This is a genomic window from Candidatus Fermentibacter sp. (genome assembly GCA_030373045.1).
In the GTDB taxonomy this organism is placed as follows: Bacteria; Fermentibacterota; Fermentibacteria; order Fermentibacterales; family Fermentibacteraceae; genus Fermentibacter.
In genome coordinates this window covers 1-56,502 of record JAUCPW010000047.1, presented here as the reverse complement: position 1 = coordinate 56,502, position 56,502 = coordinate 1, and the positions used below count along the sequence as shown (strand labels likewise).

Annotated in this window: 60 protein-coding genes (1 of these 60 only partly in view); 41 read left to right on the top strand and 19 right to left on the bottom strand. The window is 66.0% G+C overall.

Features of this window, described 5'->3' with window-relative positions:
• Positions 1–164: the beginning of a hypothetical protein gene (locus tag QUS11_08270; GenBank protein ID MDM7993294.1), read on the bottom strand. The gene continues 526 nt to the left of window position 1, outside the view; the window shows 164 of its 690 coding nt (coding positions 1–164); it begins with the start codon at positions 162–164; its stop codon lies beyond the left edge, outside the window.
• Positions 165–334: 170 nt separating this feature from the next.
• On the opposite strand from QUS11_08270, the gene QUS11_08265 reads away from it, so the two are divergent.
• Together QUS11_08265 and QUS11_08260 are read left to right on the top strand one after the other, a co-directional pair.
• Entirely contained in the window at positions 335–2,620 is a 2,286-nt protein-coding gene (locus tag QUS11_08265; GenBank protein ID MDM7993293.1) for a C25 family cysteine peptidase, read from the top strand.
• Positions 2,621–2,685: 65 nt separating this feature from the next.
• Positions 2,686–4,191: a DUF1846 domain-containing protein gene (locus QUS11_08260; GenBank protein ID MDM7993292.1), complete on the top strand. Its 1,506-nt coding sequence runs from the start codon at positions 2,686–2,688 to the stop codon at positions 4,189–4,191.
• A gap of 13 nt (positions 4,192–4,204) precedes the next feature.
• Here the strand turns inward: QUS11_08260 and QUS11_08255 are convergent, their stop codons facing one another.
• Positions 4,205–4,693 (bottom strand): hypothetical protein, encoded by a 489-nt coding sequence (locus tag QUS11_08255; protein ID MDM7993291.1) that lies wholly within the window; start codon positions 4,691–4,693, stop codon positions 4,205–4,207.
• Positions 4,694–4,956: 263 nt separating this feature from the next.
• On the opposite strand from QUS11_08255, the gene rpsF reads away from it, so the two are divergent.
• From rpsF to QUS11_08200, 11 genes are all read left to right on the top strand, one after another.
• On the top strand, positions 4,957–5,355 hold the full coding sequence (rpsF, locus tag QUS11_08250; GenBank protein ID MDM7993290.1) for a 30S ribosomal protein S6: 399 nt from the start codon (positions 4,957–4,959) through the stop codon (positions 5,353–5,355).
• A gap of 7 nt (positions 5,356–5,362) precedes the next feature.
• Entirely contained in the window at positions 5,363–5,812 is a 450-nt protein-coding gene (ssb, locus tag QUS11_08245) for a single-stranded DNA-binding protein (GenBank protein MDM7993289.1), read from the top strand.
• 10 nt (positions 5,813–5,822) lie between these two features.
• The gene (locus QUS11_08240) at positions 5,823–6,170 is read left to right on the top strand and encodes a single-stranded DNA-binding protein (GenBank protein MDM7993288.1); all 348 of its coding nucleotides are present in this window, start codon (positions 5,823–5,825) and stop codon (positions 6,168–6,170) included.
• A 67-nt stretch (positions 6,171–6,237) separates the two neighbouring features.
• Positions 6,238–6,453 carry a 30S ribosomal protein S18 gene (gene rpsR / locus QUS11_08235; GenBank protein MDM7993287.1) on the top strand — a complete coding sequence of 72 codons (216 nt, stop codon included), beginning with the start codon at positions 6,238–6,240 and terminating at the stop codon, positions 6,451–6,453.
• A 47-nt stretch (positions 6,454–6,500) separates the two neighbouring features.
• Entirely contained in the window at positions 6,501–7,334 is an 834-nt protein-coding gene (locus tag QUS11_08230; protein MDM7993286.1) for a hypothetical protein, read from the top strand.
• Positions 7,335–7,365: 31 nt separating this feature from the next.
• A complete protein-coding gene (gene rplI / locus QUS11_08225; protein ID MDM7993285.1) occupies positions 7,366–7,818 on the top strand; it encodes a 50S ribosomal protein L9 in 453 nt (150 codons plus the stop codon).
• Complete coding sequence (gene tsaD / locus QUS11_08220; protein MDM7993284.1) at positions 7,812–8,828, top strand: tRNA (adenosine(37)-N6)-threonylcarbamoyltransferase complex transferase subunit TsaD; 1,017 nt, start codon at positions 7,812–7,814, stop codon at positions 8,826–8,828. The genes rplI and tsaD overlap by 7 nt, the downstream gene beginning before the upstream one ends.
• A gap of 68 nt (positions 8,829–8,896) precedes the next feature.
• A complete protein-coding gene (acpS, locus tag QUS11_08215) occupies positions 8,897–9,274 on the top strand; it encodes a holo-ACP synthase (GenBank protein ID MDM7993283.1) in 378 nt (125 codons plus the stop codon).
• A complete protein-coding gene (locus QUS11_08210) occupies positions 9,271–10,821 on the top strand; it encodes an NAD(P)H-hydrate dehydratase (GenBank protein ID MDM7993282.1) in 1,551 nt (516 codons plus the stop codon). Before acpS ends, QUS11_08210 begins: the two co-directional genes overlap by 4 nt.
• Positions 10,796–11,368, top strand: a complete 573-nt coding sequence (locus QUS11_08205) for a hypothetical protein (protein ID MDM7993281.1) — start codon at positions 10,796–10,798, stop codon at positions 11,366–11,368. The genes QUS11_08210 and QUS11_08205 overlap by 26 nt, the downstream gene beginning before the upstream one ends.
• An 18-nt stretch (positions 11,369–11,386) precedes the next feature.
• Entirely contained in the window at positions 11,387–12,535 is a 1,149-nt protein-coding gene (locus QUS11_08200) for a TIM barrel protein (protein ID MDM7993280.1), read from the top strand.
• Positions 12,536–12,624: 89 nt separating this feature from the next.
• Here QUS11_08200 and QUS11_08195 read toward each other — a convergent pair whose 3' ends face one another.
• Genes QUS11_08195 through QUS11_08180 form a run of 4 tightly spaced genes read right to left on the bottom strand, consistent with a single transcriptional unit; the run spans position 12,625 to position 16,968 of the window.
• Positions 12,625–13,209, bottom strand: a complete 585-nt coding sequence (locus tag QUS11_08195) for an indolepyruvate oxidoreductase subunit beta (GenBank protein ID MDM7993279.1) — start codon at positions 13,207–13,209, stop codon at positions 12,625–12,627.
• Positions 13,199–14,989: an indolepyruvate ferredoxin oxidoreductase subunit alpha gene (gene iorA, locus QUS11_08190; GenBank protein MDM7993278.1), complete on the bottom strand. Its 1,791-nt coding sequence runs from the start codon at positions 14,987–14,989 to the stop codon at positions 13,199–13,201. The genes QUS11_08195 and iorA overlap by 11 nt, the downstream gene beginning before the upstream one ends.
• A 13-nt stretch (positions 14,990–15,002) precedes the next feature.
• Entirely contained in the window at positions 15,003–16,076 is a 1,074-nt protein-coding gene (gene buk / locus QUS11_08185) for a butyrate kinase (GenBank protein MDM7993277.1), read from the bottom strand.
• 1 nt (position 16,077) lies between these two features.
• Positions 16,078–16,968 (bottom strand): phosphate acyltransferase, encoded by an 891-nt coding sequence (locus tag QUS11_08180; protein ID MDM7993276.1) that lies wholly within the window; start codon positions 16,966–16,968, stop codon positions 16,078–16,080.
• 67 nt (positions 16,969–17,035) lie between these two features.
• Here QUS11_08180 and QUS11_08175 point away from each other — a divergent pair, with 67 nt between their 5' ends.
• The 4 genes from QUS11_08175 to QUS11_08160 all read left to right on the top strand — a co-directional run bounded on the left by QUS11_08175 (position 17,036) and on the right by QUS11_08160 (position 20,098).
• Positions 17,036–17,728 (top strand): HAD family phosphatase, encoded by a 693-nt coding sequence (locus QUS11_08175; protein MDM7993275.1) that lies wholly within the window; start codon positions 17,036–17,038, stop codon positions 17,726–17,728.
• 93 nt (positions 17,729–17,821) lie between these two features.
• Positions 17,822–18,325: a hypothetical protein gene (locus QUS11_08170; GenBank protein ID MDM7993274.1), complete on the top strand. Its 504-nt coding sequence runs from the start codon at positions 17,822–17,824 to the stop codon at positions 18,323–18,325.
• A complete protein-coding gene (locus tag QUS11_08165) occupies positions 18,322–19,134 on the top strand; it encodes a formyltransferase family protein (GenBank protein MDM7993273.1) in 813 nt (270 codons plus the stop codon). The genes QUS11_08170 and QUS11_08165 overlap by 4 nt, the downstream gene beginning before the upstream one ends.
• 124 nt (positions 19,135–19,258) lie before the next feature.
• Positions 19,259–20,098: a DUF3473 domain-containing protein gene (locus QUS11_08160; GenBank protein ID MDM7993272.1), complete on the top strand. Its 840-nt coding sequence runs from the start codon at positions 19,259–19,261 to the stop codon at positions 20,096–20,098.
• Between the two features lie 56 nt (positions 20,099–20,154).
• On the opposite strand, the gene QUS11_08155 is transcribed toward QUS11_08160, so the two are convergent.
• Positions 20,155–20,322, bottom strand: a complete 168-nt coding sequence (locus tag QUS11_08155) for a 4Fe-4S binding protein (GenBank protein ID MDM7993271.1) — start codon at positions 20,320–20,322, stop codon at positions 20,155–20,157.
• A 121-nt stretch (positions 20,323–20,443) separates the two neighbouring features.
• Between QUS11_08155 and QUS11_08150 the strand changes: the two genes are divergently transcribed.
• Positions 20,444–20,746, top strand: coding sequence for a hypothetical protein (locus QUS11_08150; protein MDM7993270.1), 303 nt, complete (start codon positions 20,444–20,446; stop codon positions 20,744–20,746).
• Here QUS11_08150 and QUS11_08145 read toward each other — a convergent pair.
• From QUS11_08145 to rpmH, 10 genes are read right to left on the bottom strand one after another with little or no spacing between them, the layout of a single operon-like run.
• Entirely contained in the window at positions 20,743–21,009 is a 267-nt protein-coding gene (locus QUS11_08145) for a hypothetical protein (GenBank protein MDM7993269.1), read from the bottom strand. The two genes, QUS11_08150 and QUS11_08145, sit on opposite strands and share 4 nt — an antisense overlap.
• Positions 21,002–21,850, bottom strand: coding sequence for a ParB/RepB/Spo0J family partition protein (locus tag QUS11_08140; protein MDM7993268.1), 849 nt, complete (start codon positions 21,848–21,850; stop codon positions 21,002–21,004). Before QUS11_08140 ends, QUS11_08145 begins: the two co-directional genes overlap by 8 nt.
• 43 nt (positions 21,851–21,893) lie before the next feature.
• Complete coding sequence (locus QUS11_08135) at positions 21,894–22,652, bottom strand: ParA family protein (protein MDM7993267.1); 759 nt, start codon at positions 22,650–22,652, stop codon at positions 21,894–21,896.
• The gene (locus QUS11_08130) at positions 22,649–23,293 is read right to left on the bottom strand and encodes a 16S rRNA (guanine(527)-N(7))-methyltransferase RsmG (GenBank protein MDM7993266.1); all 645 of its coding nucleotides are present in this window, start codon (positions 23,291–23,293) and stop codon (positions 22,649–22,651) included. The genes QUS11_08135 and QUS11_08130 overlap by 4 nt, the downstream gene beginning before the upstream one ends.
• Positions 23,271–25,097, bottom strand: a complete 1,827-nt coding sequence (locus QUS11_08125; GenBank protein ID MDM7993265.1) for an FAD-dependent oxidoreductase — start codon at positions 25,095–25,097, stop codon at positions 23,271–23,273. Before QUS11_08125 ends, QUS11_08130 begins: the two co-directional genes overlap by 23 nt.
• A complete protein-coding gene (locus QUS11_08120; GenBank protein MDM7993264.1) occupies positions 25,094–26,335 on the bottom strand; it encodes a 50S ribosome-binding GTPase in 1,242 nt (413 codons plus the stop codon). The genes QUS11_08125 and QUS11_08120 overlap by 4 nt, the downstream gene beginning before the upstream one ends.
• 12 nt (positions 26,336–26,347) lie before the next feature.
• A complete protein-coding gene (locus QUS11_08115) occupies positions 26,348–27,949 on the bottom strand; it encodes a YidC/Oxa1 family insertase periplasmic-domain containing protein (protein MDM7993263.1) in 1,602 nt (533 codons plus the stop codon).
• Positions 27,942–28,115, bottom strand: a complete 174-nt coding sequence (yidD, locus tag QUS11_08110) for a membrane protein insertion efficiency factor YidD (protein ID MDM7993262.1) — start codon at positions 28,113–28,115, stop codon at positions 27,942–27,944. The genes QUS11_08115 and yidD overlap by 8 nt, the downstream gene beginning before the upstream one ends.
• 35 nt (positions 28,116–28,150) lie before the next feature.
• Entirely contained in the window at positions 28,151–28,543 is a 393-nt protein-coding gene (gene rnpA, locus QUS11_08105) for a ribonuclease P protein component (protein MDM7993261.1), read from the bottom strand.
• Complete coding sequence (rpmH, locus tag QUS11_08100; protein ID MDM7993260.1) at positions 28,503–28,637, bottom strand: 50S ribosomal protein L34; 135 nt, start codon at positions 28,635–28,637, stop codon at positions 28,503–28,505. The genes rnpA and rpmH overlap by 41 nt, the downstream gene beginning before the upstream one ends.
• A gap of 333 nt (positions 28,638–28,970) precedes the next feature.
• Here rpmH and dnaA point away from each other — a divergent pair, with 333 nt between their 5' ends.
• The 19 genes from dnaA (at position 28,971) to QUS11_08005 (ending at position 50,805) form a co-directional block, all read left to right on the top strand.
• Positions 28,971–30,299: a chromosomal replication initiator protein DnaA gene (gene dnaA, locus QUS11_08095; protein MDM7993259.1), complete on the top strand. Its 1,329-nt coding sequence runs from the start codon at positions 28,971–28,973 to the stop codon at positions 30,297–30,299.
• A 220-nt stretch (positions 30,300–30,519) separates the two neighbouring features.
• Positions 30,520–31,635 (top strand): DNA polymerase III subunit beta, encoded by a 1,116-nt coding sequence (gene dnaN / locus QUS11_08090; protein ID MDM7993258.1) that lies wholly within the window; start codon positions 30,520–30,522, stop codon positions 31,633–31,635.
• A 57-nt stretch (positions 31,636–31,692) separates the two neighbouring features.
• Complete coding sequence (locus QUS11_08085; GenBank protein MDM7993257.1) at positions 31,693–31,983, top strand: DciA family protein; 291 nt, start codon at positions 31,693–31,695, stop codon at positions 31,981–31,983.
• A gap of 10 nt (positions 31,984–31,993) precedes the next feature.
• Positions 31,994–33,919: a DNA topoisomerase (ATP-hydrolyzing) subunit B gene (gene gyrB / locus QUS11_08080; GenBank protein MDM7993256.1), complete on the top strand. Its 1,926-nt coding sequence runs from the start codon at positions 31,994–31,996 to the stop codon at positions 33,917–33,919.
• On the top strand, positions 33,912–36,452 hold the full coding sequence (gyrA, locus tag QUS11_08075) for a DNA gyrase subunit A (GenBank protein ID MDM7993255.1): 2,541 nt from the start codon (positions 33,912–33,914) through the stop codon (positions 36,450–36,452). The genes gyrB and gyrA overlap by 8 nt, the downstream gene beginning before the upstream one ends.
• Before the next feature lie 55 nt (positions 36,453–36,507).
• Positions 36,508–40,056 carry a hypothetical protein gene (locus tag QUS11_08070; GenBank protein MDM7993254.1) on the top strand — a complete coding sequence of 1,183 codons (3,549 nt, stop codon included), beginning with the start codon at positions 36,508–36,510 and terminating at the stop codon, positions 40,054–40,056.
• 1 nt (position 40,057) lies between these two features.
• Entirely contained in the window at positions 40,058–41,035 is a 978-nt protein-coding gene (locus QUS11_08065; GenBank protein ID MDM7993253.1) for an asparaginase, read from the top strand.
• Positions 41,036–41,060: 25 nt separating this feature from the next.
• Positions 41,061–41,390, top strand: a complete 330-nt coding sequence (locus tag QUS11_08060) for a hypothetical protein (protein MDM7993252.1) — start codon at positions 41,061–41,063, stop codon at positions 41,388–41,390.
• 57 nt (positions 41,391–41,447) lie between these two features.
• Positions 41,448–41,777, top strand: a complete 330-nt coding sequence (locus tag QUS11_08055) for a polymer-forming cytoskeletal protein (protein ID MDM7993251.1) — start codon at positions 41,448–41,450, stop codon at positions 41,775–41,777.
• Between the two features lie 163 nt (positions 41,778–41,940).
• The gene (locus QUS11_08050; GenBank protein MDM7993250.1) at positions 41,941–42,255 is read left to right on the top strand and encodes a hypothetical protein; all 315 of its coding nucleotides are present in this window, start codon (positions 41,941–41,943) and stop codon (positions 42,253–42,255) included.
• Between the two features lie 4 nt (positions 42,256–42,259).
• The gene (locus QUS11_08045) at positions 42,260–44,281 is read left to right on the top strand and encodes a V-type ATPase 116kDa subunit family protein (protein ID MDM7993249.1); all 2,022 of its coding nucleotides are present in this window, start codon (positions 42,260–42,262) and stop codon (positions 44,279–44,281) included.
• Entirely contained in the window at positions 44,278–44,721 is a 444-nt protein-coding gene (locus tag QUS11_08040; GenBank protein ID MDM7993248.1) for a V-type ATP synthase subunit K, read from the top strand. The genes QUS11_08045 and QUS11_08040 overlap by 4 nt, the downstream gene beginning before the upstream one ends.
• A 9-nt stretch (positions 44,722–44,730) precedes the next feature.
• Positions 44,731–45,330: a V-type ATP synthase subunit E gene (locus QUS11_08035; protein ID MDM7993247.1), complete on the top strand. Its 600-nt coding sequence runs from the start codon at positions 44,731–44,733 to the stop codon at positions 45,328–45,330.
• Positions 45,327–46,304: a V-type ATPase subunit gene (locus QUS11_08030; protein ID MDM7993246.1), complete on the top strand. Its 978-nt coding sequence runs from the start codon at positions 45,327–45,329 to the stop codon at positions 46,302–46,304. Before QUS11_08035 ends, QUS11_08030 begins: the two co-directional genes overlap by 4 nt.
• Positions 46,305–46,310: 6 nt before the next feature.
• On the top strand, positions 46,311–46,661 hold the full coding sequence (locus QUS11_08025; protein MDM7993245.1) for a V-type ATP synthase subunit F: 351 nt from the start codon (positions 46,311–46,313) through the stop codon (positions 46,659–46,661).
• Positions 46,658–48,442 carry a V-type ATP synthase subunit A gene (locus QUS11_08020; protein ID MDM7993244.1) on the top strand — a complete coding sequence of 595 codons (1,785 nt, stop codon included), beginning with the start codon at positions 46,658–46,660 and terminating at the stop codon, positions 48,440–48,442. Before QUS11_08025 ends, QUS11_08020 begins: the two co-directional genes overlap by 4 nt.
• The gene (locus QUS11_08015) at positions 48,442–49,833 is read left to right on the top strand and encodes a V-type ATP synthase subunit B (GenBank protein MDM7993243.1); all 1,392 of its coding nucleotides are present in this window, start codon (positions 48,442–48,444) and stop codon (positions 49,831–49,833) included. The genes QUS11_08020 and QUS11_08015 overlap by 1 nt, the downstream gene beginning before the upstream one ends.
• Positions 49,833–50,483 (top strand): V-type ATP synthase subunit D, encoded by a 651-nt coding sequence (locus QUS11_08010; GenBank protein ID MDM7993242.1) that lies wholly within the window; start codon positions 49,833–49,835, stop codon positions 50,481–50,483. The genes QUS11_08015 and QUS11_08010 overlap by 1 nt, the downstream gene beginning before the upstream one ends.
• Positions 50,484–50,580: 97 nt before the next feature.
• Entirely contained in the window at positions 50,581–50,805 is a 225-nt protein-coding gene (locus tag QUS11_08005; GenBank protein MDM7993241.1) for a hypothetical protein, read from the top strand.
• A gap of 173 nt (positions 50,806–50,978) precedes the next feature.
• On the opposite strand, the gene QUS11_08000 is transcribed toward QUS11_08005, so the two are convergent.
• Positions 50,979–51,596: a hypothetical protein gene (locus QUS11_08000; protein ID MDM7993240.1), complete on the bottom strand. Its 618-nt coding sequence runs from the start codon at positions 51,594–51,596 to the stop codon at positions 50,979–50,981.
• Position 51,597: 1 nt separating this feature from the next.
• Positions 51,598–52,305 (bottom strand): sulfur carrier protein ThiS adenylyltransferase ThiF, encoded by a 708-nt coding sequence (gene thiF / locus QUS11_07995; protein ID MDM7993239.1) that lies wholly within the window; start codon positions 52,303–52,305, stop codon positions 51,598–51,600.
• 238 nt (positions 52,306–52,543) lie between these two features.
• Here thiF and QUS11_07990 point away from each other — a divergent pair, with 238 nt between their 5' ends.
• From QUS11_07990 to QUS11_07975, 4 genes are read left to right on the top strand one after another with little or no spacing between them, the layout of a single operon-like run.
• Positions 52,544–52,948, top strand: a complete 405-nt coding sequence (locus QUS11_07990) for a 4Fe-4S binding protein (GenBank protein MDM7993238.1) — start codon at positions 52,544–52,546, stop codon at positions 52,946–52,948.
• Positions 52,945–55,116: an aldehyde ferredoxin oxidoreductase C-terminal domain-containing protein gene (locus QUS11_07985; GenBank protein ID MDM7993237.1), complete on the top strand. Its 2,172-nt coding sequence runs from the start codon at positions 52,945–52,947 to the stop codon at positions 55,114–55,116. Before QUS11_07990 ends, QUS11_07985 begins: the two co-directional genes overlap by 4 nt.
• Positions 55,113–55,310, top strand: a complete 198-nt coding sequence (gene thiS / locus QUS11_07980) for a sulfur carrier protein ThiS (GenBank protein ID MDM7993236.1) — start codon at positions 55,113–55,115, stop codon at positions 55,308–55,310. The genes QUS11_07985 and thiS overlap by 4 nt, the downstream gene beginning before the upstream one ends.
• Positions 55,311–55,366: 56 nt before the next feature.
• Positions 55,367–56,449, top strand: coding sequence for a hypothetical protein (locus tag QUS11_07975; GenBank protein ID MDM7993235.1), 1,083 nt, complete (start codon positions 55,367–55,369; stop codon positions 56,447–56,449).
• Positions 56,450–56,502: the final 53 nt, after the last annotated feature.

The following is a 56,502-nucleotide window of genomic DNA, read 5'->3' as shown; positions in this document are numbered from 1 at the left end:
ACCATCTCCATCAGGGGCAGGATGATCTGCCCGCCGAAGACCGGGCTCGACCCTCCGTCCTCGGTCCTCGGGTCGGAGCCGCTGTAGTACCCCACCCTCCCGCCGATCCTGGGGCCTGCGAGGGCGACGGCTGCGACTGCTGTAACCAGAAAGAGACTCCTCATGCCTCGGACCTCCCTTTTCTTGTGTGCTGCAACATGGAGCACGGGATGTGGCAAGTCAACGCAAACCTTGACCCGGGGGAACGCCGGTGCGAGAATGTGCGTTGATTCCTCTGAAGGAACATCAAGCCGTCGATGATGCTTGGAACACGTCGTTGAAAGGACGGTCCAGGATGAAGTTGTGGCCTATCGTCCTCGTTCCCTTCGCCCTCGCCTTCGGTTCGGGCGAATCGTACCAGTGGCAGTCCCTGGGCGGCGAGCCGGGGGACACGCCCCGGTTCGAGATGGTAGAGTCCGACCTCGGCCACTTCGTCGCCGACGTCACATTCCCCGGTTTCTGGATCACTTCCTTCCCGGGCGGCGGCACCTCCTGGGACAGGCTCGAGATGACCGGCTGCACCCCCCAGGGTGAGACGGGATTCCCAGAGCTGCCCGCATATCCCGTGATGTTCGCGCTGCCCTTCGGCACCACGGCGGTTGTCACCGTCGAGGACGTCGAGTACTCGACCTTCCAGGGCATGTCCGTGCTGCCCAGGCAGCCGGCTGAGATAGACATGCCCCACGCCCCGTGGCGGTTCGAGATGGACGACAGGATCTACAGCGTCCCCGGCCTGTCCACCCCTGGCGCCTGGGCCTCCGCCGACAACGACGCGATCTGGTCCGGCCTGCACTGCTCGCGCCTCGTCGTGAACCCGTTCTCCTATCTCCCGTCTTCGGGCGAGCTGAGGGCGGTTTCCAGCATGCGAGTCAGGGTCGACTTCACGGGCAATGCCCTCGATGCGGCCCAGGCCATCAACCCCGGCATGGAGAGCGCCATGGCCGGCCTGGTCGTCAACTTCGGCGACTTCCGCGCGGCGGCCTCGGCGGCCCGTGGCGGATTGCGCGACGGCGCCGAGTACATCGTGATCTGCACCGCGGACAACCAGGCCGCCGTAGCGCCTCTCTACGAGCTGCACAACTGGCTCGGCCTGAACGTCCAGGTCGAGGTGCTCTCGACGCCTTCTACCTCGGGCGCGATCAAGAGCGCCATCGCCGACAACTACGAAACCGGCGTCACCAGGTTCGCCCTGATAGTTGGCACCCATGCGGAGCTCCCGTCCTACAGCTACGGCTCCCATGTCGGCGACTACTACTACGCCGACCTCCTCGGCACGGGCGACCTCCCCGAGATAGCGGTCGGGCGCCTCACCGGCACCACCGAGCAGATATCCCACCAGGTCGACAAGATCATCGAAGGCTATCTCGAGTATTCGTTCGACGACGGCAACACGACGGGCATAACCCCGAGCGAGACCGTCCTGGCAGCCCACGAGGAGCAGTACCCGAACAAGTACACGCTCTGCTGCAACGAGCTGGCCGCATACGACTACAGCCTGTGCGACATCACCTTCACCAAGGTCTACCCGCCCGAGGGCGGCACGGCCCAGATGGTGTCCGACGCCATCAACAACTCCATCGGCACCGTCGGCTACCGCGGCCACGGCGACGTCACGGTGTGGTCGTGGAGTCCCGGCTGGAACGCGACCAACATCAACGCGCTCACGAACACGTTCATGCCGCCCGTCTTCAACATCGCCTGCTACTGCGGCCGCTACCAGGATGCGTCCGACTGCCTGGCCGAGAGCTGGCAGTTCGCGACCTGCGGCTCCTCGGGCAACCTCGCCGCCAACGACCCCTCCTACACCGACGCCAACCACACGTACATGAAGGAACTCTACAAGGCGATATACGACCAGGGCGTGTACGCGATCGGCGAGGCCGTCAACGCGACCACGGTCGTGACGATCGCCCAGCACGGCACCTACGGCATAGCCAACGCCAAGATGTACTTCTGGTTCGGCGACCCGGCCATGGACATCTGGACCTTCGACACCGAGGGCGAGTACGGCATCCTGAGCATCTCCGGCCCCTCCCAGCTCGATCCCGGGCCCCAGTCCATAACGCTGACCGTCACGGCCGGCGGCAACCCGGTCGAGAGCGCCGCCGTCACACTGACCGACGGCGTGCAGGGAACGGCCTCCGAGCCGACCTTCTACCTCGAGGGCGTCACCGACGCCTCCGGACAGGTGACCTTCAACCCGACGATCCCCGCCTCCGGCACCATCCACGCCGGGGCCGCCATGCACGACTACCGCGGCGCCTCCATCTTCTGGACGGTGGGTGTGGGCATGGAGGAGGAGGAGTCCGGCGACACGGGCACTCTCTGGATGAGCCTTCCCTCCCCCAACCCGGTGACCACGTCGGCCTCCCTGAGCTTCGTCAATCCGTCGGCCGGGCGGGTCGAGCTCGCGGTGTTCGACGTGACCGGCAGGCTCGTGGACACGATCGTCTCGGGCGACCTGTCCGCCGGCGAGCATGCCGTGGAGTGGCAGACCGGCACCGCGGCCAACGGGGTGTACTTCATCAGGCTCAACACCCAGGCGGGCTCCGTTTCCAGACAGGTGATGGTAGTCAGGTAGAGCAGCACCAGAAGAGCGGGGGCGGGGCCGTCCGGTCCCGCCCTCCTCGTTTCCGGGAGGAGCCAGTGTACAGAGCCGGGTTCGACTGCGACAGATACCTCGAGGCCCAGAAGCGGGCGATCCTCGAACGCATAGGGAGCGTCGAGGGGCGCCTGTACCTCGAGTTCGGCGGAAAGCTCCTCTACGACTACCACGCCGCAAGGGTCCTCCCCGGGTACGATCCCAACGTCAAGCTCAGACTGCTGGGCGAGCTGAGCGACAACGCAGAGATGCTCGTCTGCATCCACGCGGGGGACATCGAGAAGCGCAGGCTGCGCGGCGACTTCGGCATCACCTACGACGTGGACGCACTCAAGCTGATCGACGAACTGAGGGCCAACGGTCTCCCCGTGCTCTCGGTGGTGGTTACGCGATACACGGGCCAGCCGGCCGCGGAGGCCTTCATGAAGGGGCTGTCCAGGCGCGGCGTGAGCGTCTTCGCCCATCCCCCCACCCAGGGTTACCCGTCCGACGTCGACAGGATAGCCAGCGCGGAAGGATACGGGCGGAATCCCTACATCCCGTGCTCCAGGCCGCTCGTGATCGTGACGGGGCCCGGGCCGGGCAGCGGCAAGCTGGCGACCTGCCTCTCGCAGATCTACCACGAGCACCTGCTGGGCACGAAGGCCGGCTATGCGAAGTTCGAGTCCTTCCCGGTCTGGAACCTGCCCCTCGACCATCCCGTGAACGCGGCCTACGAAGCGGCCACTGCCGACATAGCCGACTTCAATCTCGTCGACCCGTTCCATCTGAAGGCCACGGGAACCGAGGCGGTCAACTACAACAGGGACGTGGAGGCCTTCCCCCTGCTCCAGCGGGTCTACGAGAAGATCACCGGCAGCACGATCATCTACCGCTCTCCCACCGAGATGGGCGTGAACAGGATCGCCGACGGGATAGTGGATGACGGCGCCATCAGGGAGGCCGCGGAGCAGGAGCTGATACGCAGGTTCTTCAGGTACAGGTGCGAGTACGTCTCGGGCCTGGTCGAGAGCACGGCCGTGGCAAAGGCGGAATCCCTCCTCGAACAGTACGGCCTGTCCCCCGAACGAAGGAGCGTCGTCCTCCCGGCACGCGAGGAGAAGGGCGGAGCCGCCGGCCGCACGCCGCAGGGCTCTGCCCTCGAGCTCCCCGACGGCATGATCGTCAGGGGCAGGACCTCCGACCTGATGTCCGCGGCATCCGCCCTGGTGCTCAATGCCTCGAAAGCCCTGTCGGGCCTGCCGCGGGAGATGCACCTCCTGTCGCCCGGGACGATCTCGTCCATCGCCCGGCTGAAGTCGACGATACTCGGCACGCAGAACCCGGGGCTCGATCTGGAGGAGGTGCTGATAGCTCTCTCCGTCAGCGCCATGACGAGCCCGGCCGCCGATCTGGCAATGAAATCGCTGTCTTCGCTGAGGGGCTGCGACGCGCACCTGACGTCGCTCCCCAGCGCAGGGGACGGGTCGGGTCTCAGGGAGCTCGGCATCAACGTGACGAGCGACCCCGGCTATCCCTCCGGGAACCTCTGGGCGGGACAGCCGGGGTAGAGCGGAGCGGAGGCTAGAAGTAGAGCCTGGCCCCGATGCCGCCGTTCAGCCCGAGTTCGGTGTCGGGCACTATGTCCATGACGGGGGCGAGCTGTACGAACATGTCCACCGGCGCCCCCTCGAACGGGTAGCACAGCCCGAGCGGGATCCTGACGCCGAGCACCACATCGCCGTCATCGTCGTTCTCGTTCTCGTCGCGGAAGTAGAGCTTGCCGCCCAGGCCGTACGTGAACATCAGACCGTCCAGCCCGGAGCCGGAATCCGCGATGTCGAAGGAATGCAGTACATAGTCGCCGGCCAGGAAGAAGCCGCCGTCCCCCTCGAAGGACCAGGCGGCCGCGAGTTCGAGTGCCGATTTCTGGGAGAGCCAGTTCTTGAGGCACAAACCTGTCGGGTCGCCGGCGACGATCCCGATGCCGAATCCGTCCATCTGGGCCGAAGCCGGGGCCGGCAGCAGCACCGCCAGCAGCACGGCCGCGGATAGAGCATGAGCAGACTTCATCCTCCCCCTCCGGGTTGCATTGTCCATGCGATCACGATCAAGTATCTGCCCTGCCCGGATGCCGGGTCAACGCCGGGCACGGGCTTGACCCGGGGCCGCGCCCCTGCAATAAACCCGCTGTCGTTTGCCGCGCCTCACGATGCGCGGCCGTGGTGATGTGATGCGTCACCCGACCGGAAACGACGCCCACCGCCCGCAGTGCGGGCAAGGTATCGCAGTCTCCGGCGGAGCGCATCGGTTCTCCATTCCCGAGGAGGAGTCATTTGCGCAATTACGAGACAGCGGTGATCTTCAGCGCCTCCCTCTCCGAGAGCGAACTGGAGCAGGAAGTCTCCAAGGTCGTCGAGATCATCGGGAAGGCGAAGGGTACCCACACGGGCACCCAGCACTGGGGCAGGAGGATGCTCACCTTCCCCCTGAAGAAGCAGAACGAGGGCATCTATTTCTTCTTCCGCTGGACGGGCGGGGAGGAGGTCAGCGCAGCCCTCGACTGGAACCTCAAGATCGACGAGAACTGCCTGCGCCACCTCAATCTGCGCCTCGACGACAGCCGCGTGACGGCCGGCGAGGACAGGATCTCCGACGAGGCCGTCATGCCCGAGGAGCCGGCCTTCACCGACGACGACTCCGAGGACGAGGCCGAGCAGGACGCCGAGGAGTAGGCCGGGCATGAACATCAGAATGCCCAGCATCAACCGCGTCATGATCTCCGGGAACCTCGTCGACGAACCCAGGACCGACCTCCTGGAAAACGGCACGCACGTCGCCAATTTCAGGATAGCCAGCAGCCAGTCCTTCCGCGGGAAGGACGGCGAATGGCACGAGAAGACCTGCTTCGTTGACGTCGTGGCCTGGAGGAGGACGGCGGAGCTGGTGGCGGAGTATCTGCGCAAGGGCAGCCCGGTGCTGGTCGAGGGTGAACTCCAGACCAGCTCATGGCAGGCCTCCGACGGCACGCCGCGGAGCAGGACCGAGATCCTGGCCAGGCGCGTCCAGTTCCTCGAGAAGCCCGGACAGCAGCAGAGAAGCGAACCGGCCGCCCGCGAGGAGAAGGCCTCGTACACCCCGGCGGACGAACCTCCGGACAGCGAGTCGGAGTATGACGACATCCCGTTCTAGGATGATCTGAATGCAGCCCGGCCCCGGGCCCCTGCCCCCGGTCCTGAACGTCTTCTTCCTGACTGGACGGGTGCTGTCGAGGCAGAGGCTCAAGATCACCGGCAAGGGCGCCTACCTCGTCGAATTCGAGATGGCCGCCGGGAGGCCGGTCGGGCCCGACGCCGGGCCGGCGCAGATGGATGTCTTCGACATCGAGATCTGGGGGGACGCGGCGAGGGAGATGGACAGGTCGCTCCAGACCGGATCCCAGGTCTACGTCGAGGGCAGGCTCGTGAGCAGGGAGTTCGAGGACAGGGGCGGCATAAGGCACAGGAGAACGGTGCTCAAGTCGTCCAGGGTCGAGATCCTCGGCGGGTGACCGCCGGGAGCTCATTCCAGGAAGGAAGGATCCCTTGATCAAGAAGAAGCGCACGAACCTGAAGGTCATGAAGAAGAAGAAGTGCCGTTTCTGCATATCCCCCGAGCTGGTCATCTCCTACAAGAACGAGCGCCTGCTCGGCCGCTATGTGTCGGACAGGGGCAAGATCGTCCCGCGCAGGGTCTCGGGGAACTGCGCAAGGCATCAGAGGGCTGTCGCCAGGGCGGTCAAGGTAGCCCGCTTCCTGGCCATCATCCCCTATGTGAGAGAGCATTTCCGGTAGGATCCGCCCGAGCGGGGGCGAGGTGGAGACATGCCCGGATCCCTGGCATGAAGGACGGCCGGACGCAGGGCGCCCTGAGGGCTGCGGCGCTCGCCGCCGCCACGGCGGTTCCCGGTCTGCACTTCCTGGCCGGCTCGCTGGCCTCGGCGGCGGTCCGGAGGAAGCCGGTCGCGGGTTCGGCCGCCGTCGTGGCGGCCTGCATCCTGATGTACTGGCTGGGTGGCCTGGAGGGTGCGCTCATGTGCATCGCCACGGCCGCAGGGCTGACTGCCGCCTCGTCGGCGCGCCTGTCCTGGCCGCAATCGAGCTTCGTGACGGCAGCCGCCTGCGTCATCGCAGCCGCAGCCTCTCTGGCGGACGGCCCGGGGATCATGGGTATGACGGCCGCCGTGCTCGAACCGCTCGTGCCGGTCTATGCATCGGCGGGGATCCCCGAGAGCCAGGCCCGTTCGGTGATGGATGCGCTGGTCTACCTCTCCCCCGGGACCGGGGCCTTCCAGGTCGTGATCGGTTCGATCCTCGCCGCCAGGCTTGCCGGCCTCGCTGCCGGATCCCGGGAGGTGGGCTCCTGGAGGACTCTGCGCCTGGGCCTGGCCCCGGCGTGGTTCCTCATCGGCGCCCTTGCAGCTGCGGTTGCAGGAGACAGGACCGGTACGGACCTGGCAGCCCGTGCGGGAGCCAACGTCCTCGTCTTCCTCGCGGCCCCCTACGGAGCCGTAGGCCTCGTGATCCTCGGAGAGGCCGTGAGGACGAGGCCCTTCCTGCTGGCGGCGGGGCTCTTCCTGGCAGTTGCGGCTACGCCGGTGATCGCGGCGGGGGTTCTCTTGACAGGCATTCTGGACACCTGGCTCGATTTCAGGGCCAGGTTCCCGAAACCATGAAACCGGCCGGAGGCCGGGACGGGAGTCGGAAATGAAGGTGCTTCTCACGCACAATGTGAAGGACATAGGCAGGTCGGGCGACACGGCCGAGGTCAGCGACGGCTACGCCCGCAACTTCCTGTTCCCCAGGAAGCTGGCCGTGCTTGCCCAGGAGGGGAACCTCAAGCTGGCGGCCGACGTGAAGAGGAAGGCTTCCGAGAGGGATGCGAAGATAGAGGCCCGGTCGCGCGAGCTGGCGGCCAGGCTCGAGGGTGTGGTCTGCACGATCAAGTCGCCTTCCGACCCCTCCGGGAACCTCTACGGGAGCGTCACGGACCGCGAGGTCGCGCAGGCGCTCGAGCAGGCCGGCATCCCCGTCGACCGCCGCCAGATCTCCATGGACCAGCACATAAAGAAGGTCGGCGACCATTCCGTCATGATCAGGGTCTCGGGTGCGATCGAGAAGGGGATCACCGTCAGGGTCGTCCCGGGGGAGAATTGCTGACCCTTGCGGTAGAGACTTCCTGCGACGACTCCGCCGTGGCCCTGCTCGAGGGCACGAGACCTCTGGCCGAGAAGATCAGCAGCCAGACAGTCCATGCGGGGCTGGGAGGGGTGGTTCCGGAACTGGCTTCCAGGATGCACCTCGAGGTGCTCCCCGGCCTCGCGGAAAGCCTGCTCGCCGAATCCGGCACCTCCATCCGCGACATCGACACGTTCGCCGCGACCGCCGGGCCGGGTCTGGTGGGCTCCCTTCTGGTCGGCCTCTCGTGGGCGAAGGCGGCGGCCTTCGCCACGGGAGGCCGGTTCCTCGGCATCAATCACGTGGCATCGCACCTTTTCATCCACTACGGCGACGAAACACGCGGCCCGGTGAGCTTCCCAGCGGCCGCTCTCGTCGCTTCCGGCGGGCACACGTCGCTCTTCGTCCTGGAGTCCTGGAACGACTGTCGTTTCGCGGGGGGCACCAGGGACGACGCCGCCGGTGAGGCCTTCGACAAGACGGCCAAGCTGATGGGCCTGGGCTACCCCGGAGGGGCACTCCTCGACAGGCTCGCGGCGGAAGGGGATGCGTCCCGCGCCTCCCTGCCCTCCCCCCTGGACGATCCCGACCTCCCGGAGTTCAGCTTCAGCGGTCTGAAGACCGCGGTCAGATCCCTGCTGTCGGCGGGGACGAAGCCCGAGGATGTCGCGGCATGCTTCTGCCGGACTGTTTCCTCCATACTCTCGACAAAGCTTCTGGCGCTCGCGGTTTCCGCCCGTGCGAAAACGGTCATGGCCGCCGGCGGGGTCTCGGCCAACAGCTTCCTCCGGGCCGGACTCGCCGGGGAATGCTCCCGGAGGGGGCTCGATCTGAGGCTGCCCGAGCTCCGCTGGACGACGGACAACGCGGTCATGGTCGGCAGGGCCGCGGCGGCGGCTCTCGAGGCCGATCCATCGGCATGCTCCCCCTTTTCCTGCAATGCATTCGCGAGATGGACGGGAACGCGGCTCGGGCCGCTGGCATGTGCGTGACCCCGCTATCCCGCAGGGGGGCGGCAGTGGTTATGTTCCGATTCTGGCTTGCCCGTGAGGAGTAGGAGATGCCTTCCAGTGGGATACGGACAGGAATCGACCTGGTCGACATCCCCAGGTTCGGTATCGCCGCAGGTCGCAGGGGAGGAGCTTTCCTGGAGAGGATCTTCACCCCGGGCGAGCTGGCGTCGAGCCCGGCGCTGCAGAGCCTTGCCGGGGGTTTCGCGGCCAAGGAGGCCTTTCTGAAGGCCCTCGGAACCGGCCTCTCCGACGGGATATCCTGGCACGACGTCGAGATAGTGCACAGGGAAGGCGGACGGCCCGACCTGGTGCTCGCCCGCAGGGCCGCGGAGCTCCTGGGTTCCGGGCAGGCATCCCTGAGCATCAGCCATACTTCCACGACCGCCGTCGCGGTGGTGGTCATCTCGGGCGGTGATGCGCCGTGACCCGCTGGGTGACCCCGGCCGAGATGGAGACCCTGGACAGGCAGGCCATCCAGTCCGGCACTCCGGCCGAGACCCTCATGGAGACCGCCGGGGCGGCCGTAGCCGGGCTGGCGCAGCGGATGTTCCCGGGGAGGGACGCCCGCATGGACGTCTTCTGCGGTCCCGGCAACAACGGCGGCGACGGCTTCGTGGCTGCGCGCCTCCTCAGGCGGCAGGGCTACACGGTTCGCGCCGTCCTGGCATCCGACTCCGCCTCCGGCATATCCCCGCTCTGCATGAAGAACCTAGTCAGGTTCAAGGACGAGGGCGGCGCCGTCACGGGCATGAACCACCTGGGCGATCTCACCGGTGAACCCGAACTCGGCATCGACGCCCTCCTGGGCACCGGCTTCCACGGGAGCCTCGAGGGGTCCGTCGCCGCCTGCACGCAGTTCCTCGGGCGCTGCGGCACGGTCCTGGCCGTGGACACCCCCTCGGGGGTGAACGGAGAGGACGGATCGATCGATCCCCTCACCGTCCCGGCATCGGTGACGCTGGCGCTGGCCGCGCCCAAGCTCGGCTGCCTGATCCTCCCGGGCTGCGCCTCTGCGGGCGCCGTCTTCAGGGCCGACATCGGCATCGATGTCCCGGAACGCCCGGACAGGATGGTCTTCGACTTCGAGGCTGCCGCTGCGGCTCTTCCGGAACGGCCGGCCCACGCACACAAGGGCACTTTCGGCAGGGTGCTGCTGCTGGGGGGCTCGGAGCTGATGCCCGGCGCCCCCATACTCATGTCGCTCGGCGCCCTCCGGGCCGGCGCAGGGCTGGTGAGGCTCTTCGTTCCGTACCCCGCCGCGGGTGCCGTTTTCGGCCGGGTTCCCGAGGTGGTCTGCGGCTACTTCCTGCCCGGGGATGTCACCTCCCTGCCCGGGCCGTCGGGCTTCGACTGCGCGGCAATCGGACCCGGCATGGGGGACGGGGTGGAGACTTCCAAGGTCGTGCGCCACATCCTGTCCAACTGGACCCTGCCGGTCGTCTTCGACGCCGACGCCCTCAACGTCCTCTCGGGCGCCATAGCCGAGATCGCCATGAAGAAGGGCCCGTCCGTGCTGACGCCGCACGCAGGCGAACTCCAGCGGCTCGCGGGCAGGGCGGCCGGCTCGCGCGAGGAGCTCTGGGAGATGGCATCGGTCATGTCGCGGGCCACGGGATCGATCATGCTCCTCAAGGGGCGCCCGTCCGTAGTTTTCTCCCCCGACGGGGGAAGGGCCCTCATCCCGTGCGGGAACAGCGGGCTCGCCACGGGAGGCTCCGGCGACGTGCTCACCGGCATGGCCGCCGCGTTCCTGGGGCAGGGCATGGAACCTTCGGCAGCCGCGGCTGAGGCGGCCTTCCTCCATGGTCTGGCTGCGGACATCATCGCCGCCGGGTCCTCGTCAAGGTCCATGCTTCCCAGCGACGTGGCGGGAACCCTCGGCTCGGCCTTCAGGCTCCTGGAGACCGGTCCCCCCGCCGGGCTCCTGAGAATCGAGGGGAGGTGGAATGGAAGGCTGTGGGATATCCCGTGACGAGGCCATGGCCCTTCTCGTCGGGAACATCTCGAACATCGCCCTGAGGAGGCACTGCCTCGCAGCGGGAGCGATAATGCGCAACCTCGCGGTCAGGCTCGGACATGCCTCCGAAGCAGGGCTCTGGGAGGTGACTGGCATCCTGCACGACCTGGACTACGAGCAGACCGCTTCCGACCCCGCGGTCCACGGAACCGTCACCTGCTCGATGCTCAGCGGCAGACTGCCCGAAGAGTGCCTCCACGCCATCCTCTCGCACAACGCCGAGAACAACGGATCCAGCCGCGAGTCCCTGCTGGACAGCCTCCTCACGGCGGCCGAATGCGTCACCGGGCTCGTGACGGCCACCGCGCTCATCTACCCGGACAGGAAGCTGGCCGGAGTCGAGGCTTCCTCCGTCATCAAGAGAATGACCAAGACGGGTTTCGCCAGGAACGTCAGCCGGGAGGGCATCATGGAATGCGAGAAGGCAGGACTACCTCTGGCGGAATTCATGGATATATCACTTGAATCTATGAAATCGATAGCGGATGACCTCGGTCTCTAGAATCGGGAGGGCCGGTTGGTGGAAGTGAAAACGGTTTCCGAGAGACTCGGCGAGCTCAAGCTCCAGGTATCGAGTCAGTCCTACGGCCGGGGGACGAGTGGCTTCAGCAGCTACAAGACCGACGAGGACGCGGGCACTCCCGAAGAGCGACTCAGGCTGGCGGCAGCTGTGGCGAAGGCGACCGGCAGGGCCAGGAGGGTCTCGCTCCACTCCCCCGGCGACCTGAGGACGGACGAGGACGCAGCGAAGATCTCCGCTCTCCTGAAGGAACTCTCGCTGGAGTGCGGCTCCTTCTATCCCGACCTGTTCATGCCGCGCAAGAGCGGCACCATGAACCACCGGCTGATGTACGGCACCATATCGAACCCCATCTCGGAGCTCCGTGTGGCCAGCATCAACTTCGTCATCAGGTCGATGGAGCTGATGCGGGCGGTGGACTGCAGGCAGATGGTCCTCTGGCTGCCCGACGGGATAGACTCGCCGGGCGAGAAGAACCTCACCGACATGCTCGACAGGATACTGAACGGCCTGAGGCAGATCGGCATCAACGTCCGCAAGAGCGAGAACATGATGCTCGACTTCCGGCCGTTCGACCCCTCGTTCTGCTCGATGGCCGTGAGCGACTGGGGCACCGCGGCATGGCTCTGCCGCGAGACGGACCCCTCCTGCAGGGTGATGCTCGACACGGCCGCCCTGCTTCCGGGCGCCAGCCTCGACAGCGTCATCGTCGCCATGCTGCACCAGAAGATCCTCGGCAGCGTGAGACTCTCGGACAACAGGCTGTCCCAGGGCATGATGCCGGCCGGAACCCTCGACCCGGCAGCGCTCTTCCGCTTCTTCGTCAACCTGCTCCAGGCCGAGAAGGCGGGGCTGTGCTCGATCGGCGGCATGGTGTTCGAGATCGGCGTGAACACGAGGGTCGGCATACCTGCGGAATCCGTCGTCAGGTCGATAGAATCCATCGAGCAGGCCTTCGCCGCGGCCATGCTGGTCAATCCCGACGAGCTCTCCGAGATCCAGGCCAGGCCGGACCCCTACCTGGCGGAGAAGCTCCTGCAGGATGCCTTCATGACCGACGTCCGGCCCGTCATCAAGGCCTGGAGGGAGCAGAACGGCATCCCGGCAGATCCCGTCCAGGCGCTGCGGAGCGAGATCTCGAAGAGCTGACACGTCCCCGGTCGGGGATCCGCCCTCCCGATGCCCCGAAGGCTTCCGGGAGGGCGGACTGTATCACGGCAGGAATCCCCGGATGGGTTTCAGGCGCCGGCCAGGGCCCTCCCTCGCAGGAAAGCCCTGGTGTTGATCTCCAGGGCCTTTTCCGGGAGGAGTTCCCTCATCGCATCGGCCCAGCAGGCTTCGGGCAGCCCGAGGTAGACCGAGGCCGCGCCCACCATGAGCGTGTTGACGACCCGGAGATCGCCCATCCTGCCGGCTTCACCGAAGGCGTCGATCGAGAGGGACCTCACGCCCCTGTCGGAGAGCCCGGCCTCGACGTCGGGGTAGGAAGCCTGGCCGGTGCTGACGGACGACGGTTCGATGACGAGGTCGCATATCAGCGCGGTGCCGGAATCCGACAGGAAGTGCGACCATCTCAGCGCCTCCAGCTTCTCCAGCGCTATCATCAGGTCGGCCGTGCCCTCCTCGATGATCGGGCTGCAGACCGACTTCCCGAACCTCACCTGGCTCACGACGCTTCCGCCCCTCTGGGCCATCCCGTGGACCTCGCTCTTGCGGACGTCCATCCCCGAAAGCATCGCGGCCGCGCTGACGATCTCGCTCGCGAGCAGTATGCCCTGCCCGCCGGTTCCGCAGATCAGAACGTTGGTGGTCTCAGTCGGCACTGGAGGCCTCCCTGTTGTAGTCCTTGCTCAGGGCGCCCTTGGGGCAGACGTCCGCGCAGAGCCTGCACTCCGGGTAGCACAGCAGGCTGTTCACCACCGGCCTGCCGTCGTGGAAGCTCAGCGCCGGGCAGCCCAGGGACATGCAGCGCCTGCAGCTTATGCAGGCTTCCGGATCCAGGACGGCGACCGCCCTGCCGGAAGGCTTCCTGACCATCACGCACGGGCGCCTCGAGATCACGACGGAGACCTCGGGCCTGGCCATCTCCTCCCTGAGGACGGCCTCCAGCCCCTTCAGGTCGTGGGGATCGACCACCCGCACGGAGGAGACCCCGCATGCCCGGCAGACCGCCTCGATGTCGAGCCTGGCGGAGGGTTCCCCCCTCAGGGTCCGGCCGGTCCCCGGGTTCTGCTGGCCGCCGGTCATGGCCGTGATGCTGTTGTCCATGACGATGACCGTGCCGGTGCAGCCGTTGTAGACCATGTCGATCAGGCCTGTGACCCCGGAATGGACGAAGGTGGAGTCGCCTATCGCGGCGGCAAGCTTCGAGACGGCCTCCCGGCCGCCCGCCTTCTCGAGGCCCGAGAGGACCCCGATGGAGGCTCCCATGCAGACGGTCGTATCCATGGCGTTGAGCGGAGGCATGAGGCCCAGGGTGTAGCAGCCGATGTCTCCGGTGGTGCTCGACTTCATCTTCGAGAGCACCCAGAACGCCCCCCTGTGGGGGCAGCCCGCGCAGAGCATCGGCGGGCGCTGCGGCACCTCGGCGGGAGCCCTGGCGGGAACGGGATCGAGACCGAGCCCTTTGCGGACTATCGCGGGATTGAATTCGCCCTCGACCGGGAAATGCCGCTTGCCCTCGACCGGCAGCAGGAAGTGGGACCGTATCTGCTCCTCGAGGAACGGGTCCCCCTCCTCGACCACCCTCACCTCGTCCACCATCGCGAGGAACCTGCCGATCAGGTCCCAGGGCAGGGGCCACGTCATGGCCAGCTTGAGGATGGTGGCGCCGGGGAGGACCTCCCTGACATAGCTCGCCGAGACCCCGCTCGCGATCACCCCGAGCTTCCTGTCACCCTCGATGATCCTGTTGTACTGGAACGTATTGCCGAACTCCGACAGGGCCCTTGTCCGCTCCTCGACCCTCGTGTGCATCGCCCGTGCGAAGGCCGGTATGGGGATCCTCTTCCGGGGATCACGGACGTATCCCTTCACCGGGACTTCCCTGCGCGGGGCGAGCGCCACGGGGCTGCTGGAATGGCTGGTGCGCGTGGTCGTGCGCAGCATCACCGGGGTGTCGAACCTCTCGGAGATGTCGAGGGCGAGGCCGGTCAGGTCGCGCGCCTCGGCGCTGTCCGAGGGCTCCAGCATCGGCACCTTGGCGGCCCGGGCCAGATGCCTGTTGTCCTGTTCGTTCTGGGACGAGTGCATCCCGGGGTCGTCGGCTGACACGATCACGATGCCGCCTGTCGCGCCGATGTAGCTCAGCGTGAAGAACGGATCGGCGGCCACGTTGAGGCCGACGTGCTTCATGGCGGTGAGGACCCTGGCGCCGCCGAAGGAGGCCCCGGCTATCGTCTCGAGGGCGACCTTCTCGTTGGGGGCCCACTGGGCCTCGATTTCGGGATAGTGCTCCCCGATCGTCTCGAGGATCTCGGTCGAGGGAGTGCCGGGATAGGCCGAAGCGAAGTGCACGCCGTGCTCCCATGCGCCCCTCGCTATGGCTTCGTTGCCGGACAGCAGCGCAAGACCGTCGGTTTTCGCGTTGAGAGGCTTCTTCATGCACCCCTCCGGGCTAGTTGTAAGTCCTGACTTCCTCGATCCCGTCGAGGACCCTGAGGACACCGCGTACGAGCGCCTCGAGCTCCGCCTCGCCCGGGAAGGTCATGACCCTTCCCAGGAAGGAGAGGCCCTTCGTGATCTCTTCCACGACCCAGCCGTTGTGGGCCATGCCACCGGTAATCACCACGCAGTCGACTTCTCCGCGGAGGGCGGCGGCCATCGCCCCCCCCTCCTTCACGAACTGGTAGACCATCGCCCTCAGGACGCGATCCGCTTCCGCATCCCCCTTCGACGCCCTGGTGAAGGCCTCCCCGACATGGTCGATGCCGAGATAGGCCATAAGGCCGCCTTCCTTGAGGAACATCCGCTGGAGCTGCTTCTTCTCGTATCCTCCCCCGAAGCAGAGGTCGACGAGCCCGGTGACGGGGAGGGAGCCTGTCCTCTGCGAGCTGAACGGCCCGCCGTCGTTGGCGTTGTTCGTGTCGATCATCCGGCCCTTCCGGATCGCGTTCACGCTGACCCCGCTGCCGAGGTGGAGCACCACCATGTTGAGGTCGGACAGAGGCCTCCCGAGCTCGGAGGCGGCCTTGTAGGCCACCATGCGGATGTTGAGGGCGTGGCTGAGGCTCTTCCTCGGCAGCAGAGGATGCCCGGAGGGCCTGGCCTCGTCGATCATCTCGTCGACGCAGACCGGGTCGACGAAATAGGAGGGGAGCCCCAGCGGTTCGGCGACCGCCCAGGCGAGGGGGGCTCCGAGGTTGCTCGGGTGGTCGGCCTGGAGCGTCGATCCATCCGTTATGTCGTCGAGCAGCTTCCGGTTCACACGGTAGGTGCCGGCCTGCAGGGGCTTGAACGTGCCCCCGCGGCCCACCACGGCGGCGAGGCCCGACATGTCGAACCCCTTCTCCGCGAGAGCGGCGAGCACGAGGTCACGCCTCGGCACCGTCTGGTTCATCGTCGGCCCCAGGGCGGCGAGCTCCTCGGGGAGGTGCCGCACGGACTCCTCGAAGAGGGGCTCCCCCTCCCTGTAGACTCCGAACTTCGTCGAAGTCCCGCCGGGGTTCAGCGCCAGGACGAGCCTCTCCATATCAGGCTCCCGTCACGACGCCGAGCGCGAGCGAGTTCAGCTTGGTGCGCGCGGCGTCGGAGCGGGACAGCATGACCACCGGGGCCGCGGCTCCGGCGATCATCCCCCCCACCTCGGTGTCGGTCATGTACATGAAGGCCTTCGCGAAGATGTTGCCGCACGAAAGGTCGGGGGTCACGAGGATGTTCGCCCGCCCCGCGACCTCGCCCGTGATCTTCTTTATGGCAGCTGCTTCCGGGTCCATGGCTCCATCCACCGCGAGCGGCCCCTGGACGTGGACGCCCTCGATGCCGTTTCGCGCAATCGACGCGAAGAGCGATGTCTCGGGCAGGTTCTCGTCCTCTACCTCCACGGCTGCCAGGAGGGCGGCCCTGGGTGTGCCGCAACCCAGCCTGACCATCACGCCGGCGGCGTTCTGGACGATCTGCACCACCTGCTCGGCGGTGGGCCTGGGGATCATGCCCCCGTCGGTGATCGCCACGAGCCTGTCCTGCTTCGGGACGTGGACCACGGCCACGTGGCTCAGGACCCTGCCCGTGCGGAGGCCGTGCTCCCTGTCCAGGACGGCCTTGAGGAACCCGGACGTCTTGAGGAGACCCTTCATGAGGATCGTGGCCCCGCCTCCGCTGACGCACTTCACGGCTTCGATGGCGGCGTCGGCCTCGGTAGCCACATCCGCGATCTCGATGGATGGATGGAGCTTCAACCCCGTTCTGCCGACGGTCTCCTCCACGAGCGCCCGGGGAGCGAAGACGACCGATGTGGCGATGTCCTCCTCCGCCGCCATGTTGAGAGCCTCGAGGGAGGCCTCGTCATGCCCCATGGGTACGGCCGCCCGGGCCCCCTTGTTGTCTCGCGCCGCCTGCCTGATCTGTGCGAAGTTCTCGTACAATGCACCCCTCCCGGATTTGGGGCGGACGGGAATCACCCGTTCGTAGCCAGCGGGTTATTATGGGCACATGAACGGGATCGGGCCAGAACCGTGCACGCCGCTCACCGGGGCCGACCTCCTTCGGGCCGGCGGGCTGCTGTTCGACTTCGACGGCGTCATCGCCGACAGCGAGCGCCTCTACATGGCCTCCTGGAACGAGGCTCTCGCGCCCTGGGGCGTCTCCATCCCGGAGGAGGAGTACTTCCGCCACTGGACCTCCCTCGGCGAGGGACTCCCGGGGCACATCTCGAGGCACGGCGGCCAGGGCATCGACGAAGCCCGCGCGACCTCCCTGCAGAAGCGCGCATACGAGGCGTTCTGCCTCTCCGGAGCGATCGGACTCATGCCGGGTGCGGCTTACGTCCTCGAGATCCTCTCTTCGTCCGTATTCGCCGGGAGGTTCGCCATCGCCTCCAACACGGATTCCCGCCTGGTGGAGGGCATCCTGATGCGGGCCGGAGCCCCGGTGCCGCCTGTCATCGGCGGAGAGTCGCTCCCGCGCAAACCCTGCCCGGACATCTTCCTGGCTGCTGCTCATGCAATCGGCTCCCCTCCGGGATCCACCCTGGTCTTCGAGGACGCATGGAAGGGGCTCGAGGCGGCCCGGCGGGGGGGCTTCAGGCCGGTTCTCGTCAGGGCGCCGCACAACGCAGGCGAAGCTCTCGATGCCGATTTCTCACTGGACGGCATATCCGGCCTGCTGCCGCTTCTCGGACCCTGATCCCGCCTCGGGCCGGCCCTCCCCGTACCGGTCCGGCTTGCCCGCGGAGCCTCACTTCGTGATAATGCCCGGAACGACGGAGGGTGTGGGCAGGTGCAGAGACTGACCGATTACGGAATCGTTCTGTTGGTAGTGGCAGCGATGATGGCGCTTTTCAGGCTGTCCAGGCTGCTCCTCTCCCGCCTGCTGGCGGCCAGGGAGGCCCGTGGAGTTGTCTGCGACTGCGACGATCACATCAGGCTCGGCTTCCTCTTCCTCGTCGCAGGGATGCTGCTTCTCCCGCTGGTGACGGCCGCGGCCGCCTGCATAGATTCTTCGGCTCTGGCTGGCGGGGTCTTCCTCCATCTGCCGCTGGTCGCCATCTCCATCGTCCTCTTCAGCTTCGCGGAGGATCTGTTCGCCGGGATGAAGAAGCGGCCGGCCTCGAGGCGTCTGTCGGCAGGCGCACATTTCAGGACTGCCGGCCCCCTGCTGCTCGGCTTCTGGGCTCTCGGTTCGGCCTTCCTCTCCCCGATCTTCTACACCGCCCTGACTCTGATACTGGGCCTGTTCTACCTCTTCGCCCTCGCCGCCAGGCCGGACGGCCCGTCGGCTTGACCCGGGCTCCATCCCCCGGCGGACCCTGCCTCCGGGTCGTGCTGCTGTGCGATGACGAGCCCTTCGAGATCCCCCGGACCGTCGCGAGCATCGTCGAGTCCCTGCCGGGATGGCGTTTCACCGTTGCATCGCTTGGCGGCCATGCCTCCCTGCGGGACATCCGAAGGAACTCCTCGCGGTACCTGGGCCTCTACGGCCCTCTGGGATTCGCAGCGAGAGGGTCGTGGATGATCCTCCTGAAGATCCTAGCGGCGCTTCGCGCGCCAACTGCCTCCCCCCATTCCCTGGCGCAGGCGGCCTCGAGGACGGGGGCGGATTTCATCACGATCGACCGTGTGAACTCCGAAGCGGGCAGGGCTGTCCTGGAAGCCCTCGAGCCCGATGTCATCGTATCGATCGCCTGCCCGCAGATCCTCCGGCCGGTGACCCTGGCCATCCCTTCGATCTGCGCGCTGAATCTCCACTCCGCCCTGCTCCCCGTGAACAGGGGGATGCTGCCGACCTTCTGGTCCCTCTTCTCGGAACCGCCCCGCGCCGGAGTGACGCTGCACCTCATGACCGCCGAGCTGGATGGAGGGGAGATCCTCCTCCAGAGGGAGATCCCGGTCTCCCGCCGGACGACCTCCCTCCATTCCCTGATACGCCGGTGCAAGCAGACAGGGGCGGAAATGGTCACCGAAGGCCTCCTGATGGTTGCCGAAGGCTCCTGGACGACACGTCCGAATCCATCCTGCGAGGGATCGAGGAACGGCTTCCCCACGAAGGAAGACGTCGCCGAGTTCAGGCGCAGGGGAGGGCGCATCTGGTGAGGAACGGCGAATCCCGTGGCATGTCGCGCCGACTGGCCATGAGTTCCGACGCGGAGTACGGATTCAGAGGAGGGCTCGTCTTGTGAGAGACGATGCCGCCTGTGGCATTTCTCGCAGAGTAGCCATGAGCATAGACGTCGAGGAGTGGTTCCAGACCGCCGCGGTCTGCACGGGCGGCTTCGCGCCTCTGTCGTCTCGAAGGCGCAGGAGATCCCCCGGCCTAGTCGACGGGCTGATCGACATGCTGACGGAGTACGGGGCCAGGGCCACCTTCTTCGTGCTGGGCGATCTCCTCGAGGCGGAGCCCTCGATCGGGGAGGCCGTGACGGGATCGGGGAACGAGCTGGCCTGCCACGGGTGGGCCCACGGAAGCCTTATCTCGATGGACCGCGTAGCCTTCAGGGCGGACATCGGGAGGTGCCTCGAGACATGGTCGAGGCTTTCGCTGCCCCTTCCGAGGGGCTACCGGGCGCCGAGCTTCAGCGTCACCGAACGGAACTCCGCCTGGGTCGCCGAAGAACTGTCGTCTGCAGGCTTCCTTTACGACAGCAGCGTCTTCCCCATCCCCAGGATCAGATACGGCATCCCTGCCGCTCCCCTGATCCCGTACCGGCTCGAAGGCGGCGCCCTGCTCGAACTGCCCCTTGCCTCCGTGCCCGTGTTCGGGCTCAGGATTCCGGCGGCCGGAGGGGCATGGATGCGCTTCATGCCGATGCATGTGCATCACCGGCTCCTGCGGCGGGCCTGTGCGGCCGGAAGGACGCCGGTGCTCTACGCCCATCCCTGGGAGTTCGACACCCCCTTCGACGGTGAGGCGGGATTCCCCTGGATCGTCAGACTCAGGCAGGGCCTGGGCAGCGGACCGAGGATGCAGAGGGCTCTCTCGAGGCTGCTCGGGAGTTTCGATTCCATCACGCTGGCAGAGCTGTGCCGGGAGTCGTCGCGGGGGATGGATCCCCCGTAACGGGAACCGCCGGACGCTGGGTCCGGCGGTGTCCGTCGATTCGTGCCGCGAACCGGCTAGGGGGCTTCGATCGCCTCAACCGGGCAGACCGAGGCGCAGGCGCCGCAGTCGATGCACTTGCTGTCATCGATCTTGTACGGCTTGCCCTCGCTTATGGCCTCGACCGGGCACTCGTCCTTGCAGGTTCCGCACGCTATGCACTTGTCGCCTATCTTGTACGCCACGTCAGCTCCCTTCGTGTGGTGCGGCACTATAACGGCGCGCTCAGAACGCCGTCAACGCGGGGGCCTTGCGCTGGAATGCCGGAGGCAGGAAAATTGTGCATGCTATCACCCGGGAGGGGCGGTGAAGGACTACCTTGCCGAGACATGCTTCGAGAAGGGCTGGGAGAGCGTCGACCGCAACTTCAGGAAGCTCTCGAGGGCGGCGGGCACGGGCGATCCGGGCTCGCCGGAACAGGTCGACGCAGACGAGATCTCGCACGAACTCGACCGCCTGTCCTCCCAGGTGGACCTGTTCGCCGATCTCTGGCTCCACTTCCACATGAGATACGAAGCCCTCATCCACGAGTTCGACCTGGATGTGAAGACGGAAACGCCCGTCGGCACGGGCAGGACGGGCGGACGCAGGGACGCGGGCAGGGGCTAGGGTTCCTTCAGCCTGTCTTCGAGCGCCTTCCGCCTCCTCTCGAAGTCCATCCACCGCTCCGCGAAGGCATCGACGGTCTCCTGGAGATCCACCAGCTCTCTCGCGAGGGCCTGCCTCGCCTCGAGACCCATGTCGCCCCTCTCCGACATCTCCAGGTCGAGCCTGAGCCTGGCCATGCGCTCGTTTATCTCCTCCCAGGCCATCCTGAAGAGATAGTCGGGCTGCGCGCCCTCGCGCCTGCCTCTCGGGTCCTCCTCAGCCACCTATTATCTCCAGAATCCTCTCGAGATCCGAGAGAGACGAGTACTCCACGATCATGCTCCCCCGGCCCCCCCTGTCCCTTATCCTGACGCGGGCCGCGAGCCTGCGGGTAAGCTTCTCCTGGAGATCGGCAACCGCCGGTGCGACGGGCTTCTGCGCCTTCCGGGCCGCGGGCTGGCGGGAGGCTCTCCTCACGTGCTCCTCGAGCTGGCGCACCGACATGTCCCTGGAGACCGCCAGCGAGGCGGCGGTTTCGATGGTGCGGGCGTCGTGGAGGGCCAGGAGGGCCCTTCCGTGCCCCATGGCGAGCCTGCCGTCGCGAAGCATCGTCTTGACAGGGTCGGGGAGCTCCAGCAGCCTCACGAGGTTGGAGACGGTCGAGCGGTCCAGTCCGGTCTGCCTGCCCATCTCCTCCTGGGTCAGAGAGAAGGTAGTAGAGAGCCTGCTGAAGGCCTCCGCCTTCTCCAGCGGCCCGAGATCCCTGCGCTGGATGTTCTCGACGAGCGCCCAGGCGAGCATCTGGGAGTCCGTCGCCTCCCTTATGACGGCGGGGACCTCCTTCAGCCCGGCCATCCGCGCAGCCCGGAGACGCCTCTCCCCGGCGATCACCTGGAAGCGGAGACCCTGCTTCCTCAGAACCAGCGGCTGGAGTATTCCCTGCTCGCGGATCGAGTCGCTGAGCGAGCGGAGGTCCGCTTCGTCCCATTCACGTCTCGGCTGGTGGGGGTTGGGTTCGATCCGGTCCACGTCGACCGAAGCCACCTGCCCGGGTTCCGCCGGATCGACTGACGGGAGAAGCGCCTCGAGCCCCCTGCCCAGGGCCCTCTTCCTCAACTGCGTCATGGCTGTTCACCGCCCGCCCTTGATATCCCGTGCGTGATCGGCATCATCTCGAAATAAGCTCCTCGGCGAGCTGCAGATAGCATCTCGCGCCGGGTGATTCGACATCGTAGTGAAGGACGGGCTTGCCGAAGCTGGGAGCCTCGCTGAGACGTACGTTCCTGGGTATCCTGGTCCCGAGGAGCATCTCGCTGAGATGGTCCTCCGCGTCCGCCTCCACCTCCCTGCTGAGCTTCAGGCGCCTGTCGTACATAGTGAGCAGGACCCCCTCCATGGTGATGGCGGGATTCCAGAGCTGACGGACTCTCCGGATCGTGTCGAGGAGGTGGGACAGGCCCTCGAGGGCATAATACTCGCTCTGGAGAGGGAGCAGCACCGAGTCGGCGGCCACGAGCGCGTTGATCGTCAGCAGGCCGAGCGATGGAGGACAGTCTATCAGCACGAAGTCGAACCTGTCCATTTCGGGGACCCTCAGCCTGTCGCGGAGGAAGAACTCCCTGCCCTTCTGCGAGGCCAGGTCTATCTCGAGGCCGGCCAGATCCCTCGAACCCGGGATCGCCGACATCCCCTCGAACCCGGTCTCGACCACGGACCCGTCGAAGCCGGCGAGGCCGGCGAGGAGAGCATGTATGTTCTTCGGGGACGGAAGGGGCAGGCCCATGCCGCTGGTGGCGTTGGCCTGCGGATCGAGGTCCACGACGAGGACATCCTTCTCGAATGCGGCGAGGCTGGCTGCGAGATTGATCACGGTGGTGGTCTTTCCGACGCCGCCCTTCTGATTCGATACGGAGATGATCCTGCTCATGGAGTGGCCTTTCGGGTGCTTCCGGCCTCGTACGGCCGCACGATCGGAATGCGATACTGCACAAGAACCCCCGGGCGGTCAAGCGGAGGGACGGGAAGATCCAGCGTACGCACGCAGCCCGGCATCGCGGATTCCCCGGGGGGCACCCTGACCGTGACGGAGCACGAATGACCGAGTTCTTCGAGGAGCCGGACCAGCTCTCCGGCCGGCATGAGGGACCGGGCGGTGAACTGCGGGGCAGTCCCGGGCCAGTCCTCGAGCCTGCTCCTGATGACCGAAACATTCCCGAGGCCCAGCCTGCCGGCGGCATACTCGAGGAAGAGCGCCCTGTTCCTGCGCGGCTCGAGCAGGATCACATCGAAACCGAGCATGGCGAGCACCATCCCCGGGAATCCGGCACCCGATCCGATGTCCGCCACGGGCTTCGATGGATCGAGCAGCAGGGAGAAGGCGGCAGACTCGAGAACGTGCCTTTCCCACAGCCGTCCCGTCTCGCCGGGCCCGACAAGGTTCATGACCCGGTTCCTCTCCCGGATCATCTCCATGAAGCTCCCGGCGGCATCCCGGAAAGCCTCCGGGAACCGGATGCCGAGAGGAGCCTCTCCGGCTGCCGGGCTGTCAGACGCCTGTCTTCGTTCCACGTGGAACCATCCTCAGAACGCCGATCAGAAGGCCTTCCACGTCGGAAGGTCTCATGCCCGGGATGAGAGCGGCCTCCCCCATGTTCGCCGGACGGGCCTTCTGGAGCCTCTCCCTCGATTCCCAGCTTATCCCCTCCATGCAGGAGAAGTCCTCCACGCAGGAGAGATCGACCGATGACATCCTCTCCACCTCACGCAACCTGCCCTCGGCACGCCTCACGTGTCCCATGTACCTCTCGTCGAGCGCAGCGGTGAAGACGACGCCCGGGTCGAGCGCCCCCAGCCTCCCGCTCATCGCGCCGAGCGATTCCACGTCGAACTCCGTCACTCTGCACATATCCGCCAGCAGCCTGCCTCCGGCGCGTTCCGTGTTCAGGACGGTCCGCGCCTCTTCGAGCTGCCGCTCCATCCTTCTCAGCCTTGCTTCGTCACCGGGCCGGGACAGCCCCGATGAAACCGCCTGAGCGAGCAGCCTGGCCTCGGCGTTGTCCTGTCTGAGGTGGAGCCTGTTCGAAGCCCGCGAGGAGAACAGGCGGTACGGCTCCTCCAGGTTGCTTCCGGCTATGTCCTCGAGCATCACGCCTATGAACGACTCACTTCCCTGCGGTCGGAAGCGCCCGCCGTCCCCCGCCGATGAAAGGGCGGCGCATGCTCCCGCAACCAGCCCGAGCCCCGCTGCCTCTTCGTATCCCGATGTACCGCAGACCTGGCCCGCAAGGAAGACGTTGTCCGTTCCCACCAGCCTCAGGTCCCTCCCGATGCATTCCCCGGGGAAGTACCCGTACTCCACGGCGTAACCCCACGATGCGACCACGGCCCGACCGCATCCGGGGAGTGACCTTATCATCTCGATCTGGGTGCTCCGAGGAAGGCTGGTGGACATGCCCCCTGCGTAGACCAGCCTTCCGTCCATCCCCATCGGCTCCAGGAACACGGGGTGTTCGAGACGGTCGGGAAACCTGGCGGCCTTGTCCTCGAAGCTCGGGCAGTATCGCGGCCCCCTGCCGCCGATCGACCCGTCGAAGAGCGGCGATCCGCCCATTCCCGACCTGGCGGTATCTATCGCGCGACAACCTGCTCTCGTCGTGAAGCAGACCGCCCTGGTGTCGCTGAATCGCGCACCGCCGCGTGACGAGAACCGCCAAGAGGCGCCCTCCTCGGACTGCTGTTCGAGGGCGCCGTAGTCTATCGACCCTGCGAGCAGCCTCGGAGGAGTCCCGGTCTTGAAGCGTTCCACGTGGAACCCTCTGCCGGAAAGGTGCGCGCAGAGGCGATCCGAGGCCTTGTCTCCGGCCCTTCCTCCGCTCCATCTCTCGCGACCCCGGAACAGGACCGCTCCGAGAAACGTGCCGGCCGCGACGACGGCTGTCCTGAAACAGATGGCGCCCCCCGCAGAAAGCACCGCCGACATCGCCCTGTCGCCCGCCCATCGGAACTGCTCCACCTCTCCCTCGACGACCTCGACTCCGGATGACCGGAGAGCCCCTCTCACGAAAGAGGAGTATGCACTCCCGTCGCACTGGACCCGGGGTCCCCAGACCGCCGGCCCCCTGCTCCTGTTGAGCATCCTGAACTGGATCGAGGCGAAATCGGCCGCTTCGCCCATCACACCGCCGAGCGCGTCTATCTCCCGGACCATGGTGCCCTTGGCGACGCCCCCCACCGACGGGTTGCACGAGAGCATCCCTATCCTCGCGGCATTCATCGTCACCATCGCGGTCCGCGCACCCATCCTGGCGGCCGCCAGGGCCGCCTCGGCCCCCGCGTGACCGCCACCGATCACCAGGACATCGGTCCCGGTCATTTCCCCACGCACATCCTGCCCAGGGCACGCTCCACCGCTATCCCGACTCCCCCTCCCCTGTCCATGCAGCAGTTCAGTTCCCTCAGCGCTTCTGCAACGCTCTCCGCCGCCAGAGCGAGCTCCCGGCCCGACAATGCCCCCGATGCCTCATCGATCCTCGCTTCGATCGAGCCAGCGATCGTGGTGAGCAGGCCTCCGGGCCTGGCACCGGCGATCGCCTTCCCGAGCTCGTCGATCCCCTCTCCTGTGACCGAGCTGACCGGAAGCCATTCTCCCCCGACCTCGTCGCATCTGCTGGCAACCCTGACTATCCTGCCCGCGGCTTCCGCGAGGCCCCGCCCCGGCTCCTCACTCGAACCCGGGCTCATCCAGACCACCACGTCCCCGCTGCCTATCATCCCGAGGGCGATCCGGAGAGCCTCCGCATCCGCCCCCCTCATCTCTCCACCCCTGAATCCGGGGGTATCGAACAGCTCCACCCGCCTTCCGCCGACCAGGGTGATGCACGAGGCTCCGTCCCGTGTGGTCCCCGCCTCGTCGGACACCACCGCTCTCTCGGCGCCCGCCAGCCTGTTGAAGAGCGTCGACTTTCCGGAGTTGACCGGGCCTGCCAGAAAAACCCTCACCGGTCCCTCGGCTCTTTCCGCGCCCTCCCGGAACAGGCGTGCCCTGTGCAGCGTCTCCTCCAGGCACTCATCCATGTGGAGCCGGTGTTCGTCGATTTCGTCGGGGAACTCGACGGCGGCTTCGATCAGCTCCGCCGATCGTTCGAGGGATTCCGCCAGGCGCGCGCCCAGATCCTCGAGCGCGCCTCCCGCCCGGCCGTCTTCGCTGCCTCTCCTCCAGAGGGATGCGAGCCCGATCACTTCGAGCGGGGAGAGCCTGCCGGAAAGATATGCATGCCTCGTGAACTCGCCGGGCAGCGACGGTCTCGCTCCCCGCGAGAGCATGCCCGCCAGCAGGCCGTCGACGATCTCCCGGGCTCCCGGGCAGACGACGTCGACCATTTCCTCGCCGGTGTAGCTCCTTCCGGCGGGCCACGAGAAAGCCACGGCTTCCGCGCCCTGCGCTGCACCCGGAATCGGGGCGACGGCCCTCCGCATCCCCGAGAGCCTGCCCTCTTCCAGATCGAGCAGCTCCTCGACGATCGCCGCACAGCCTTCGCCGCTCATCCTCAACAGCGCCAGCGCGGAATCCCCCGGGGGGGTGGCCAGGGCGGCTATCACCTCTCCGGGCAAGGCTCCCTCATCTCACTTCGCGCGCCTCTCCACCGCCTGTACGGCGGGTGCGGCCTTCGCCTTCGGCACGAGCTTCTGTTCCGCGATCGACAGGATGTTGTTCACGAACCAGTAGAGGGAGAGCCCGGCCGGGAACTTCATGAAGAACCACGTCATCATCACGGGCATGATGTATGCCATGCTCTTCTGCGACGGGTCGGTCATGGACGTCTTCTGCTGGTAGAACATCGCCGCGCCCATCAGCACGGGGAGCAGACCGATCCCGGGCATGCCCAGTACGCTGGTCCCGAACGGGATCAGGATCTCGGGCCTGGACAGGTCGGTGATCCAGAGGACGAATCCGGCTCCCCGCAGGTTCACCGAGTTCTCGAGCACACGGTACAGGGCGAAGAAGATCGGCATCTGGAGTATGAGGGGCAGGCAGCCTCCCAGGGGGTTCACCCCGTTCTCCTTGTAGAGCTTCGACAGCTCCTGCCTCTGGCGCATGGGATCGTTCGCGTACTTCTTCTGCAGCTCGATCACCAGGGGCTGCATCGACTGCATCCTCTTCATCGACCGGCTGCTGTGGATCGAGAGCGGCATGAGGGCCAGCTTCATCACGACCGACAGGATCACGATGCGCACGCCCCAGTTCGACGCGAACGACAGCACTGTGGTGAGGAAGAGATAGATCAGCTTCCCTATCCACCTGATGATCGGCCATCCGAAGTCGACGAGGTTGTCCGTGCGCGATCCGAGTGCGTGCAGCCTCCCGTAGTCCACCGGGCCGGCATATACCCTGATGTCGCCGCCCTCCAGCGTGACCCTCGGAGACTGGACCGGATCGCTCGAGAACGCGTACCCGTCCCTGCGCGACCCATCGCAGGGCATCATCAGCACGGTGAAGTACCTCGACCTCGCGGCCGCCCAGAGCACCCTGCCGAGCGCCAGCTCCTCGTCGAGGCTGCCGGGCTTCTTCGACCTGCTCTTCTCGGCGAACCATGCCGCGCTGAAATACCTCGAAGGATCGGTGACGGTCTCGGTCACGGGGATGGCTCCCTGCGCGACGGTGAACGCGTCCGCTCCGGTGTCCGTGATCTCGAAGACGTAGCTCCCGGGATGGAACGTGTATGTGCGCTCCCGGCCGCCCTCCGCCGTCATCGTTATCTCTACGTCACCCGATGCGACGACGGCAGCGGGGCATCCGCACTCGAACCCCACGGGTCCGGCCGGCCCCAGAGCCTCGAACCAGGGTTCGTTCACCAGTTCGATCGGCCCGTCGGCTCCATCCGTGAGGTTGCGCCATGACGGCATGACCCACGAGACAACCGCCCCCCCGTTCGTCGAGAGCACGGCATCCACCAGGATCCCTCCGTGCCCGTCGGGGATGGATACGTTCACGAGGCGCTCCGTGGGCACATCGATCCGCGCTGCGGAAGAATCCCCGGGGGTCTGCGCGGACGTCGAGTCCGGGATCGAATCCTCCACGGTCTCGATCGTCTGGGATGTCGGAACCGGGTCCGGCAGTTCCGGCGCCACAGGGGCCTGCCGTCTCGAGGAGCCCAGCATCCATCCCGCCACCAGCACAAGGGACATCAGCACGGCTGCAAGGAGGAGTCTCTGCTGGTCACTCATCTTCGGGACCTCCGGGGACTGGATCGAAACCGCCGGGCGTGAAAGGATTGCACCTGAGTATCCTCCAGGCGGACATCACGCTTCCCTTCAGGAAGCCGAACCTCTCCACCGCGATCAGGGCGTACAGGCTGCACGAAGGCGTGAACCGGCAGCCCGGGGGGAGCATCGGAGATATCCAGCGCCTGTAGAACCGGATTGCCTTCAGCGTTCCCCTCGCAGCCGGAGAGAGTCCGCGAATGCAATGAGATCCGCTTCCATCTCTCTTCGCGTAGTCTCCGAGAGCTTCACCGCGGGGTACACGACGATATCCAGGCCCGGCGGCGTCGCGATCCGCTGACGCAGCGCCTCCCTGATCCGGCGTCTGAAGAGGTTCCTCTCCGCTGCGCATCCCATCTTCCTGGATACGGAAAACCCCAGGCGTGTGATGCCCAGGGTGTTTCCGAGACAGACTATCCTCACCGCCGCGCCCCTGAACCGGAAGCCCTGCCTGAACACCCTCTCGAATTCGGGTTTGCCGGTGAGCCTCCCGGGGGCGGCTAGGACAGGTCGTCCACTAGGGGACGAGGTGCTTCCTGTTCCTGCGGCGCCTGGCATTGAGCACCTTGCGCCCGTTGCGAGTGGCCATCCTCGCCCTGAATCCGTGTCTCCTGGCGCGGGACAAGTTGCTTGGCTGGTACGTTCTCTTCATGTCGCCTCTCCCGGATCACCTGATTTTTTACACTCATCCCGTGACGGCTTGACTGCGGGTCCCGGCGGGACGAAATTCTGCCTGCCGCTTTGATGCGGCGAAGCGGGAAGCTACTCCCCAAATCGGGTCCTGTCAAGACGGTGGCTCCGGTGGAATGTATGTTGCTCGAACGAAATCAACACGCGGCGCGATCACGGTACTGCCCTACGACGCATCTTCCTGTATTCCAAGCATATGTAAGCTGTGAAACCTGTGGAGAACTCTGTGGATAATACCTGTCCGGTTTACCCGGCAATGTCTTAGGCCGGCGTGGAACAGACCGCCCCTTCCGGCATGGATCTGCCGGGTCTCTGGAACCGCTGTCTCGAGGCTGCGAGGCCGTCCATACCGCCTACCTCGTTCAGCTCGTGGCTCCAGGTGTCCTGCTTCGAGGCTCTCGAGGAGGACAGGTTCATCGTCCGCTTCCCGAACGCCTTCATGGCGAGATGGACGATGACACAGTACGGCGATATCCTCCAGGGCTCCCTCAGGGAGCTCAGCGGCATCCCCGGGATCAGCCTGCAATGCGTCGGCGACCCCGCCCCACCCGCATCTCCCGGTCCGGAGGCCCAGCCCAGGCAGAACCAGACCTCCATCAGATCAAACTATCTCCATCCCAGCTATACCTTCGACAGATTCGTGGCGGGGCCCAGCAACGAGCTCGCCCATGCCGGCGCCAGGGCCGTCGCCATGAACCCGGGCAGCCCTTCCTACAATCCTCTCTTCATCTACGGCGGCGTCGGGCTGGGCAAGACCCACCTCATCCAGGGCATCGCCCACGAGGTCAGGAGGCTCCATCCCGACAAGCGATTCGTATACGTCTCCTCGGAGCAGTTCCTCCACCTCTTCGTCACATCGCTGGGCCGTCAGAACGTCGACGAGTTCAGGCGCATCTACCGCGACGTCGACCTCCTGCTCATGGACGACGTCCAGTCCCTGGGAGGCAAGGCGCAGACCCAGGAGGAGCTCTTCCACAGGTTCAACGACCTGTACCAGACAGGCAGGCAGATCGTCTTCACATCCGACAGGCTGCCCGGCGAGATCCCGGGGCTCGAGGAACGCCTGGTCTCCAGGTTCCAGTCCGGCCTCGTCGCCGACATCCAGCCCCCCGACTACGAGACGCGCATGGCGATCCTCGACCTCAAGGTCCGCGACGAGGGGGAGTTCTTCCCCGCCGAGGTGCTCGACTTCATCGCTTCCACGATCAGGAGCAACGTCAGGCAGCTCGAGGGCGCGGTGCACAGGCTGGCCGCATCCAGCCGGATCAACGGCACCCCGATAGATCTCGCACTCGCGAAGAGGGTCCTCTCCGACGCATTCGGCTCCGCCTCGCAGAAACTCTCCGCCGGCGTCATCACCGCAGCCGTAGCAGAGGCCTTTTCCGTCGCCCCGGCGCAGCTCAGGGGCAAGCAGCGGAGGCGCGACATCCTCGTACCCCGCCAGGTCGCGATGTTCCTAATCAGGGAGCTCACCGAGACTTCCCTCGTCGAGATCGGCCGCTTCTTCTCCGGCCGCGACCACTCCACGGTCCTCAACGCCATCGACCGCATAAGGCAGCTATCCTCGGAAGACGCCTCCCTCCGCAGAAGGATCCTGGATCTGAGAACCAGGCTCTCGGGTTGATCCTGTCGATCCGCCCCCCGGAAACTGCCGTCCCGTACGACCACTGTGGAGAACCCGGCCTTTGCACGGGCGTTTTCCACATCGTTCCCCACACCGGAGTACCGTGCGCCGCAACCCTCACCCTAGCAGGTCAACAGTTTCTTCGGTATAATAGTAATCATCATTTGTCGCTGTTTTCTATGTCTCTACTGGTCCCAGCCGTTCCCCGGAGGGATGCACGATGATCAAGCTGCTCGTCTCCCAGGCAGAGTTCCTAAAGGGTCTCAACACCGTTGCCGCGGCGGTGCCCCCCCGTACCAACCTGCCAGCCCTGACGAACATCCTCCTCGAAGCCGGCAGGGATCAGCTCAGCCTTGCTGCAACCGACCTGGACACGACGATCACGACCAGCATACCGGCTACCGTGACCACTCCCGGTTCTGTCGCCATACCCGGAAGGAAGCTCCATGAGATAGTCCGCGAGCTTCCCGACACCGATGTCCACATCGGCGGCACCGGAAGCCGCATCAGCATCAACTGCGGCACCAGCTCGTTCGTCGTGGCCGGCTCTGCGCGCGATACCTATCCCGAGCTCCCGACCAGGGTCGAGTCCTCTTCCGTCACCATATCCATGTCCGTACTGGCATCCGCCATCAGGAGGACTTCCTTCGCGGTCGCCCGGGAGGACTACAGGCCTGCTCTCAACGGCGAACTCTGGAAACTGGGATCCGAAGGCCTCGAAATGGTAGCCACCGACGGGCACCGTCTCGCCCGCATACACCTTTCGGATGTCGTATCCCCTTCGCCTTTCGAGGCCATCGTCGCTCCCAAGGCCCTCGCCCTCCTCGCCCGCATCGGCGACGACGGCGATGTACGGGTCAGCTTCCAAGGCTCGCAGCTCTCCTTCGAATTCGGCTCCACCACCATCTTCAGCAGGACCATCGAGGGGCCCTACCCTCCCTACGAGAAGGTGATCCCCCACGACAACGACAAGAGCCTCGTCATCTCCCGGGAGGAGCTGAACTCCGCCCTCAGGAGGATGCGCATCATCGCCAACCCGGCCACCCACCAGGTCAAGCTCTCCCTCGAGAAGGGGAGCATCCTCGTGCAGGCCGAGAACACCGACGCCGGCGAGGCGAGGGAGAAGCTCGAGGGCGACTATTCCGGCGAGTCCCTGCAGGTCGGGTTCAATGCCGACTTCCTCATGGAGATACTCAAGAACATGACCGGCGACCGCATCGTCCTCAGGCTCAAGAACAGCGCGTCCGCCGTCGTGCTCGAGAACGAGACGCCCGAACAGGGCGTCGCTCACCTCTCCCTGCTGATGCCGGTGAGACTCCCCGGAGCCACAGGTTAAGGCGGCTGACAACCCTGGGGAGGACGGTGCGCACCGCACCGCGGCGCAGGCTCCGAGGTGAGAAGCATCGCTTCCATCATCCAGGAGATCCTCTCCGAGGGATACAAGCCCGAACCCCCGCCTCTTGCTCTCGTGGAAAGAGCATGGCCGGGCGTCGTCGGGAACGACATCGCGGTGCTTTCGCGGATCCGTGCCCTCGATGACGGGTTCCTCGTAGTCGAGAGCCTGCATCCTGCCGCCGCCTTCGAGATCAGGTCGCGCGAGGGCGAGTTCGTGGCCAGACTGAGAGCCGATACGGGCGTGGAGATCAGGGCCATCCGTATCAGGCCGGCCGGAAGGAGAAGCTGATTTGTCCGAGTTGAACGGCGGGCGGTACGACGCTGGTTCGATACAGGTCCTCGAGGGACTCGAAGCGGTTCGGAAGCGCCCCAGCATGTACATCGGCTCCACCAGCCAGACCGGTCTCCATCACCTTGTCTGGGAGGTCGTGGACAACAGCGTCGACGAGGCCCAGGCGGGGTTCTGCACGGAGATCTCCGTCAGGCTGATCGACGGCGACATCGTGTCCGTGCAGGACAACGGGCGCGGCATCCCAATCGACCCGCATCCCAAGTTCAACAGGCCTGCCCTCGAGATCGTCCTCACCAAGCTCCACGCCGGAGGCAAGTTCGACAGCGAGGCCTACAGGGTGTCCGGCGGGCTTCACGGAGTAGGGCTCAGCGTCGTGAACGCCCTCTCGGAGTGGCTCGTGGTCGAGGTCTCGAAGAACGGGACGAAGTATGCCCAGAGATACGAACGCGGCATCCCCGTGACCGACCTGACACCATGCGGCGACTGCGCGGGGAACGGCACCCTGGTCACGTTCAAGCCGGACAGGGAGATCTTCGAGGAGACCTCCTTCAGTTTCGACACCCTCTCCAGGCGCCTGAGGGAGCTCGCGTTCCTCAACAGCGGGCTGTCCATCGGCCTCAGGGACGAGAGGGCGGAAGGCGCGGGCAAGAGCCACGACTTCTGCTACGAGGGAGGCATCGTCTCCTTCGTGCGCTTCCTCAACGAGAGCAGGCACGCCCTCCACGGCGACCCCATCTTCGTCTCCAGGGAGACCGAGCTCGAGGACGGATCCTCGATGCTCGTGGAATGCGCGATCCAGTACAACTCCGGCTACCAGGAGGAGACCTTCTCCTTCGCCAACAACATCAACACGATCGACGGCGGCACCCATCTCACGGGCTTCCGGGCCGCGCTCACGCGGGGGCTGAACGACTACGCCACCTCCAACGGCATGTTCAAGAAGTCCGACGAGGCGTTCAGCGGAAATGACGTCAGGGAGGGCCTCACCGCCGTCATAAGCGTGAAGCTCTCGAATCCCCAGTTCGAGGGTCAGACGAAGACGCGGCTCGGCAACAGGGACGTGAAGGGGGCCGTGGAGTCCATCGTCTACACCGGGCTTGCCACGTTCATGGAGGAGAACCCCGCACTGGCCAGGAGGCTGGTGCAGAAGTGCCAGGAGACGAGCGCCGCCAGGCTGGCCGCGAGGAACGCCAGGGAGCTGACCCGGAGGAAGAGCGCCCTCGAGACGGCCGCCCTGCCGGGCAAGCTGGCCGACTGCACCTCGACCGATCCCGTGGACTCGGAGGTCTTCATAGTCGAGGGCGACTCGGCGGGCGGCAGCGCCAAGCAGGGCCGGAACAGGTTCAACCAGGCCATCCTTCCGCTCAGGGGCAAGATCCTCAACGTCGAGAAGGCGCCCCTGCACAAGATCCTGGTGAACGCGGAGATAAAGGCCATCGTCACCGCCGTGGGCACGGGGGTCGGCGAGGACGACTTCGACCTCGCGAAGCTGCGGTACGGCAGGATAATCATCATGACCGACGCCGACGTGGACGGCGCCCACATCAGAACCCTGCTGCTCACGTTCTTCTACAGGTACATGCCCGCCCTGATCGACCGGGGGCACATCTTCATAGCCCAGCCGCCCCTCTTCGGCGTCCACGCCGGGAAGCGGTCCTACTACGCCTACAACGAGAAGGAGAGGGACAGCATACTCGAAGAGGTCGGCACGGACAGGGCCACCGTGCAGAGGTACAAGGGCCTCGGCGAGATGAACCCCTCGCAGCTGTGGACCACTGCGATGGATCCCGTCACCAGGACGATCGTGAAGGTGCGCATGGAGGACGCCGTGGAGGCGAGCCACATCTTCTCCGTGCTCATGGGAGACGAGGTCCAGCCCCGCAAGGAGTTCATACAGGAGCACGCGTCGGAGGTGAGGAACCTCGATGTCTGAGAACATGGCTGACGATGTGAAGACGCCGGACCAGCCGCCATCCGCAGGCAGCCGCGTCATACTGGTCGATCTCGAAGACGAGATGAAGCGCTCCTATCTCGAATACGCCATGAGCGTCATCGTCTCCCGCGCCCTCCCGGACGTCAGGGACGGGCTGAAGCCCGTGCACAGGCGCATCCTGTACTCGATGTACGAGCAGAGGCTGACGCATCAGAGGCCTTTCAAGAAGTCCGCCACCGTGGTCGGAGACGTGCTCGGCAAGTACCATCCCCACGGCGACAGCGCCGTGTACGACGCCCTCGTGAGGATGGCGCAGGACTTCTCCCTCAGGCATCCGCTCGTCGAGGGCCAGGGCAACTTCGGGTCCGTCGACGGCGATCCGGCCGCGGCCTACCGTTATACCGAGGCGAGGATGTCCCGGATCGGCGAGGAGATGCTCAGGGACATCGACAAGGAGACGGTGGAGTTCACGCCCAACTTCGACCAGAGGCTCTCGGAGCCGGCGGTCCTCCCATCGGGCGTCCCCAACCTCCTGCTGAACGGCTCTGCCGGCATCGCCGTCGGGATGGCCACCAACATCCCCCCCCACAACCTGAGGGAGCTCGTGGACGCTTGCCGGCTGCTTCTCTCCGATCCATCGGCGGGTGTCGAGGAGCTCCTCGGGGTGGTGAAGGGGCCCGACTTCCCCACCGGCGGCATAATCATGGGGCGCTCGGGCATACGCGATGCCTACACCACCGGCCACGGATCGATCACCGTCAGGGGCAGGGCCTCGATACAGAAGTCCGAGCGTGGCCGCGACGCGATCATCATCACCGAGATCCCCTACCAGGTGAACAAGTCGACCCTCATCACCGAGATGGCCGAACTGGTGAAGCAGCGGAAGCTCGTGGAGATCTCCGACATCCGCGACGAGAGCGACCGCGATGGCATGCGCGTAGTGGTCGAACTCAAGCGCGAGGTCGTGGGCGAGATCGTCCTGAACCAGCTCTACAGGCACACGGACCTCGAAGTGAGCTTCGGCGCCAACATGCTGGCCCTCGTGGACAACAGGCCCGAGAGGCTCAATCTCGCCGAGATGCTGCGCCATTTCCTGGACCACAGGCACGAGGTGATCCTCAGGCGCTGCCAGTTCGAGAAGGCCAGGGCCGAGGAGCGCGCGCACATCCTCGAGGGACTCAGGCGGGCCCTGGACGTCATAGACCAGATCATCTCGATCATCCGGTCGTCCGCGAACCAGGAAGAGGCCAGGGCGGCGCTGGTCTCGGGATTCGAGTTCTCGGAGAAGCAGGCCCAGGCCATCCTCGACATGAGGCTCCACAGGCTCACCTCCCTCGAGAGGGCCGAGCTGGACGAGGAGTACGAGGGGCTCATGAAGGAGATCGCCGGGCTCTCGAAGATCATCGACGACCGCGCAGAGCTGAGCGCGGTGGTCCTGGCGGAGCTGGAGGCGGCCGCTGCGGCCTACGGCGAGCCCAGGCGCACCGAGATAGTCTCCGTCGAATCCTCGGACATGGAGATGGAGGACCTGATCCCCGACGACTCGATGGTCATAATGATGTCGCGGGCGGGGTACATAAAGAGGCTCCCGCTGGACACCTGGAAGAGCCAGCGCAGGGGCGGCAAGGGCCTGAGCGGGGCATCCACCCGCGAAGAGGACAGTCTGGAGCAGATATTCATAGCCACGAGCCACTCCAGCATCCTCTTCTTCACGGCCCTGGGCTTCTGCCACTGGCTGAAGGTCTACAGGATCCCTGAAGAGGGCAGGCACAGCAAGGGCAAGGCGGTGGTCAACCTGCTGGACCTCCAGGAGGGCGACAGGCCCGTGGCGACTCTCTGCGTCAGGGACTTCGCGCAGGGCGGCAACCTGGTTCTGGCCACCACTGACGGCACGCTCAAGAAAACCGCACTGTCCGAGTACAGCCGTCCCAGGAGGAAGGGGATCAGGGCCATCAGGCTCTCGGAGGGATCATCCCTCCTCAGCGCCGTGCTGACTCCCGGCGACGCCGAACTCCTGCTGGCCACCAGGCTCGGCCGGGCCAACAGGTTCTCGGAATCCGAGATACGCATGACGGGCCGCTTCACGAGCGGAGTCAGGGGCATCAGGCTGCAGGGGGGCGACGAGCTGGTCTCCATGGTTGTTCTGCAGGGTGAGGGCGATCTGCTCACCGTGACGGCGAACGGGTTCGGCAAGCGCACCCCGGTCGGGGAGTATCCGATGCATCACCGGGGCGGCGGCGGGGTGCGGAACATCAGGGGTCTGGACAGGAACGGACCCGTGGTCGCCGTTCGCCAGGTGAACGGTTCCGACGATTTGATACTTGTTTCATCCCATGCTATGGTGATAAGGTTGTCTGTCGCGGATGTCAGGCTCTGCGGGCGCAGCACCCAGGGTGTGCGCCTGATGGGCCTTCCCTCCGGCGACAAGATTGTCGACGCCGCCACAGTAGAACCCGACTCTGACGAGGTTCTCGAGGGGCACGATGCCGGGGACGGAACAGGCGCGGAATCCGACAGCGGCAGTACTAGCTAAGAAGCTGAAACTGTGGCACGTGGCCAACGAGCCTCGTCCCTCGCCGATTCCGGAGGTGAGGACGGAGGCGGCCCTGCCGGTCGACCTCCTGGATTCCAGCCACGCCGATCCGTCCATAGTGATGGAGCTGTCGGCCCTCCGCGTCTTCGACCTGAAGGGCTGGGAGCCCGTCTGCTCCGACGTGGCCCTCATCGTCTCGAAGCTCAGCCCCGCATCCCGGGAGAGGCTCGTGGAGAGCCTCTCCCTGATCTCATCCCCGCCCCCCGTCGAACCGAAGCTCGTCCGGAAGTGGCTGAGCGCCGTCAACAGCCTTCTGCCCTCGTCCTATCCCACCGCGATCATGGAGTTCTTCCAGCTCGCATGGATGTGGGAGCAGCTCAGGACCGTGACCGGGCTCGATCTCGAGAGGGTGATGGCACTCTTCTTCCGCGCCCTGAGAGGGGTGGGGGAGGGTCCGAGATCCGCGCCGATGATACACTTCCTCCTGCAGCTCGCCGGGAGATGGCCCGAGAGGTTCTGCTTCTGGCTGGACAGGACCGCCACCGGGGGACCCGACGTGATCCAGGCGCTGAAGCTCGCCGAGAGCATGACGCGTGATGCGGCGCCCCACGCCCGTGAGACCCTGCTCGACTTCGGCGCGGAGATGGGCTGGAGGTTCCTCGACGACGAGTCCCTTCCTCTCTGGCGCGCTGTCGGGCGTCTCGGCGAACTTCTCCTCCGGAGGATCCGTGGCATTGCCATCCCGGTCCAGTCCATGCAGCTCCTTGCAGGGGTGCTCGGGCAGATAGAGAAGAGCGGGGCGATGGAGTCGGTCCTCTCCGAGGCCAGGGTGCGGGTGGCCTCGTCCATGTTCTGCGAGCAGGATCCGGACGTCGTCGAAGAGGCCCTGGCCATGCAGCCCGAGGTGCACGGCGCCCTGCAGGCCACGGGGGAGATCGAGCTCATCGTGCAGGTCACGGCCCTGAGGGGGTCGTTCGTGAATCCGAGGCTCGTCGGTGAAGCGCTGGTGAAGCTCGCGGTGCTGGCCGGCGGCGGACGGCTGGACACCTCGGTCCTCCTGATGCTGATCGAGAAGTTCGAGGGTCAGGTCAAGGAAGCCCAGGTACTCGATGCGGTCGATGTCCTGTCGGGGATCGCCGGCAGCGTGCCGATACATCCCGTGGATACCTGGTTCAGGCTGATAAGACTCGTGGGCGCCGGCGGCGAGGAGAGGGACTCCTCGCGGGCCCACAGGAACGCGATGGCGAGAGTCCTCGAGGCGCTCGTGATGCAGCCCGATCCCGGGCCCAGCCTGGATGTCATCGAGGAGATACTGACCATTCCCAACCTGTCCTCCCCGGAGGTGTTCCAGGCCGCCGCCCTGCTGCTGCGCACGAACATACCCGCGGACAAGGCCGTGATCCTGAGGAAGACCGGCCAGTGCGCGAGGCTCCTTTCCCTCCTCTCCCCGGTGGACAGGGACAGGCTCCTTTCAAGCATTCCCCCGCAGTGGCTCACGGCTCTCGCAGCGGAGGAGACGGACTCCTTCCGGTCGGTGTGCGACGCACTCCTGAAGCTGGATTCCCAGGGCCGCATGCCGAGGTTCCTCGACAGGATCGTCAGCCCGCTCCTGGAGGAGATATCGGCCAGGGGTGACGTGTTCGAGGAGTACCTGGCCGCGGCCGTCGTGGAGTACAACAGGATGCCCGCCCAGGGCCGGGTTCGCGACACCGAGCACGAACTCCTGAAGAGGCTGTTCAGGACGGGTGACGGAGCCAAGACCATAGACAACCTGATATCCGACCTGCTGAAGGTGCCCGGGCTGGAGGGCGAACGGGCATCAAGCCTGATCGAGACCGTCAGGACGCTCTGCTCGGCGTTCGGCAGGCAAGCGGCATGGCAGGACCCGTCCGATGTCACCCTGGCGCAGTTCCTCGAGAAGGGGCTCCCCAGGATCATCTCGGCGCTCGTCGACTGCCCCGAGGCGCTGGACACCATAACGCCATCCCGGATGATGGACCTGGTCGGCAGGCTCATGCCGTCCAACTCCGTGACCGATGCCGATCCCCAGATCGCGAGGTGGCAGACCAGGACCGGGGCCTCGTTCTTCGGCATGGTCCTGCCCACGGCGATCGAGATCCTTCCCGACGAACCGGGGACGCTCGCGCTCTTCGTCGAATCCATATCCGACCAGGCGATGCGCTCGGTACAGGGGCTGCCTGCCGGAGCCGGGTACCTGAACGAGGTAGCGGGGCGTCTCGAGCACCTCCTCATCGAATCCTACGCCGCCAAGATCAGGATACTCGGCGGGAGGAGGGGCGAAGCGGCCCCCGAGATCCCCGAGAACTGGGCCGCCGACGTCTATTCGGGATGGAGCTCGGTCAGGGCCTCCGAGGCGGCGCTGATGAAGGAGGCCACGCAGGTCTCCAGGATCCTCACGGGCGACAGGAAGATCCAGAGGGTCTTCATCCACCAGGCCCGCAAGCTGTGGGAGGGCCTCTCCCGCGCGGGCCTGCTCGCCAGGCCCTCGATGCTCAGGAACCCGCGCGAGGGCATGGCTCTCGTCTCCGAACTCGCCCACGGCGAGCTGCTCGAGCTCTTCCGCCTCCACGAGCAGGGCGAGGGACTGGTGACCCCCCAGACCATCGAAAGGGCCGAGAGGGTATTCTCCCGCAGGACCTCCGACCATTCCGGCGAGAGTGCCAGCCGCACATGGCGCATGGAGGTGTTCACCCCGCTCGGCAACTGCCTCATCGACCTGCTCCTCCTCGATGGTGCGAGGACACCGGAGCTCGATACGCTCACCGACGGGTTTCTCGAGGTGGCGGAATTCCTGGGCAACGAGACGGGGGGCGACGAACTCCTCCTCGCCTTCCAGAGATGCCTCTCGTCCGGCTCCTACGGAGTGGGCGAGTCCGGGGTCGCGCAGGCCCTCAAGGCCGCCGAGAAGCAGCTCTTCCGCCCCCTGTGGCGCCGCAGGGCGATGAGCAGGATCGAACTCGTCATCGCAGGCATGGGCAACAGGGAGAAGCTCGTGGACCGCCTGCTGGACAGGGTTGCGAGGGAGCCCGGAGTCGTCTCCCAGGTGAAGTTCCTCCGGAGGTTCGGCCCGCTGTTCCTCACCATCGAGGAGGTGATCCTCGAGTTCGAGGACAAGCGGCAGGAGCTCGGCGTCAGGGACTGCCTGAACGGCGTCTGGCTGCTGGCGGGGAGCGGAAGGGAGCCCGCCGGCGTGGCAGAGGCCGCGAGGGAGGCCTTCGAGGCCGCCTCCGAGGTGTTCAGGAGCATACGCCGCAGGAAGGGCGAGATCACCGCCGTCGAGGCCGAGGAGATCAGCGCGGAGATGCGCCGGCGCTACAGGGACAACGCCGACGTGGTCGCGACATTGCTGAGGTGGACGCTCGATCCCGCGCGCGAGGAGCTGCTGGGCGTGCTGGAGGGGCACCCCGTCCTTCTCGAGACGATAAGCAGGGATACGGAACTCATCCACCTGATGGACGCGCTCTTCAGCGAGCCCGGCTTCCTGAACGGCGTCTCGGCCCTCGCCGATGATCCGGAGGAGCTCAAGGACCATCTCCTGAAGATGGCCGAAGGCAGGAGAGGCTCCCTGGAGGACGACGACTGAGATGAGAGTGGCGATAGTCTCCACGGGAGGCACCATCGACATGGTCCCGGGGCCTTCCGGGTTCCGCATCGACGAGTCCGGCACGGCTCCGGGCCGCCCCCCCGAGGGGGCCGTTCCGTCCGGATACGAGACCGAGCAGTTCAAGCTCTTCGCACTGCCGAGCCCTCATATGACGCCTTCCCGCATGGCGGAACTGTGCCGCTTCCTGGGCGGGCTGGCGGCCTCCGGCATGTTCGACGGGATAGTCGTGACACATGGCACCGACACCCTGGAGGAGAGCGCATTCCTCGCGGACGTCAGCCTGGGAAGCTCGTGCCCGGTGGTCTTCACGGCCGCCATGAGGAGTTCCTCGGAACTCGGCGTGGACGGTCCGAGGAACCTAAGGGGAGCCATCCTGACCGCCACATGTCCGGAGTTTCGTAATTTCGGAGTTGCGGTCGTACTGAACGACGAGATCCACGCGGCGGGAAGGGTGACGAAGACCTACACCAGCAACGTGAGCAGCTTCGCTTCTCCCGGTTACGGCCCCCTCGGCTTCGTGGACGAGGACAGGGTCTTCCTCGTGAACCGGCCGTGCTGGAGGCTGGAACTGCCTCCCGGCGAGCTGTACCTCGACGAGAGGGTCGGCCTGGTGCGAACGGCCGCCGGGCTCGGTGCGCGCGAACTGCGCTTCTGCCGGGAGTCCGGCGACAGGGCCGTGGTGCTCGAGGCCTTCGGCAGGGGTAACGTGCCACCCGACGTGGCCGACGAGGTCGGGGAATCCGTCCGTCACGGCATGCTCGTCGCCGTAGTGAGCAGATGCTATGTGGGCCGCGTCCTCGGGGTCTACGGCTATCCCGGCGGAGGGTCCGACCTCGCATCCCGGGGCGCGATGCTGGCTGGAGACATGCACGGACACAAGCTGAGGCTCTTCCTGATGGCCGCCCTGGGTGCCGGGCTCGACAGGGAGGCCGTTTCGGCGCTCCTGGAGCGGCTGTGACCGCACGCGCGGGACTGGAGGATTCATGTCTGGCGGCGGGCTGACCATCTCCCTGATCCCCCACAGCGGAAAGCCGCCCAGGCAGATGGAGTTCTCCGGCACCCGCCTGTTGCTTCTGCGCGTCGGCGCGGGTTTGACTATATTGATCCTCCTGGGTGCAATCCTGATCATCGCGCTCGGGGTGGCCGGGTCGATCGGGAGCAGACCCCTGGCCGACAGGATCGAGGCGCTGGAGGATTCGCTCGAGGAGACCCGCGGCCTGGAGGCGAGACTCGACTCGATCGAGGCCGAGCTGGGCGAGATCAGGCTCGTACGCGAGAGGCTCGAGAACATTTCCGAGCTGGCCGGCCCCTGAGGGGGTGGGCCTGGGAGGCTGGCAATGGGCCGTGACGATTCATCACGCGCGTCCTCGATGAACTCCATCGTCGGGTCGGGAAGCGTCTTCAACGGGACTCTCAGGATGGACGGGGGCCTGCGTGTGGATGGCACGGTCGAAGGCCAGATCGACGTCTCCGGGACCCTCACGGTAGGCCACGACGGGTTGATCCGGGGCGACGTGAGTGCGACCCAGGCGATAATCGGCGGGACCATAATCGGCACGGTCCGTGCCGACCGGCAGCTCGAGCTCCAGCATGGATCCAGGGTCGAGGGCGACATATTCACCAGGTCTCTGATAATCGAGGACGGTGTCTTCTTCGAGGGCAACTGCCGCATGCGCCCCGAGGGGGAGCACGAATCCTGACATCCGTCCCGTGTGGAAAATGTGGAAAAGCCCCCCGAGTTGTGCAGAACCAGACAAAGCGTTTGATATCTTGCATTTGTGCCTGCCATCTAAAGGGATTTGGAAGGTGGTTTCCACAAGTCGATGATGCAGAGTGTCGACTTCATCGAAAGGCGGAACCGGTTTGACTGGCTCCCTCGACATCCTTAGACAGGCCGAGAACGAAGCCCGGCAGATTCTCGAGGACGCAAGGCGCAAGGCGGCATCGGTGAGGGCGGGCATCAAGGACGAGACGGCCTCCCTGCGCGAGGAACTGGTGCGCCGGGTGGCATCCGAGGCCGGGAAGAGGAATTCGGCCGTGCAGGGCGCTGTGGCCGGCGAGAGGGACAGGCTGATGAAGGAGGCGGAGAGTGCCGTGGCGGCACTCCGCATGCGGGAGGACGAGATCTCCGGAAGGGCCTACGAGATCCTGTCCGGCCGTCTGACGGGGCGGGAGTAGCGGCTTGGCCATCGACAGCGTCTCCAAGGTTCAGGCGGTCTGTCATTCCTCCGCGCGTGACGGTATGGTCGCCGTCCTGGAATCGAGCGGCTCCTTCCATCCGGTCTCCCGCGAGGAAGGACACGACTGGCTGCTTCCCGCCGGCACGGACACCACCATGCTCGCGGGGCAGATCGACGAACTCGAAGCGGTGATCGGCTTCCTCAGGGAGTTCGTGCCGAAGCCCGGTCTCTCCGAGAGGATGGGGGCCGTCCCGAGGAGCGTCCCGGCCGAGAGGCTCTCCGCCCTCCTCGAAGACGACGAACTGCTCTGGAGGGCGCGGCGCGCCTGGCGCATCGCCATGCTGATCTCCGAGCGCAGCGGCGACCTGCGGGAGACCGTCGAGGAGATCTCTTTCCTCGAAGGCTGGTCCGGCCTTCCCTGCGCGATCGACGAACTCGGCAGGCACGGCTCCTTCACCGCCCAGGCGGGCTTCTGCCCGGCCGAGAACGCGCCCGGACTGATCGGGCTCGGACGCTCCGAACCGCTTCTATCCGTCGAGCCTGCCGGGCCGTCGACCCGCAGGGAACCGGCAAGACTACTCGTCGTCACTCACGACGGCGCTCCCGAGGAGGTCCGCCAGGAGATCGTCCGGCTGGGATTCTCGGCCGTCGACTTCGCTGCGCGCCGTGGCGGCGTGCGCAAGCTCCTGGAAGCCTCCGAACTCCGCAGGAAGGCCCTCGAGAAGCGCATCGAGGCCTTCAGGACCGAGGCGGCCGGACTGGCCGCGGATCTCCCGGCTCTCGAAGAGCTGCGCGATGCCGCAGGCATGCTCCTCGAGCGGCTTTCGGCCGCCGGATCGGGCCTCCGGGGCGACAGGCTGTTCCTGATTCGAGGCTGGGTGCGGAACCGCGATCTCGGAGTGCTCGAGAAATCGATCTCCGGACTCGGCGATGCCTTCCTCGAACGGATCGAGCCGGAGGAGGGCGAGGTCCCGCCTTCGGCCGCGACGGAATCGGGACTGATCGACCCGTACATGATGCTCACCGAGATGTTCGGCAGCCCCTCGCCGTCCGACCCCGACCCGACGCCCCTGATGGCCCCGTTCTACTCGCTCTTCCTCGGCATATGCATAGGCGACGCGGGATACGGCATGTTCCTCGCCCTCATCTCGGGACTCGGGCTGCTTTCCGCCAGGCGCAGGGGACAGAGGAACCGGCTCTTCGGAATCCTCTTCCAGGGCGGCCTGGCCGCGATAGTGGTCGGGGTCTTCTTCGGCGGCTGGTTCGGGATGGACAGGGCGCTCCTGCCCGCCTTCCTCGCCGCGCCGGCGCGCCTTCTCGATTCCCTGGTGCCCGGAGGCGCCGCCTACAGCACCTCCATGCAGTTCCTCTACACCACGATGGCCCTCGGCATAGTGCAGCTCCTCGCCGGCGTGGTCGTGAACTTCGTCAAGCGCTGGAAGGCGGGAGAGCGGCTCACCGTGATCCTCGAGCAGACGGGATGGATTCTCTCCACCCTCGGGCTCTTCCCGTGGCTCTTCAACCACTACCTGCTGGTGGGTGTCCTGTACGACAGCTCGGGCCCGCTCGACCGCGTCTTCCTGATGAGCCTCCTCGCCGGCGCGGTGCTCATCTTCGTCATGGGCGGCCGCGAGGCGAAGGGTTTCGGGAAGGTCGGGCTGGGCGCCATGGCCGCCTATGGCATAGTGAACCTGCTCGCCGACGCGCTTTCCTATTCGCGGCTCTTCGCCCTCTCGCTCTCCGGCGGCATCATAGCCACCGTCGTGAACCAGATCTCCCGCATGCTGCCGGGTACCGACATCCCCGGGGTGGGGCTCCTCATCACCATCCCCGTGCTCATAGGCGGGCACCTCTTCAACATCGCGATGTCCGTCCTCGGCGGTTTCATCCATACCGCGAGGCTCCAGTTCGTCGAGTTCTTCGGCAAGTTCTACGAGGGTACGGGGGCCCCTTTCTCCCCGTTGCGCTACAGACCGCAGTACGTCAACATCGTCCGGAAGAATCCCGAAGGGGGTAGCAGGTGAACGAGTTCCTGTCATACTCCGGTGTTGCCCTGGCCGCCGCTCTGGCGGGCATAGGCTCCGCCATAGGCGTCGGAATGGTCGGCCAGGCGGCCGCCGGAGTGCTCAGCGTCGATCCCAAGAAGTTCGGAAAGCTCCTCCTGCTCGTTGCCCTCCCGGGTACGCAGGGCATCTACGGCTTCGTCATCGCGTTCCTGCTCCTGCAGAAGGTCCAGGCGCAGGCCGAGATCACATCCACCTTCGCGCTGCAGGCTTTCCTTGCCGGGCTCCCCGTCGCCTTCACCGGGCTGCTCTCCGCCATCCACCAGGCAAAGGTCGGCGTGTCAGGCGTGGCCCTCGCCTCCAAGCAGCCTGCGGATGCCACCAAGGGCCTGATCCTGGCCGTCTTCGTCGAGTTCTACGCCATCCTCGGCTTCCTCGTCTCCTTCCTCATGCTGCCTTAGGCGGGCGGGATGTCTCTCGAAGCCATCGCCGAACGCATCAGGGAGGATGCCGCGAAGGAGGCCGAGTCGATCGCCGGGGCTGCCGATGCCGAGCGCAGGGAGGCCCTGGATGCCGCCCGGAGGCAGCTCGAGGACGAATTCACGCGGAGCCTCGACAGGATTTCGAGGGAGGCCTCCGAACAGGAGGCGAGGCTGAGGTTCCACGCCGCGAGCGAAGCCGGCCGTCTCGTCGAGAACGAGAAGAGGATGCTCCTGGACCGGGCCATCTCGAACGCAGTCGACAGGCTTGCCGGACTCCCGCCGGAACAGTACGGCGAGCTCATCTCCTCGATACTCGCATCCTGCACCATGACCGGTGATGTCGAGGTGTCCATCTCCCCGGGCGACGAGGGCAGGATAACGCCCGCCCTCCTGGCCGGGGCCTCGGGCGGGGGCAGGAACTTCCACCTGTCTTCCGTACGGCACGCGGGCAGGGGCGGTGTCGTTCTGACATCTGGCGGAGTGAGCCTCAACGCGACATTCTCCATGCTCGCCTCGCTCGAGCGCGAGCGGATCGTGATGCAGCTCGCCCCGCTCATCGCCGACGCCGCATCCGGGACAAAGGGATGAGGAACCTCTACCTCTTCCCGAACGGCAGGGTCGGCGCCCTCGAGAAGGACCTCCTGAACGCGCGGACATGGCAGATGCTCCTTTCCGCCGTCGACGGGGCCGAGGCCGCCAGGCTCCTGGCCGACACCTGGTACGGGAGGTTCCCCGGCCTTGCGCAGGGTTCCTTCGAGTCGGTGTTCGACGCGGCCCAGGCCGCCACCGAACAGGAGCTGGTCGAGCTGGCCGAGGATCAGGGCCTTGTCAGGGGGATACTCCACAGGCGCGACGCCAGGAACGCCCGATACATCTGGAAGGCGGCGCTCTGCGGCCCTGCAGGTGCGATTCCCGAGCTCGAGAGGCCTGGGATGTTCGAACACCCCGTGCTCGAGGCGGCGCTCGCGGACGAGCGAGCGCGTGCGCTCCTGCCGCGGGCGATGGCGTCTGCAGCGGAGAAGCTCTCCGGCATGCCCTCCCCGACGCCCCTCGAGATCGACTCGGTGCTCGACGCCATGGCAGTCGAACTCGAACTCGAGGAACTCCCGGGCATGGAGCCCGGATTCAGGCGCTTCCTCGAAGCCCTAGTGGACATGAGGAACCTGATGATCTGCCTCAGGCTCGTCTCATCGGGCAGGAGGGCCGGAGTCACCCCCGGCGCCCTGTTCCCCGGCGGTTCGGCCTCCCGTGAGGCACTCGCGGCAGCCGCGCTCGAAGGCACCCTCCCCGATCTCGTATCGGAGACCGGGAATCTCGAACGACTCGGGCCGCTCGTGCGCGAAGCCGTCTCCTCGAGGTCGTTCCTCGAGCTCGAGCGCGAGTCGGACAGGATCCTCATGGACATGCTCGACGCCGGGTCCTTCGAGCTGTTCGGCCCCGCGCCCCTGGCCGCATTCCTCCTCAAGAGGGAGATGGAGATCTCGCACCTCAGGATCCTGCTCTCGGCGAAATCCGCCGGGATCGACAGGGCGCGCCTCCAGCGGCGCCTCCCCAGGGGGTAGGCACTCATGCATGGGCAGGGCATCGCGTTCATAGGCGACCCGGACTCCTCGCTGGGCTTCAGGGCCCTGGGAGTGGCGGTCTCCAATCCCTCCGGGGCCGAGGAGGCAGCCAGGGCCTTCAGGAACTCCGTGAACGGCGGGGCGGCTGTGATAATCGTAACGGAGGCCGTGCTCGACCATCTCCGGGACGAGATCGAGAAGACGGCAGCCAGGGCAATACCGGCGGTCATCGTGCTGCCGGGGATCTCCGGTTCCGCGGGCCGCGGCGGAGAGACCATCAGAAGACAGATAACGCGAGCAGTGGGCGTCGATCTCATGGCCGAGGACAGACAGCCCGCGGAGGGTTCCAGCCGATGACAAAGGGCACCATCAGGAAGGTCGCCGGCCCGCTGGTAGTCGCGGGCGGCATGCCCGAGGCCAGGATGTACGACGTCGTGTACGTCTCGGACATGAGGCTCCTGGGCGAGATCATCGAGATCAAGGGCGACTCCGCCTCGATCCAGGTCTACGAGGAGACCTGGGGGCTGGGGCCGGGCGACCCCGTCTACAGCACCGGGGAGCCTCTCTCCCTCGAACTCGGGCCCGGTCTCCTCTCCTCGATCTACGACGGGATACAGAGACCGCTGGACAAGGTCAGGGAGAAGTCCGGAGACTGGATATCGAGAGGCGTCAACATCCCGGGGCTCGATCACGGGAAGAAGTGGGAGTTCAGGCCGTCGGCCCGCGCCGGCGACGCGGTTTCGGGCGGGGACATCATCGGCACGGTGCCCGAGACGGACGTGGTCGAGCACAGGATCATGATCCACCCCAGGTTGTCCGGGACTCTGTCCTGGGTCGCTCCCGCCGGTTCGTACACCATCGACGAGGTGGTGGCCAGGGTGAAGACCGCCCAGGGCGGGGAGTCCGAGGTGAGGATGCACCAGAAGTGGCCCGTCAGGCAGGCGAGGCCGGTCCTGAGGAAGATGGCGCCCTCCGAGCCCCTGATCACCGGGCAGAGGGTCATCGACGCCTTCTTCCCCCTGGGCAAGGGCGGTACGGCCTGCGTGCCGGGGCCCTTCGGCAGCGGCAAGACGGTCATCCAGCACCAGCTCGCCAAGTGGGCCGACGCCGAGATCGTCGTCTACGTCGGCTGTGGCGAGCGCGGCAACGAGATGACGGACGTGCTCCAGGAATTCCCCGAGATCCTCGACCCCCGGAGCGGCAAGCCCCTCATCCTGAGAACGGTGCTGGTCGCCAACACCAGCAACATGCCCGTCGCGGCGCGCGAGGCCAGCGTCTACACCGGCATCACGATAGCCGAATACTTCCGCGACATGGGCTACTCCGTGGCGCTCATGGCCGACTCGACCTCCAGGTGGGCCGAGGCCATGAGGGAGATGTCGGGCCGTCTCGAGGAGATGCCGGGCGAGGAGGGCTATCCCGCCTATCTCGGAACGAGGATCGCGGAATTCTACGAGAGGGCCGGGAAAGTGCACTGTCTCTGTGCAGGCGAGCGGGAGGGAGCCCTCACCGTCGTGGGAGCCGTGAGCCCCGCGGGCGGCGACCTCTCGGACCCCGTGGTGCAGGCCACGCTCAGGGTCGTCAAGGTATTCTGGAGCCTGCAGGCCAGGCTGGCGTACATGAGGCACTTCCCCGCGATCGGATGGCTCGAGAGCTACTCCCTGTACACCGCCAACCTCGACGGATGGTACTCGAAGGAGCTCGATGACGGCTGGTCATCCCTCCGCGACAGGGCGATGGCCCTTCTGCAGGACGAGGCCAACCTCCAGGAGATAGCCAGGCTGGTCGGGGCCGAGTCGCTCTCCCCCGACGACCAGCTCACCCTCTTCACCGCGCGTTCGATCCGCGAGGACTTCCTGCACCAGAACGCATTCCACGAGGTCGACACGTACTGCTCGATGAAGAAGCAGGTCCGCCTCCTGGGTCTCATCATGAGGATCCACGAGTCCCTCGCAGGGGCTCTCGGGGCCGGTGCGGCGCCGAGGGACCTCTTCTCTCTCCCGTTCCGCGAGTCCGTTGCCAGGGCCCGGTACATGCCCGAGGACAGACTCGGCGACATAGACCGGATCCACGAAACCGCGGACGCAGAGATCCAGGGGCTGCTCGAAACTGCGCGGCGCGCGGGGGAGGGTGCCTGATGATCCGCGAGTACAGAACCACAGTCGAGATCGCAGGCCCGCTGATGTTCGTGGAGAACGTGTCTGGCGTCACGTACGAGGAACTGGCCGAGATAGAGCTCCCCGACGGCACGATCCGCCACGGCAGGGTGCTCGAGGTCAACGGGGCGATGGCCCTCGTGCAGCTCTTCGAGGGCTCCAGCGGAGTCGGGATTACGCAGAGCGTCGTGAGGTTCCTCGGGAAGAGCGTCGAGCTGGGGGTCTCGGAGACGATGCTGGGCAGGGTGTTCGACGGGCAGGGCCGCCCGAGGGCTCCGTTCGACACTTCGCCTCCCGTCGTGCCCGACAGGATGATCAACATCAACGGATCCCCGCTCAACCCGTACGCGAGGGACTATCCCGCGGAGTTCATCCAGACAGGGCTGAGCTCGATCGACGGGATCAACACCCTCGTTCGCGGGCAGAAGCTGCCCGTCTTCAGCGCCAGCGGCCTGCCCCACTCGGCGGTTGCCGCCCAGATCGCGCGGCAGGCCAGGGTGCTCGGCGAGGGAGAGAGCTTCGCCGTGGTCTTCGCCGCACTGGGCATCACGTTCGAGGAGGCGGACTACTTCATCCGCGACTTCAAGTCGACGGGCGCCATGGACAGGGCCGTGGTCTTCCTGAACCTGGCCGACGACCCGGCGATCGAGAGGATCGCCACGCCGAGGCTGGCCCTGACGGCGGCGGAGTACCTGGCGTACGAGAAGGACATGCACATCCTGGTCATCCTGACCGACATGACGAACTACTGCGACGCCCTGCGCGAGATCTCGGCCGCGCGCCGCGAGGTCCCCGGGCGGCGGGGCTACCCCGGCTACCTCTACACCGACCTCTCGACGATCTACGAAAGGGCAGGCCGGGTGAAGGGGCGCAGGGGTTCCATCACGCAGATACCGATCCTGACGATGCCCGAGGACGACAAGACCCATCCGATTCCCGACCTGACCGGATACATCACCGAGGGACAGCTCATCCTCAACAGGGAGCTGCACAAGAGGGGCGTCTACCCGCCCATGGACGTGATGGAGTCGCTCTCGAGGCTGAAGGACAAGGGAATCGGACGCGGCAAGACCCGCGAAGACCACGCCGACCTCTTCAACCAGCTCATGGCGGCCTACTCGGCAGGGAAGAACGCCCGGGAACTCGCGGTCATCCTCGGCACGGCCGCCCTCAGCCCCCTGGACCAGGACTACCTGCGCTTCGCCGAGGAGTACGAGAGGCGGTACATCAGCCAGGAAGAGGGCGAGAACCGCACGATAGAGGAGACGCTCGATCTCGGGTGGGATCTCCTCAAGCTCCTTCCGAGGGAGGAGATGAAGAGGATCAGGCCCGAGTACCTCGACAGGTACTGGCCGGCCGGGGAAGGCGCCTGATGGCGGTCGTCGTCAGGGCTACCCGGATGGAGCTCCAGCAGCTCCGCAAGAGGGCGGCCCTCGCGCGGAGGGGGCACAAGCTCCTGAAGGACAAGCTCGACGAGCTGATGAGGCAGTTCAAGATCCTCATCGCCGAGTACATGGGCGCCCGTCAGAGGATCGAGGCCGAACTCCGCGAGGCCTACAGGGAGTTCATGTTCGCGAGGGCCTCGATGAGGCGGGAAGCCCTGTCCGACGCACTCGACTACCCCGGGGCCGTCGCGGTCGTGAAGAGCTCCACCCGCAAGGTGATGAACCTGACGCTGCCGGTCTTCGACGTCACGATGGAGGGCGGCATCCACAACTACGGCATGCTCGACACCACGCCCGAGCTGGATGCATCCCTCGAGGTGTTCGCCCGCGTGCTGCCCGGGATAGTCCGCCTCGCCGGGCAGGAGAAGGCGATAGGGATACTCGCGTCCGAGATCGACAGGACCAGGCGGAGGGTCAACGCCCTGGAGTACATCCTCATCCCCGAGCTGGAGGGCGCCGTGTCCGCGATCAGGCTGAAGCTCGAAGAGATAGAGCGGGGAAATCTCACCAGGTTGATGAAAGTCAAGAAGATGGCCGAGCAGAAGCGGGAGGCCGCGAGGCCCGGAGGGCCGTCCTGAGCGCCTGGTTTGATTGACATATCTCTACAGGACCGTAATTTACCATCAAGCCCGGGTGCTCCGGGCCGGTCTGTTCGTTCCGCTCTGGAGGGTGGAGATGGCCGAAGCGAAGGTTGCCAAGAAGGCCCCGGTCAAGGCTGCCAAGGAACCGAAGGTGACGGCTAAGACCGCAGCCAAGAAGGTCGAGAAGGCGGTGAAGACGGACAAGGTGGAGAAGGCCGAGAAGATAGCCGCCAAGGTGGCGAAGAAGGAGGCCGCCCCCGCCAAGGCCGCAGCCCCCAAGACCGTAGGCAAGTGCGGCGGCTGCAAGACCAAGAAGTAGATCAGGCTATCCGATAGAGAGGGGGGCCTTCACCGGCCCCCCTTCTTCATCCAGAACGCTTTTAACTCCTTTAACTTTCTCCTTTGTCCGTCTGGAGCAGGTCGGGGGGGATCGGAGAAAGTTTAAGGAGTCAAAAGCGTTCTGGGGAGCCGGGAACCGGGGCCGGGGGGCGGTCAGGGGCGATCGACCTCGATGCGGACGTCCCCCTTCGCACCGGCTCCGTGGAGGGTCCCCACCAGAGCCATCACCACTTCGCTGATGACCCTCCCCGGATAACCCGAGAGGGGGATCGGCGTCCCACCGATCCACAGCCTGACTCCGCCGATGGGGGCGCTCCTGCCCATGCGGCCTTCGGTTCCGGCAGCGATTCCCAGCAGGTGGAGCGTCACGCCGTGCGACAGCCCGTCGAGCCTGGGGAACCCGGGAGAGTCGAACCCCCAGGTTGCCAGACACCCCTTCATGGCTGCTCCGGCATCGAGCGCCACCCAGGGCAGGTCCGTTCCGGGCAGGTCCACGAGGGTCAGATCGGCCGGTATCGCGGCGTAGTCGTCGAAGGACTCCGGATCGATCCCCGGACGCACGTACGTCAGCCTGGCCTCCGGCGCGATCAGGGTCAGGCTTTCGAAGGGATAGCTGTTGTAGGGATCGGGATCCCCGGTGCTGTTCCAGGCTCCGGCGAAGGATACCGTGATCCCGTCGTTCTCCGAACACGTACGGGCCATCGAGACGGCGCAGGCGAGCCTCGACTCATGGGAGCCGCCGCGCAGCGCGACGCACCTTCCGGGCTTCATCTCATACCTCCGATCCAGATCGTGTAACCGACGAGCTCCCGCCATCGTCCCGGCACATCCCCAGCAGGACGGACACCGCTTCGCAGGCCATGATGGAGGCGGCCAGCGACACCCTCGCGGAGAGGGTACCAAGCGACAGATCGCTCGACTGGTCCCCGACCAGGATCACGGATCCGTGCCTCTCGGTCCTTATCCCGCCGGGATCCCCCGCGCCTGCAATGCCTGAGACCGCGACGATCGGCGTCCCTTTCATCTCCGTGAGCCACTCCTCGAGAGCCTGCACCTTGGTCGACGCATCGTCGAGCGCTTCGATCAGTATCGAACACCCCTCGAAGTATCTGCAGAATCCGCCGGGGACGAGCCTTTCCGCGACCGCCCGGAACTGCGTCCCGGTTCCCAGCCTGCGGATGTTCTCGGCGAGGGCCTCGACTTTGGGCATGCCGACCTGGTCGGCGAAATAGGCCTGCCGGTTCAGGTTGCGCATTGACACGAAATCGTGGTCGACTGCCACGAGACGGCCGATCCCGGCCCTCGCGAGAAGCATCGCGACATTCGATCCTATCCCGCCTGCGCCCGCGATGCCCGCGGTGGAGGCTGAAAGCGCTCGGCGCACGCCGGGCGGGTTGTCGATGAAGACCTCTTCACCGATTCCGCCCGGGCTTCCGGGCAGCGCATCCATCCATTCGCCGGAATCCTTCTCCAGAGCCACGTGAATCCTCCAGCCGCCCGGCCGTGATCCCGCCGGCGCTCCATGTCCGTCGCGACACCGTACTGCACGGCTGACGACCCGACAGTATTGCCACATCCGGCGCCGGAAGCTAGGTTTGATCCGGTATAGCGGAAGCGGAGCCGCCGGGCGACAGACCCACCGCCCGGAAGGTTCCGCGCCTTCGGTCCACACCATCATCGCCTCCGGCGCAGAGACGCCGCGGGAGCGGAGGTATGCCGTGCCGTCCGTGAAGAGACTCGCCAGCGACAGTTCGAAGTGCATCGGGTGCGGGGCCTGCATGACGGCCTGTTCGACCCTGTTCTTCAAGGTCGACGACCCGGCCCGGTCGTGCATCTCGGTGACCCCCTCCGATAGCGGCTCGAAGATCACGGTCTGCGACCAGACCTGCAGGCTCTGTGTCGCCGAATGCCCCGTGCAGGCCCTGACCGTCTCGTCCCAGGGCGTGGTGATGCTGGACAGGAAGCTGTGTGTGGGATGCCTCGCCTGTGTTGCCGTCTGCCCCATCGGCGCGATCAGGCACTATCCCGGGTCGGCGAACCCGTTCAAATGCATCGCCTGCGGCGCCTGCGCACGCAAATGCCCCACTGGAGCGATCGGCATCGTAGTCGAGGAGAGATCATGACGGAAAGCGGATTCGACATCGCAGGGCTCGAGGCGGGGCACCGGCCCGTCTCGGAGTTCAGATACGAGAAGAGGCCTGTCGTGAGGGGCTACAACGACAGGACCCTCTATGTGAACGTCGGGAACGGACGCATCGCCGAGAAGCCGGTCTCGGCCGACATGAGGGCCAAGTTCACGGGAGGGAAGGGATACGGCCTGAGGCTCCTGTGGGATGCCGTGAACCCCTCGACGAAGTGGGACGATCCCGAGAACGAGATCAACATCGCCATGGGGCCGGTCTGCGGGAACACCAACTATCCCGGCTCGGGCAAGTCCCTCGTCGTATCCATCTCCCCAACGACGGGGATCCCGATAGACTGCAACGTCGGGGGCTACTTCGGGCCCTTCCTGAAGTTCGCCGGGTTCGACGCCCTGGAGGTTCAGGGCAAGGCCGACAGGGACGTGATAGTCTTCATCGACGGGGACGATGGTGTGGTAAGCATCTTCGAGGCCCCGGGCGAGGCCGTCGACAGCCACGTCCTCGCGGAGCAGATGGTGGCCATGTTCTCCCGCGACGAGAAGGACAGACAGCACATCTCGTCGGTGTCGGCCGGCACCGGTGCCGAGCATGCCCTCATCGGATGCCTGAACTTCTCCTTCTACGACAAGCGAAGGAAGGTGGCCAGGCTGAAGCAGGCCGGCAGGGGCGGCATAGGGACCGTCTTCCGCGACAAGAAGATAAAGGCCCTCGTCGTGAGGTATTCCGGTCTCGATGTCTCCTCGAACAATCCGGCCGACCTGGCCGGCCTCCAGGAGACGGGATTGAAGCTGCACAGGGAGATCGTCACCCTCGACGATCAGCAGTGCAGGATGAGGGAGATCGGGACGGCCCATCTCACCGAGATCATGGACGAATACGACCTCCTCCCGACCCGCAACTACAAGTTCGGCAGCAGCCCCGATTCTCCCGGCCTCGACTCCCATGCCTTCTCCGCCATGGTCACCCACGGCCTCCCAGACGGCTGCTGGTACGGCTGCACCATGGCCTGCGCCAAGGCCGCCGACGGGTTCGAACTGGCGACAGGGCCCTACAGGGGGCACAAGGTCACGGTCGACGGGCCAGAGTACGAAACGGTGGCCGGATGCGGCTCGAACATCGGGGTCTATGATCCCAGGGTCGTGATGGAGCTGAACTTCTACTGCGACACCTACGGGCTCGACACCATCTCCTTCGGCACTTCCACGGCCTTCGTCATGGAATGCTGGGAGAAGGGCGTGCTCGACTCCACCCGCACCGGCGGGCTCGAGATGACCTGGGGCAACGGCCCGGCAGTGCTAGAGCTGCTCCACAGGATCGGCAGAGGGGAGGGATTCGGCCTGGTGGCCGGCCTCGGCGTCCGCGGGATGAAGAAGTACTTCGCGGAGCACTACGGAGCCGATCCGAAGCTCCTGCAGGACATCGGCTGCGAGTGCAAGGGGCTCGAGTACTCCCAGTACGTGTCGAAGGAGTCCCTCGCGCAGCAGGGCGGCTACAGCATGGCCCTCAAGGGCCCCCAGCACGACGAGGCCTGGCTCATCTTCATGGACATGGTGAACAACAGGATCCCGACATTCGAGGACAAGGCCGAGGCGCTCTACTACTTCCCGATGTTCAGGACCTGGTTCGGCCTGCAGGGCCTCTGCAAGCTCCCGTGGAACGACATCGAGCCCGCCGACAACGCGTCCACCGACGAGCCCGCCAAGGTCCCCGAGCACGTCGAGAACTATCTCGCGATCTACAAGGCGATCACCGGGAACGACCTCGACAGGGACGGGCTGATCCGGCAGTCGGCGCGGGTCTACAATTTCCAGAAGGTCTTCTGCATCAGGATGGGGAAGGGCCGTCGGATCGACGACTGGCCGCCCTACAGGATGATGGGTCCGGTAACCGTCGAGGAGTACGAGTCCCGGGCGGACAGGTACGACAAGCAGCTCAAGGAGCAGGTCGGCATCGACCCTTCCGGCATGGGCACGCCCGGGAAGGTCGCAGCCCTCAGAGCATACCGCGAGGACAGGTACGAGAAGCTGCTCGATGCCGTCTACAAGAGGAAGGGTTGGACCAGGGAGGGCGTGCCGACCGTCGAGACCCTCCACGACCTCGGCATAGACTATCCCGAGGTTCTGGAGGTAGTGAAACCCCTCCTGGAATGATCACCGTGAACGGTTCCCCCCACCCCTGGCGAGAGGGGATGACGGTGAGGGACGTCCTCGAGGAGAGGCGGTTCACCTTCCCTCTCCTCGTCGTCAGGATCGACGGCCGTCTCGTGCCCAGGGGCGACTACGCAGAGGCGCAGGTTCCCGATGGTTCCGATGTAGACGTCATGCACCTGATGAGCGGCGGCTGAAGGCCGCGCCCGATGCCGCCCGTCCGGGCCCTGCCCGGAGCAGGCATGGAGGAGAGATGATCCTGACCCTCGTCTTGGCAGCGGTGGTTGCGGGATCTTCGGATATCGACCCCACGGGCGGGGCATTCCTCTCGGTGGACCTGGATTCGCTGGAGACGGCCGCCAGGGATGCCTATGACGCGTCCGACTGGGAGACGGCGGCATCTGCGTATGTAGAGCTCCTGAGGCACGACACGGGAAACTCCACTGCGATCTACAACGCAGCTTGCTGCTTCGGCCTGATGGGCGACGCCGGGATGTCGGCAGCCTACCTGAGGGCTGCTGCCGCAGCCGGATTCGACGATGCCGGGTTCGCCTCGGAAGACCCCGACTTCGACCTGGTGCGTGACGACGCCTCGTTCTCCTCCGTGCTCGACAGCCTCATGGCCGTCTCGAGCGAAGACAGGGCCGGGATGGAGTTCATGGTCGAGGTCCCGAGCCTCGTCCCGGTGAGGGTGCTCCTGCCGGCCGACTACACCCCCGGGGCTGCGTATCCCCTGGTCATCGGACTCCACGGGTACGGCGGGAATGCGGCCGACTTCCTCGGACTCTACGGCAGGATCGAATCCCCGGGGTTCATCTTCGCCGTCCCCGAGGCGCCATACTCGATTTCGGCCGGCGGGGAGGACGCGTTCAGCTGGTCGACGTGGTCCGACGCCGACACCATGTCCTATGCCGGATCCATCGAGCTCTCGTCTCTCCTGGTGAGGAACACGGCTCTCCAGATGCAGGCCGCCTTCGCTCCCTCGTCGACCTGGCTCCTGGGCTTCTCCCAGGGGGCCGCGCTCGCGTTCCTCGCGGGCTTCGAGAACGCGGGGATCGTAGATGGTGTCATCGGCTTCGGCGGCTACGTCGAGGATCCCGGGCCGTTCCTCTCCGCACCGCCGTCTTCGAGGGATCTGCGGATCTTCGTGGCCCACGGGACCTCCGACAGGATAGTGGAGCCCGACGAGGGCAGAAGGGCCTTCGCCCTGTTCGATTCGCTGGGGTGCGACGCGGTGATGGCGGAGTTCGAGGGCGGCCATGGGATCGACGTCGCCACGCTGGCGGAGGCCATTCTCTGGATACAGGAGCAGATGCTCGAGATGTACGGGGGCTGATCCCCAGGAGCCGGAAATAGCGGGGGGGGGGGGGGGCGGGGCGCCCCCCCCCC

What these genes read in the sequence shown, in the direction of transcription:
- QUS11_08265 (MDM7993293.1), top strand. Translation starts at nt 335, where the DNA reads ATGAAGTTGTGGCCTATCGTCCTCGTTCCCTTCGCCCTCGCCTTCGGT.
- QUS11_08255 (MDM7993291.1), bottom strand. Translation starts at nt 4,693, where the DNA reads ATGAAGTCTGCTCATGCTCTATCCGCGGCCGTGCTGCTGGCGGTGCTG.
- ssb (MDM7993289.1), top strand. Translation starts at nt 5,363, where the DNA reads ATGAACATCAGAATGCCCAGCATCAACCGCGTCATGATCTCCGGGAAC.
- QUS11_08240 (MDM7993288.1), top strand. Translation starts at nt 5,823, where the DNA reads ATGCAGCCCGGCCCCGGGCCCCTGCCCCCGGTCCTGAACGTCTTCTTC.
- rpsR (MDM7993287.1), top strand. Translation starts at nt 6,238, where the DNA reads ATGAAGAAGAAGAAGTGCCGTTTCTGCATATCCCCCGAGCTGGTCATC.
- QUS11_08230 (MDM7993286.1), top strand. Translation starts at nt 6,501, where the DNA reads ATGAAGGACGGCCGGACGCAGGGCGCCCTGAGGGCTGCGGCGCTCGCC.
- rplI (MDM7993285.1), top strand. Translation starts at nt 7,366, where the DNA reads ATGAAGGTGCTTCTCACGCACAATGTGAAGGACATAGGCAGGTCGGGC.
- acpS (MDM7993283.1), top strand. Translation starts at nt 8,897, where the DNA reads ATGCCTTCCAGTGGGATACGGACAGGAATCGACCTGGTCGACATCCCC.
- QUS11_08205 (MDM7993281.1), top strand. Translation starts at nt 10,796, where the DNA reads ATGGAAGGCTGTGGGATATCCCGTGACGAGGCCATGGCCCTTCTCGTC.
- iorA (MDM7993278.1), bottom strand. Translation starts at nt 14,989, where the DNA reads ATGAAGAAGCCTCTCAACGCGAAAACCGACGGTCTTGCGCTGCTGTCC.
- buk (MDM7993277.1), bottom strand. Translation starts at nt 16,076, where the DNA reads ATGGAGAGGCTCGTCCTGGCGCTGAACCCCGGCGGGACTTCGACGAAG.
- QUS11_08175 (MDM7993275.1), top strand. Translation starts at nt 17,036, where the DNA reads ATGAACGGGATCGGGCCAGAACCGTGCACGCCGCTCACCGGGGCCGAC.
- QUS11_08160 (MDM7993272.1), top strand. Translation starts at nt 19,259, where the DNA reads ATGAGCATAGACGTCGAGGAGTGGTTCCAGACCGCCGCGGTCTGCACG.
- QUS11_08140 (MDM7993268.1), bottom strand. Translation starts at nt 21,850, where the DNA reads ATGACGCAGTTGAGGAAGAGGGCCCTGGGCAGGGGGCTCGAGGCGCTT.
- QUS11_08135 (MDM7993267.1), bottom strand. Translation starts at nt 22,652, where the DNA reads ATGAGCAGGATCATCTCCGTATCGAATCAGAAGGGCGGCGTCGGAAAG.
- QUS11_08125 (MDM7993265.1), bottom strand. Translation starts at nt 25,097, where the DNA reads ATGACCGGGACCGATGTCCTGGTGATCGGTGGCGGTCACGCGGGGGCC.
- QUS11_08115 (MDM7993263.1), bottom strand. Translation starts at nt 27,949, where the DNA reads ATGAGTGACCAGCAGAGACTCCTCCTTGCAGCCGTGCTGATGTCCCTT.
- yidD (MDM7993262.1), bottom strand. Translation starts at nt 28,115, where the DNA reads ATGCTCCCCCCGGGCTGCCGGTTCACGCCTTCGTGCAGCCTGTACGCC.
- rnpA (MDM7993261.1), bottom strand. Translation starts at nt 28,543, where the DNA reads ATGCCAGGCGCCGCAGGAACAGGAAGCACCTCGTCCCCTAGTGGACGA.
- rpmH (MDM7993260.1), bottom strand. Translation starts at nt 28,637, where the DNA reads ATGAAGAGAACGTACCAGCCAAGCAACTTGTCCCGCGCCAGGAGACAC.
- dnaA (MDM7993259.1), top strand. Translation starts at nt 28,971, where the DNA reads ATGGATCTGCCGGGTCTCTGGAACCGCTGTCTCGAGGCTGCGAGGCCG.
- dnaN (MDM7993258.1), top strand. Translation starts at nt 30,520, where the DNA reads ATGATCAAGCTGCTCGTCTCCCAGGCAGAGTTCCTAAAGGGTCTCAAC.
- gyrA (MDM7993255.1), top strand. Translation starts at nt 33,912, where the DNA reads ATGTCTGAGAACATGGCTGACGATGTGAAGACGCCGGACCAGCCGCCA.
- QUS11_08065 (MDM7993253.1), top strand. Translation starts at nt 40,058, where the DNA reads ATGAGAGTGGCGATAGTCTCCACGGGAGGCACCATCGACATGGTCCCG.
- QUS11_08060 (MDM7993252.1), top strand. Translation starts at nt 41,061, where the DNA reads ATGTCTGGCGGCGGGCTGACCATCTCCCTGATCCCCCACAGCGGAAAG.
- QUS11_08055 (MDM7993251.1), top strand. Translation starts at nt 41,448, where the DNA reads ATGAACTCCATCGTCGGGTCGGGAAGCGTCTTCAACGGGACTCTCAGG.
- QUS11_08035 (MDM7993247.1), top strand. Translation starts at nt 44,731, where the DNA reads ATGTCTCTCGAAGCCATCGCCGAACGCATCAGGGAGGATGCCGCGAAG.
- QUS11_08030 (MDM7993246.1), top strand. Translation starts at nt 45,327, where the DNA reads ATGAGGAACCTCTACCTCTTCCCGAACGGCAGGGTCGGCGCCCTCGAG.
- QUS11_08025 (MDM7993245.1), top strand. Translation starts at nt 46,311, where the DNA reads ATGCATGGGCAGGGCATCGCGTTCATAGGCGACCCGGACTCCTCGCTG.
- QUS11_08020 (MDM7993244.1), top strand. Translation starts at nt 46,658, where the DNA reads ATGACAAAGGGCACCATCAGGAAGGTCGCCGGCCCGCTGGTAGTCGCG.
- QUS11_08015 (MDM7993243.1), top strand. Translation starts at nt 48,442, where the DNA reads ATGATCCGCGAGTACAGAACCACAGTCGAGATCGCAGGCCCGCTGATG.
- QUS11_08010 (MDM7993242.1), top strand. Translation starts at nt 49,833, where the DNA reads ATGGCGGTCGTCGTCAGGGCTACCCGGATGGAGCTCCAGCAGCTCCGC.
- QUS11_08005 (MDM7993241.1), top strand. Translation starts at nt 50,581, where the DNA reads ATGGCCGAAGCGAAGGTTGCCAAGAAGGCCCCGGTCAAGGCTGCCAAG.
- QUS11_08000 (MDM7993240.1), bottom strand. Translation starts at nt 51,596, where the DNA reads ATGAAGCCCGGAAGGTGCGTCGCGCTGCGCGGCGGCTCCCATGAGTCG.
- QUS11_07985 (MDM7993237.1), top strand. Translation starts at nt 52,945, where the DNA reads ATGACGGAAAGCGGATTCGACATCGCAGGGCTCGAGGCGGGGCACCGG.
- thiS (MDM7993236.1), top strand. Translation starts at nt 55,113, where the DNA reads ATGATCACCGTGAACGGTTCCCCCCACCCCTGGCGAGAGGGGATGACG.
- QUS11_07975 (MDM7993235.1), top strand. Translation starts at nt 55,367, where the DNA reads ATGATCCTGACCCTCGTCTTGGCAGCGGTGGTTGCGGGATCTTCGGAT.